Source organism: Ensifer sp. ENS08, assembly GCF_014852195.1.
GTDB lineage: Bacteria > Pseudomonadota > Alphaproteobacteria > Rhizobiales > Rhizobiaceae > Ensifer > Ensifer adhaerens.
In genome coordinates, this window is sequence record NZ_JACVBF010000010.1 from 114,990 (window position 1) to 172,660 (window position 57,671).

Below are 57,671 nucleotides of genomic sequence, written 5' to 3' on the forward strand. Positions count from 1 at the left end.
CGATCTGATCATCGCCTCCGACGGCGTCAACTCAAGGATCCGCAACAAATACGCCGACATCTTCAAGCCGGACATGGTGATCCGGCCGAACCGCTATGTCTGGCTCGGCACGGACAAGAAGTTCGACGCCTTCACCTTCGACTTCCAGCGCACCGAGCATGGCTGGTTCCAGGCGCATATCTACCGCTTCGACGAGAACACCTCGACCTTCATCGTTGAGACCACCGACGACGTCTTCCGCGCCCATGGCCTCGACCAGATGGACCAGGACCAGTCGATCGCGTTCTGCGAAAAGCTCTTTGAAGGCACGCTCGACGGCCACAAGCTGATGACCAATGCGCGGCACTTGCGCGGCTCCGCCTGGCTGAACTTCGGCCGGCTGATCTGCGAAAAGTGGAGCCATTTCAACGGCCACAGCCATGTCGTGTTGATGGGCGACAGTGCCCACACGGCCCATTTCGCCATCGGCTCGGGCACCAAGCTTGCGATCGATGACGCGATCGAACTCACCCGCCAGTTCGATATTCTGGGCCACGACAAGGCAACCATTCCCGCCGTGCTGTCGGCTTACGAAGAGGTGCGCCGCGTCGATGTCGCCCGCATCCAGAATGCGGCCCGCAATGCGATGGAATGGTTCGAAGTGGTCGGCACGCGCTATGCCGACACGCTGGAGCCCGAACAGTTCATGTATTCGATGCTGACCCGCTCGCAGCGCATCAGCCACGAGAACCTTCGCCTGCGCGACAAGGACTGGCTCGAAGGCTTCGAGCGCTGGTTTGCCGAACGCGCCGGTGTGGCGCCGGCGGCGAACGGGGCGGTTCCGCCGCCGATGTTTACGCCGTTCAAGCTCCGCGGCCTGACGCTGAAGAACCGCATCGTGGTTTCGCCGATGGCGATGTATTCGGCAGCCGACGGCGTGCCGAACGATTTTCATCTCGTTCATCTCGGCGCGCGCGCCATGGGCGGTGCGGCGCTCGTCTTCCCGGAAATGACCTGTGTGTCGGCCGATGCCCGCATCACGCCCGGATGTCTGGGGCTCTGGAGCGACGAGCAGGCCCAGGCCTTCAAGCGCATCGTCGACTTCGTACACCAGCAGACCCCCGCCAAGATCGGCATCCAGCTCGGCCATGCCGGCCGCAAGGGCGCGACAAAGGTCGCCTGGGAGGGGATCGATCAGCCCTTGGCCGAAGGCGGCTGGCCACTCATTTCCGCGTCCGCCCTGCCCTACCTCAAGCATTCGGACATGCCGCGCGAAATGACGCGGGAGGATATGGACCGGGTCGTCACCGATTTCGTGCGGGCCACCGAACGGGCCCGTGACCTCGGTTTCGATATCCTCGAACTGCACGTCGCGCACGGCTACCTGCTGTCGAGCTTCCTGTCGCCGCTTACCAATCTGCGCACCGACGACTATGGCGGCGATCACGCCGCCCGCGCCCGCTTCCCGCTCGAAGTGTTCCACGCAGTGCGTAAAGTCTGGCCCGAGGACCGGCCGATGTCGGTTCGCCTGTCAACCCATGACTGGCACGAGGGCGGCAACACGCCCGAGGACGCGGCAATTTTCGCCCGCCTGTTCAAGGAGGCGGGCGCCGACATGATCGACTGCTCGTCCGGCCAGGTGGTGAAAGAAGAAAAACCGATCTATGGCCGCCTGTTCCAGACGCCATTTTCCGATAAGATCCGCAACGAGATCCAGGTTCCGACCATTGCGGTCGGGGCGATTTCCGAGGCCGACCACGCCAATTCGATCATCGCAGCCGGTCGAGCCGATCTCTGCGCGATTGCCCGCCCGCATCTGGCCGATCCGTCCTTCGTGATGCACGAGGCGGCAAAGATTGGCTATGACGGCGAGCCCTGGCCGAAACAGTACCATTCGGCTCGGGCCCAGTACGTGAACAACCTGGCGCGCGCCGCAACGACGGCAGGCAAGCCATGACAAGGCACGCCCTCGTCACAGGCGCCGGCAGCGGTATCGGCAAGGCGATTGCCCTTAGGCTCGCCGCCGACGGCCACATCGTCAGCCTCGCCGGTCGGCGCGCAGCGCCGCTTGAAGCGGTACGGGGCGACATCCTTGCTGCCGGCGGACAGGCCTTTGTCCGTGACGGCTTCGATGTGACCAACCCGCAGGCCGTCGAGCAAGGTATCACGGCTGCGATCGCTGAAGCCGGAGAGATTGCCGTTCTCGTCAACTGCGCCGGCGAAGCGCCCTCGGCGCCGTTCGAAAAGACCGACTTCGCGCTTTGGCAGCGGGTGCTTTCCATCAACCTCACCGGCGTCTATCTGGTGACGCAGGCAGCGCTTGTCTCCGTGCGGCGGGCCGGCAACGGCCGGATCGTCAACGTTGCGAGCACCGCGGGCCTGACCGGCTATGCTTATGTTTCGGCCTATTGCGCGTCGAAGCACGGCGTCATCGGCTTGACGAGGGCACTGGCGCTTGAGCTTGCGCGCACCGACGTCACCGTCAATGTCGTCTGCCCCGGCTTCACCGACACGCCGCTGATCGACGGCGCGCTCGATACGATCAGCGAAAAGACCGGCCGTTCGCGCGAGGAAGCGCGCGCCAGCCTTGCTCGCTCCAACCCGCAGGGACGCCTGGTGACGCCGGAAGAAGTCGCCCACACGGTCTCGTGGCTCGTCTCGGAAAAGGCGACGGCAATCACTGGTCAGGCGATCGCTGTCGCCGGCGGCGAAGTTCTTGGAGGATAGAGATGACAAACCCAATGCAGGCCAAGAAGCGCGCCTTCAAAGACCACAAGGCCAAGCACTTCCTGTTCGAAACGGATGCTGACGGACGCGTCGCCACGATCACCCTCAACCGTCCGGAAAAGAAGAACCCGCTGACCTTCGAAAGCTACGAGGAACTTTGCGATCTTTTCCGCTCGCTTGCCCGCGCCAGCGACGTGCGCGCGGTCGTGCTGGCCGGCGCCGGTGACAACTTTTCATCCGGTGGCGACGTGTTCGAGATCATCGAGCCGCTGACGCGTATGGCGATGCCCGATCTGCTGGATTTTACCCGCATGACCGGCGAACTGGTCCGCCAGATCCGCGCCTGCCCGCAGCCGGTCATAGCAGCCGTCGACGGCATCTGCGCCGGCGCCGGCGCCATTCTGGCCATGGCCTCGGACTTCCGTGTGGCAACGCCCGAGGCGAAGACGGCCTTTCTCTTTACCCGCGTCGGGCTGGCCGGCGCCGACATGGGCGCCTGCGGCATTCTTCCCCGCATCATCGGCCAGGGCCGCGCCGCCGACCTGCTCTTCACCGGCCGCGTCATGACCGCGACGGAAGGCCACGCCTGGGGCTTCTACAATGCTCTGCACGAGCGTCCGTCGCTGCTTGCCGAAGCCCAGAAATTCGCACGCAGTATCGCCGACGGCCCCTGGTTTGCCCATGCGATGACCAAGAAGATGCTCGACCAGGAATGGGCGATGGGTATCGACCAACTGATCGAATCGGAAGCCCAGGCGCAAGCGATCTGCATGGCGACCGGCGACTTCCGCCGCGCCTTCGAGGCCTTTGCCGCCAAGGCGAAGCCTGAATTCAAGGGGAACTGAGCATGAGTTCCCATGGCACGACCTTGCGCCCACCTTCCCGCGATCATCTCGACTGGCCGTTCTACGATGACAGTCACCGTGCGCTCGCTGCGGAACTCGACGCCTTCGTGGCTCGTGGCGGCCTCGGCGAGATCGATCACGCTGATGTCGATGCCGCCTGCAAGCAGCTGGTCGCGGCACTCGGTACTGCAGGCGTGCTTCGCCATTGCGTGCCAAAGGCGTTCGGCGGTGCTAGCGACGAGATCGACAGCCGGTCGCTCTGCCTCATCCGCGAAACGCTCGCCTGCACAGACGGGCTTGCCGACTTTGCCTTCGCCATGCAGGGCCTCGGGACGGGTGCGATCAGCCTGTCCGGCTCCGAGGCGTTGAAACACGCCGTCCTGTCCAAGGTCGCCCGCGGCGAATGGATCTCCGCCTTTGCGCTTTCCGAACCCGAGGCCGGCTCGGATGTCGCGGCGATGGCGTGCGCTGCGCGCCGGGATGGCGATCATTTCGTACTCGACGGTGAAAAGACCTGGATCTCGAACGGCGGCATCGCCGACGTCTATACCGTCTTTGCCCGCACAGGCGAGGCGCCGGGTACGCGCGGCATTTCCGCCTTCGTGGTCTTCGCCGATACGCCGGGCTTTACCATCCCCGAGCGCATCGAGACGATTGCGCCGCATCCGCTCGCCCGCCTTCGTTTCGACAATTGCCGCATCCCGGCGTCGCAACTTCTGGGCGCGTCTGGCGAAGGCTTCAAGATCGCCATGCGCACCCTCGACATTTTCCGCCCGTCCGTGGCAGCCGCCGCGATCGGATTTGCCCGGCGCGCGCTTGACGAGGCGGTGGCCCACGCGAAGAGCCGCAGGATGTTCGGCGCGACCCTTGGCGATCTGCCGACGGCGCAAAGCACGCTTGGCGAGATGGCGACCGCTATCGACGCGGCAGCACTCCTGACCGGCCGCACGGCGTGGCAACGCGACGTGCAGAAACGACCAACGACGCGCGAAGCGGCGATGGCCAAGATGACCGCGACCGAGAACGCGCAATGGGTCATCGACCAGGCGCTGCAGCTCTTTGGCGGCCGCGGCGTGCGCGTCGGCGAGATCACCGAGCGGCTCTATCGCGAGATCCGCGCGCTCAGAATCTACGAGGGCGCGACCGAGGTTCAAAAGCTCATCATCGGCCGCGAGCTGATGAAGGGCACGGGACGATAACAAGGGGTGTCGAACATGCATGGTTCGAAGGCGTCATTCGACTGGCAGGACCCGTTCAACCTGGATCAGCAGTTGAGCGAAGAAGAACGCATGGTGCGCCAGACCGCTGCGCGCTATGCCGAAGACCGTCTGGCTCCGCGCGTCCAGGAGGCATTCCGCCACGAGAAAACCGATCCGTCGATCTTTGCCGAGATGGGCGAACTCGGCCTGCTCGGTCCGATGGTGTCGGAGGAATACGGGGGCGCCGGCCTCAACTACGTTTCCTACGGCCTGATCGCCCGTGAGGTCGAACGCATCGACAGCGGCTACCGCTCGATGATGAGCGTGCAGTCTTCGCTCGTCATCGTGCCGATCCATACCTTCGGCAGTGAAGCGCAGAAGCGCAAATACCTGCCAGGACTGATTGCCGGCACCAAGATCGGCTGCTTTGGCCTGACCGAGCCAGACCACGGTTCTGATCCCGGATCGATGATCACCAAGGCCGCCAAGGTCGATGGCGGCTATCTGCTGTCCGGTTCAAAGACATGGATCTCCAATGCGCCGATCGCCGACGTGTTCGTCGTCTGGGCAAAGACATCAGATGGCGCCATCCGCGGCTTCATCCTCGAAAAGGGGTGGAAGGGTCTCAGCGCGCCGGCGATCCACGGCAAGGTGGGCTTAAGGGCATCGATCACCGGCCAGATCGTCATGGACGGGGTCTTCGTGCCGGACGAAAACATGCTGCCCGAGGTGACAGGACTGAAGGGCCCCTTCACCTGCCTCAACTCCGCGCGCTTCGGCATCGCCTGGGGCGCCCTTGGTGCAGCCGAGTCCTGCTATGACACGGCGCGGCAATACGTGATCGACCGCAAGCAGTTCGGCCGGCCGCTTGCCGCCAACCAGCTGATCCAGAAGAAGCTTGCGGACATGGCAACCGAAATCGCCCTTGGCCTGCAGGGCTGCCTGCGCCTCGGGCGCATGAAGGATGAAGGCAATCCGCCGGTCGAACTGACCTCGATCCTCAAGCGCAACTCCTGCGGAAAAGCGTTGGAAATCGCCAGAACTGCGCGCGACATGCTCGGCGGCAACGGCATTTCGGACGAATTTCCGGTGGCCCGCCACCTCGTCAATCTGGAAGTGGTCAACACCTATGAGGGTACCCACGACATCCATGCGCTGATCCTCGGCCGTGCCATCACCGGCATTGCCGCCTTTGCGAACTGAGGTCGGCATCGATGTTCAGGACCACGAGACCACTGCGGTTCGGAGACTGCGACCCCTCGGGGATCGCCTACTTCCCGTCCTATCTCAATATTCTTGTCGGGGTGACGGAGGACTTCTTCGCCTCGCTCGGCTTTCCCTGGAACGCCATGAACGACGAGCGGCGGACGGGCGTGCCGACGGTGCGCCTCGATCTCACCTTCTCTCGACCGGGCTTCCAGGGCGACGATCTGGATTTCGCGCTGGCGGTGCGCGGCATTGGCCGCTCGTCGCTCGACATGGAGCACACGGTCTCGGCGAGAGGCACCGTGCTCTGGACAGCAAAACAGCGGGTCGTTGCCACCTCGCTCGACAATCACGCTTCTTGTGCCTGGCCGGACGATATCCGCGCCGCGCTGACACAACATCTGGAGACGACCGATGCACACCATCCTGCAACCTGAAGGCTGGGCTAAGCCCATCGGCTATGCCAACGGCGTCTCGGCCAAAGGCCGCACCGTCTTCATCGGCGGCCAAATCGGCTGGAACGCGCAGTCCGAGTTCGAGACCGACGATTTCGTCGAGCAGGTGCGCCAGACGCTGAAGAACGTGGTCGCAGTGCTTGCGGCCGGCGGCGCCGAGCCGCAGCACATCACCACCATGACCTGGTACTTCACCGACAAGCAGGAATATGTCGGCAATCTGCGCGGCATCGGTCAGGCCTATCGCGACATCATCGGCCGGCATTTCCCGGCCATGGCTGCGATGCAGGTCGTCTCGCTCGTCGAAGACCGCGCCAAGATCGAGATCCAGGCAACGGCCGTCGTCCCCGATTGAGGTTTGGCAGCATGGCCGAGATCCGATTTTCCGAAAGCGTTTCCGCCCGACTTGAAGGTGGCGTTCTCCTCGTTACCATCGACAACGCGCCCGTCAACGCGCTCTCCGCGCATGTCCGTTCCGGCCTGATGGCGTCGCTTGACCATGTTGCCGAACGGTCGACGATTGCGGGTCTCGTCATCACCGGCGCCGGCAATACCTTCATCGGCGGCGCGGATATCAGGGAGTTTGGCAAGCCGCCGGTCGACCCGCTGCTTCCCGAAGTGATCGAGCGCATCGAGACCTTCGACAAGCCGGTTGCCGCAGCCGTCAACGGCGCCGCCCTTGGCGGCGGCTGCGAGGTGGCGCTTGCCTGCCACGGCCGGATTGCCGGCGAGAAGGTGTCGTTCGGCCTGCCCGAGGTAAAGCTCGGGCTCGTCCCGGGTGCTGGCGGTACGCAGCGCTTGCCACGCCTGATCGGCACGGTCATGGCGATCGATCTCATCGGAACCGGTCGTGCCGTGAAGGCCGCCGAAGCTGTGGCGCTTGGGCTTGCCGACAGCATTGCCGCCGATCCTGTCGCTGTCGCTCTGGCTTTCGTTCAAGAGCAAGCTGGCAAGCCGCTCCGTCGGACCGGCATGATCGCCGTCCCGCCTGCGGACGCCAAAGCCGTCGGCGCGGTGGAAGCGAAGGTTCTGGCAAAGGCCCGCGGCCAGGCTGCGCCCGCCGAGGCATTCCGCCTCGTTAAGGCAGCCGGTGAACTCGACCTGAAGCAAGGACTGGCTGAGGAACGCGCGACTTTCCTGCGCCTGCGGGATTCGGTCGAGTCAGCGGCCCTCAGGCATGTGTTTTTTGCAGAGCGCGCCGCCGGCAAGGTCGAAGGGCTCGACAAGGTTTCGCCTCGGCCGATCGCGATCGTCGGTGTCGTCGGCACCGGGCTGATGGGGTCCGGCATCGCGGTCTCCGCCTTGATCTCCGGCTACCGCGTGGTCGCCTTGGAGCAGACGGAAGAAGCCGCAGCCGGCGGACGGGCACGCATTGCCGAGACGCTCGACAAGACCGTGCGGGCTGGACGATTGACTGCTGACGGACGCGACGAATCCCTCGCGCGGCTGCAGACCACCGCAGAAGCCGTTGAGCTCGCGAAAGCTGACCTCGTCATCGAAGCGGTGTTCGACGACCTCCAGGTCAAGACGGAGTTGTTTCAGAAGCTCGACGGCATCGTCGCACCGGGCGCCATCCTCGCGACCAACACCAGTTATCTCGACCCCGATGCGATCGCGGCGGCGACGGTCGATCCATCACGGGTGGTGGGCCTGCATTTCTTTTCGCCCGCCAACGTGATGCGGCTCGTCGAAGTCGTTGATTGCGCCAAGACCGCGCCGGACGTCCTGGCGACGGCGCTTGCCTTCGTCAAACGCCTCGGCAAGCTGCCGGTCGTAACCGGGGTCACCGAAGGCTTCATCGGCAACCGCATTTTCTCGGCCTATCGCCGCGAGGCGGAGTTCATGCTGGAAGATGGGGCACTGCCGCAGGAGATCGACGCCGCGCTCGAGGCCTATGGCTTTCCGATGGGCATCTTCGCCGTCAACGACATGGCCGGACTGGAGATTGCCTGGGCACGACGCAAGCGACAGGCGGCAACACGCGATCCTGCCGCACGCTATGTCGAAATCGCCGACAGGCTCTGCGAGGCCGGCCGTCTCGGCCGCAAGAGTGGCCGCGGCTGGTACGCCTATCCCGATGGTGAGCGCACCGTTGATCCCGACGTCACGGCGACGATCGAAACGGCGCGGGCAGCCAAGGGCATCACGCCGCGCGCCTTTAAATCCGATGAGATCATGAACCGGCTTCTGAACGCCATGTGCGACGAAGGCAAGGCGCTGCTCGCCGAAGGCATCGCCGCACGTCCCGGCGACATCGATCTCGTGATGATCAACGGCTACGGATTTCCCGCGCACAAGGGAGGGCCGATGTTTGCAGCCGGGCAAAGCAAAGGATAAATCTCATGGCTGAAGCCTACATCGTCGGCGGCGTGCGCACCCCCATCGGCCGCTACGGCGGGGCACTCTCGAGCGCCCGCCCGGACGATCTTGCGGCCCATGTGATCCGCGAGGCGCTGGCGCGTGTTTCGTCCATTCCGGCCGAAGCGATCGACGAGGTCGTACTTGGCTGCGCCAACCAGGCGGGTGAGGACAATCGCAACGTCGCCCGCATGGCCGCCTTGCTCGCCGGGCTACCGGAGACGGTCGCCGGAACGACGATCAACCGGCTGTGCGGTTCCGGTCTGGACGCGGTCGGTTATGCCGCTCGCGCGATCCGGCTGGGAGAGGCCGAAATCGTGGTCGCCGGCGGCGTCGAAAGCATGTCGCGTGCGCCCTTCGTCATGCCGAAGGCCGAAAGCCCGTTCCAGCGCAGCACCGAGATCCACGACACGACGATCGGCTGGCGCTTCATCAACACGGCCATGAAAGACCGATACGGCATCGACTCGATGCCGGAGACCGCCGAAAACGTCGCCGCCGAATTTTCCATCTCCCGCAAAGATCAGGACGCCTTTGCACTGCGCAGCCAGGCGCGCGCGGCAGTTGCGCAAAAGAGCGGGCGTCTCGCCCGCGAGATCGCCGCCTACGCGATCAAGGGACGCAAGGGCGAGACGACCCACGTCGAACACGACGAACATCCGCGCGAGACGACGCTCGAAAAGCTTGCGAGCCTGCCGACGCCGTTCCGCGCCAATGGCACGGTAACCGCGGGCAACGCATCGGGCGTCAACGACGGCGCGGCCGCGCTCATTCTCGCCTCAGCCGGCGCGGTCGAGCGCTACGGACTTCAGCCCTTGGCCCGCGTCGACGGCATGGCAACGGCCGGTGTTGCCCCACGCATCATGGGCATCGGACCGGTCTTTTCCACGCACAAGCTCCTGGAACGTTTTGGTCTCGGCATCGGCGACATCGATGTCGTCGAGTTGAACGAGGCCTTTGCAGCGCAGGCGCTCGCCTGCATGCGGCAACTGGGGCTTGCCGACGATGCGCCCCGTGTCAATCCGAACGGCGGCGCCATCGCGCTCGGCCATCCGCTCGGCATGTCCGGTGCACGCCTGGCGTTGACCGCCGCGTTGGAGCTCGAAGCGCAGGGTGCCAAGCGTGCGATCGCCACCATGTGCATCGGCGTCGGACAGGGCATCTCGATGCTGTTGACACGGCCGTAGCGGCTGCACGCTTCGTGCCGTCAGCCGAAGGCCGCTCAAGACGATGAGAAAGCTGGGCTTGCTACTCAGCTGATGGGACTGAGACCGAGCCGCAAGCGGCTCGGTCTTCAAGCTTATTTTCCACCCCAGGCGGCGGGATAGTCCGGCAGCTTCTCGCAGCCGCACATGGCGTGATGCAGCGGGGGCATCTTGGCGTCGACATATTGATCGAGCGTTTCTGCCGTGATCGCCGGCTGCGGCATTACCCATTCCGGACCCGGCACCGCCTCGCCCTGCAGCACCTTCACTGCCGCGATGATTGGCGTGCGCCATTGGTAGGTCGGATAGGTCGGGGCTATCGCCTTAAAGCCTTCCGACTTCCACTTGACCAGGAAGTCCTGCTGGTCCTCGCCGGTAATGATCGGGGGCGGCAGGCCCGCATCCTCGAAGGCTTCGAGGGCTGCAACTGCTGTGGCACCAGCGTCCATCCAGATCGCGTCGATTTTGCCGCGTTGCAGGTAGTCTTCGACGATCGACTTGGTCTTGGCATTGTCGCCCTCGGTGAATTCCTCGCCGATGACGTTCAGCCCTGTCTCCTTGAAAATGCGCTTGGCCGCGGACGCGCGGGTCTCGAGCACATCGACACCCGGTACGATGCGCAGCATCAGGACGTCGGCGCCCGCGGGTGCCGTCGCCGCCACGAACTCGCCTGCCTGGATACCGAAGCCGTAACCACCCACCGGATGGATGAAGGTGACCGGGCATTTGGTGTTGACGCCGCGGTCAAAGACGATCACCGGCAGCTTGGCACAAGCCTTCTCGACTGCAGGCGTCAGGGCTGCCGTCGTATTCGGCGAGACAATCAGGGCCGAACATTTGCCGCCGTTGATGAGGTCGTCGATGTCGGCGATCTGCTTGTCGTCGGACCCTTCGGCATCGACGTGAATGAGCTCCTTGATTTCCGGATGGAGCTTTACTTCGGCCTGCATGTTCGTCCAGCCGGTTACCCGCCAGGCATTGTTCACGCCGGCGTTCGAAAAGCAGATCGTGTAGGGACCTGGCTTCTTGTGCTTTGCGGTGTCGGCCATCTGGTCGCCGTAGTACTGCTCCCAAGGCTCCCCTTCCGGACCATTGGCCTTGGCCGTCAGCAGCGTCCGCTGTCTGTCGAACTCGGCAGTATCGTCGAAGTTCAGCTGTTGGCTATGCGCCGTGCCGGCGACGAGCGCAGCCGAAAGTGCGGCGGTCAGCAATTTTTTCATGTCTCACTCCCATTGATCATGATTTTTCAGTTCCTCCCGATGGCCTGGAGCGGAATGCGGAAAGCGCCCGCAACCCGCTCTGACCCTCGAAATCAGGTCCCGCCGGCGCGGTTGCGCCGGTAGGTTGCAAGCACGACTGCGGCGATCAGGATCAAGCCCTGGACGACATCGCGCGTCGGCTTCGGCAGTCCGATGAAGTTGAGCAGCGTGAAGATGGCGGTCAGCGTCAGCGCGCCTGCAATCGAGGCGGGCACGGAGCCGCGGCCGCCGAGAAGCTGCGCTCCGCCGATCACGCAGGCGGTGATCGCCTGCAGCTCGTAGCCGACGCCGACATCGGTTGATACGCCCGCAAATCCACCGAGCAGGATGCCAGCCGTCACCGCGCTCAGCGACGAGGCGACAAAGGCGATGATGCGCACCCTCTCGATCGGCACACCCGACATCTGCGCCGCGCGCGGATTGTCGCCGAGCGCATGCAGCATGCGCCCGAGATTGGTGCGATGCATGAGCCAGAACAAGATGAAGCCGACGACCAACAGCACCAGCAATGCCACCGGCAGGAACTGGATCAATGGAATGCCCTGAAGGCTGGCGCGCCCGAAGAAGCGGAACGTCTCCGGCAGGTAGCCGCGCGGTGATCCGCTCGACCACATGAAGGCAGCACCATTGAGCGTGATCATCATGCCGAGCGTGGCGATCAATGACGGCACCCGCAGATAGGAAACGACCAGGCCGTTCACCACGCCGACGGCGAACCCCACCGCATACATGACCGCAATCACCCACCAGGTCGCATCGGCACTGTTGTCGAGCAGCATCGACGAGCCGACGACCGTCAGCGTGATGAGCGAGCCAGCCGAAAGGTCAAAGCCGCCGGAGACGATGACGTAGATTTGGCCGGCCGCAAGGATTGCAAGAGGAGCGGCTCGCTTCAGGAAATTCATGTAGCCCGTGGGCTCGATGAAGTTCGGGTTCGAAAACGTGATGGCGACGAGAAGGGCTGCCAGCACGAAGAAGACGGGATTGATCTTCGGCAGCCGCCCAATGCTTGCCACGCCGCGCGTCTTTGCGGAGCCGACGGTTTCCTGGATCATGCCACTATCCTCTTTGAACGGACTGCGTAAAAGACGACGGCGGCGACGATGATGATGCCGCGCATTACCTGCTTGGCGAAGGCGTCAATGCCGGCGAGATTGAAGATGGAATCGATCAGCGAGAAAATGATCACGCCGGCAACAGTGCCCCAGATCCCACCCTTGCCGCCGGAGAGCATTGTGCCGCCGATGACGACGACGGCGATCGATTCCAGATCATAGGCGCCCTCCGTGCCGATCCAGGGCGAACCGGATTTCAGGCGGCTGGCCAAATAGAGGCCGGCGAGCGCCGCGCAAAGGCTGCAGATGATATGGCTCGCCATGACGACCCGCGTCGTGTTGATGCCGGCCGCGCGCGCCGTGTCGCGGTTGCCTCCAACCGAGTAGATGTTGGAGCCAAGCGCGTGAAGCGCAGGACGATCCATGCGCCAAGGACCAGCAGCGCCAGAACGACCAGGCTGACCGGCAGCCCGAGCACCTCGCCATAGGCGAAATACTGGAACGCATCCGGTACCGAGCCGCCGAACCGGCCATGAAAGGAGGCAAGACAGCCCTGAATGATCAGCGCCATGCCGAGCGTCGCGATAAGCGGGTTGACATCGAGGCGGGTGATCAGGAGCCCGTTGAGGGTTCCGACCACCGTCCCCATCACGAGCACCGCAGCAACGGCCGGCACCATCATCGCCGGGTCGCCGTTCATGATCGCAGAGGACACCACGGCCGAGGCCGAGATGAGATGGGCCACCGACAGGTCGATCGAGCCGACGAGGATGGTGAAGGTCTGTCCAACGGCGGTGATGCCGAGCGCGATGGACCGGTTAAGGATGGAGACGGTCGCCTCCGGTGTCAGGAAGCGTGTCAGGCCGAGGCTGAGCGCAATCGCCGCATAGATCAGGACGGCCAGACCGAGCAGAAGCGCCGGCGCGTAGTGTTCCATGCGCCAGGCCGGACGCCGGATGAGAGTTGCCTTGTTCATGCTGCCACCGCCTCCTCGCCGGTTGCCGCCAACATCACATCGGCTTCAGAGGCCCCGCGCGAAAACGCCGCGACGAGTTCGCCGTTCCGCATCACAAGGACGCGGTCGGATGCGCCGAGAACCTCCGGGAGGTCGGACGAGACCATCATGATGGCCGTGCCCTTGCGCGCGAGATCGCGCATCAGGTGGTAGATCCCGGCCTTGGCATTGACGTCGATGCCGCGTGTCGGCTCGATGAAGATCAACAGCCGAGGCGCCAGCGCCAGCCAGCGCGCAACGATGGCTTTCTGCTGGTTGCCGCCCGACAGCGCCTTGATGTCCTGGGCAAAGCTGCCGGCGCGCACGTCGAGTTCGCGCAGCAGCTTTTCCATCGCTTCCGCCGAAACAAAAGGCGTCGCATTGGCATTGCCGGAAAGGCCGGAGAGTGCGCGAGACGTAAGCATGCCGTTGTCGACGACCGATTGCATCAACACCAGCGCTTCGGCCTTGCGATCGCCCGGCAGCAACCCGACCCCAGCGCGGATCGCCTCGCGCGGACTGGTGAACCGCGCCGGCTTGCCGGAAAGGGTGATCTCACCCTTGGTGAAGGGAGAAAGGCCGAATATCGCCTGCGCGAGCGCGACGCGCCCTGCCCCTTGCAAGCCCGAAAAACCGACGATCTCGCCTGCGCGCAGTTCGAAGGACACATTTTTCAGCCGTTCGTTGCCGGCGTTGCGGACCGAGAGCACGACGTCGCCGATCTCCTGCGGTGCTGCCGGTTCCGCATAGAAATCGCCAAGGTCGCGGCCCACCATGGCTCGTACGATCGCCTCGGGCTCAGGCACATGGTCGAAGCGAACCGCCACTTCGCCATCCTTGAGCACGGTAACACGATCGGCCAGCCGCGTGATTTCGGGCATGCGGTGGGTGATGTAGACGATCGCCACACCGCTTTTCTTCAAGGTGTCGACGAGACCGTAGAGCACCTCGCATTCGGCCTCGTTCAGCGCTGCCGTCGGCTCGTCCATCACGATCACCTTTGCCTCCAGCGACACCGCCTTGGCGATCTCCACCAGTTGCTGGCTGGCGACGTCGAGGTCAGCGACAACGGTGCTCGGCTCGATCCGGTGCGCCGAGCCGAAGAGCGCAAGCACGCGCCGCGCTTCGTCGTTCATCGCCCTGTGGTCGATTAGACCGCGGCGCGTCGGCTCGCGGCCGAGGAAGATGTTCTGTGCGACGGTTCGCTCGGGCAGCAGGGAGAATTCCTGATAGATGACGGCAATGCCCGCGCGGATCGCCGCAAGCGGATGCGTGAAATGCCGTTCCTCACCGTTTACGACAACCGCACCTGCGTCCGGCCGATAGATGCCGGAGAGGATCTTCATCAGCGTCGACTTGCCGGCACCGTTTTCTCCCGCCAGCGCATGGACCTCACCGCAATGCGCGGAGAAGCTGACGTTTTTCAACGCCTTGACACCGGGGAAACTCTTGGCGATGCCGCGCATCTCGATAGCGGGGTGTTTCGTGTTCATGCAGCAGCCCATGTCTTGCGGATGAATGTCGCGCTCTCGGAAAAGAGCGTATCGAAGTCGGGAAACAGCGGCCGCCAGACGCGGGTCGCCGTCGCGATCGCCGGCAGCCCGGCGCCGAATGCCTCAAGCGTCAGCCAACCGTCATAGCCGATCTCCTTCAACACCGTGAACATCGCGCCAAATTCGATATGCCCCCGCCCGGGAATGCCACGATCGTTCTCGGAGACATGGAAGACCCCGATATCCTGGCCAATCAGGCGGATCGCCGCCTCCGGCCGACGCTCCTCCACATTGGCATGGAACGTGTCGTACATGATCTTGAAGGCAGGATGCGCGACGCGATCCACATAGGCACGCGCCTGCTCCATCGTGTTGAGAAAATAAGTCTCGAAGCGATTGAGCGGCTCGAGGCTCAAATGCATGCCGTTGGCCGCCGCCCGCTCCGCCAGCGCATGGTGCGCGTCTGCCCCATACTTCAACTCGTCTTCGCTGGCGCCCCTGCCGGTAAAGAAGCCGATCGGGGCATGAAACGGCCCGCCCATGCTTTCAGCACCAAGCGCTATTGCGCAATCCAGCGCCCAGTCGAGATGGGAAAGCCCGCGCGCCCGCACTTCGGCATCGCAACTGACGGGGTTTGCCTCAGGCGTCGGGACGATCGATGTGGTGGATCGGCCGAGGCCGAGCCCGTCCAGTTCGCGGCCCAGGCGTTCGTAGTGACTGACCTTGCCCGACAGAACCGGCACTTCGACGCCATCATAGCCGAGATCGCGCAACCGGCCGATATTGTCGAGATGCCTCTCCTCGACGAAATCGGTCAGGCAAAGGAGATTGATACCAAGCTTCATGACGCGCTCACTTCAGCGAAATGCCGAGATCGCGACACGTCGCGCGGATCCAGGCCAGTGACGTTTCGATCATCGGGCCGGCGGCGCCTTCGCATTCGAGGCTGAGTACGCCGTCGTAGCCGTGGTCGCGAAGCATGGCGAGACAGGTCTTGATATTCTCGGCATTGACGCCATCGCCGAGCGCACAATGGCTGACCGCGATCCCGGTCTGTCCGCCACGGGCAGCCGCTGCCAGCGACGGTGACACGTCCTTGAGATGGACATGAGACACCCTGTCGATGAACCGCGACAGAAACTGCGGCGGTTCCTGGCCGGCGATGAAGGTGTTGCCGGTGTCCATGTTCATGCGCAGCCACTTGCTGTCTGCGAAGGCGAGCATGCGCTCCATGAATTCCGGACGCGTCGTGAAATGACCATGAGGCTCGATGTTGACGACGATCTCGTGCGCTTCGGCGACTTCGACGATCTTTTCGTAGCTGCGCTTCATCAGCGCCATCGACTCTTCTTCGGTAAGTCCGGGTGGCATGTGGAGCCCGTCGGTCGTGTCGACGCAGGGACTGCCGGCATGCGCGGCCCAGGCAATCGACTTCAGCACATAGGGCACACCTCTGAGCGGTCCGTCCTCACCAGACAGCGGATAGGCCGCATCGACCTGGGAAAAGCGCACGCCGTAACGCTCCATCTTGCGACGCAAGAGGACCGGGTCCTCGTAGAGCGCGACATGCGGTTGATAGCCCAGTCCGTGGATCCAGCTCACGCCGTCGATCAGACCACACTCGATGAAGTGCAAATCGTTGTCGCTTGCCCATTCCAGGCATTTTTCAAACGACCAGTAGGCCGAGTTGAACGCGTCCGTGTGGAAGCCTATCCGCACCGGCAAAATCCTCCCAATTTCCCCCATGCCATTGAGTTTCAATGGCAAATCATCAGCGTCTCCAAAATGGAGCTTGATGATGTCCAAGCATTGCGCAATAAATCGCTGCCTGCGTTCGAAATAGACGACTGGTAAATTTTAAACATCAGCGGGGGAGCGGAATGACGAAGAGCAGCAACGAACGGGCCGTCAATCGGCCCGCTGTCTTCCGCGAGCCGGGCGCCCTGCTCTATGCCGGCAATTGCCAGGACCTGATGAAGGCCTCGCTTGCGGGCCAGGTGTCGCTCAACGCCTGGACGCGACGCGGCTATCCCGGCATCGACCTCGGCGCGGCGCTGCCGCAGGTCTGTTCCGTCGGCGGATGGGATGCGACGACCCCGCAGGACTGGGGCCTGCGCGAACATTGCAACGAGGGGGTCAAGATCGCCTATCTGGCGCGCGGCTCATTGACGATCACCATGGATGGCCGCAGGACGACGGTCAATGAAGGCCAGATGTTCGTCGTGCGGCCCTGGCAGTTGCACGCGCTCGGCGATCCCAATGTCGGTGCCAGCCACATAATCTGGGTGCTCATGGATATGGGCGTGCGCCGACCACACGAAACCTGGCTGTGGCCCGACTGGATCGGCTGGCCCGAGCGCGACCGAAAGCGCCTGAGCGAACTTCTGTCGAAGAACGAACAGATTTCCTACAACGCCTCCCGCGAAGTTACCCGCACCTTCCTCGACATCCACGAGGTGGTGGCAGGCGGCGATATCGACGGTGGAGAGGCGCACCTGCGCCTCTTGATTTCGATGATGCTGCTGCAATTCCGCCAGATGCTGGAAAGCCAGGCACCGGTTCTCGATCTTGCTCTTGCAAGCTCGAAGCGCACGGTCGAGATCTTCCTGAAGCGGCTGCGTCATGCGCTCGACGAGGACTGGACGCTCGAGAACATGGCGGCGGAGTGCAATCTTTCCCGCACGCAATTTTCGCAGCATTGCCAGGTGCTGACCAACATGACGCCTGTCCGCTACCTCCAGACGCTCCGACTCAACGCCGCACGGCTGCTTCTTGAAAGCGGCGCGCAATCGGTCACCAACATCGCCTTTGATTGCGGCTTCTCATCGAGCCAATACTTTGCCACCTGTTACAAGAAGCGCTTCGGGTTTTCGCCAATGGAAACGCCGCGTCAGTCGCTATCGATCGCCAACTGAAAGTGGGCCGCCGCGACCGGATCAAAGCCGAATGGACAAGAAAGCTCTCCTGACGCCACGAAAGGTCGCTTCGCAGCAACGCTCGCGAGCGATGATCGAGGCCTTGGTCGAAGCGACTGCGCGTGCATTGATCAAAGAAGGATTTGAACGCGCCAACACAAACCGGATTGCCGAAGAGGCCGGCGTCAGCATCGGCTCTCTCTATCAGTATTTTCCGGGCAAGGAAGCGCTCGTCGTTGCCGTCATCGAACGCCACAAGAGCGAGATGGTGGATGTCTTGCGGGGTACGCTGGCCAAAGTGGCGACGCAGCCGCTCGACAGTGCCGTGCGCGAACTGGTCAAGACGATGATCGATGCTCATCGTGTGAACCCGGACCTTCATCGGGTGTTGGTCGAGGAAACGCCACGTGCAGGGCGGATCGGTACGATCGACGGTTTTGACAGAGAGTTCTACGGGTTGATCAGGGCTTATCTCGAATTGCACAAGGCAGAACTGCGGCCGATGGATCTGGATCTGGCCGCTTACATTTGCGTCAGCTGCACGGAGGCGCTGACGCACGGCGCGGTGGTCGACAGTCCAGAGAAGCTAAACGATGGGAACGTCGACGCCTTCATCAACGAAGTGACGACGCTGATCACGCGCTACCTGAAGTAACGTCCTTCAGGTGGCAGACATCCAAGATGCGAGCTGGGTCTTGGCGACTTGATGTCGCTCCGTGAACGCCGGCGTCCAACTGCGCGAACTACCGGGGGAATATGAACCGGGAGCGCTCGCAGAGACAGCTTCTCGAACGCGAGTAGATTTTTGCGAGTGATCGCTCACAATTAGGGCTGCACGCGGCCAGTCCGACAGCCAACCTCGTGTCGAAATCAAATGCAGCACGAGCGGTCGAACGACCGCTTCTCGAAGCTCCATACCAAGGTAACAAGAGATGTACGCACACGTCGTGATGATTCATGCCGCGGCCATGGGCACGGCATTTCTGCTGTTTGCAGCAAGGGAGCTCCTTTTCATTTCTGCCCGGCGAGGGCAAATCGGGGCTGCAAAGTTGGCCCTGACCGCAAACAGGATTGCAGGCCTGCTCACCGGCATAGGGATTGCCGGAGGCATTGGCCTCATCGTTTTGGGTGGGTGGCCGCTATCGACACCCTGGCTACTGATGTCATTCACCCTGATCGCCGCCTTGATGATTGTCGAAAGCAGGGTCGTGCGGCCATGGGAGGCACAGGTGCATCCAGCCCTTGAAGGCACGATCGACAAATTGGAAGTCCGAACGCTTCTTAGAAACAAGCGGGCTTTGGGCGGCCGCCTGGCATCGATCTCGCTTTTTGCTCTGATAATAGCGCTGATGGTCGTCAAACCCGACCTACTCGGCGCCTAGGGCGACGCCATCGGACGCATCGATCGCTCATCAACGGAGTTGAACTCACCGCCCCTATATGCGGAGCGATGAGTTGTCTTTTCAGGGCGTCATCACGCCAGCGCGGGCAGCAGCTGGTCGATGCTCTTCTTGGCGTCGCCGTAGAACATGCGGGTGTTGTCCTTGTAGAACAGCGGGTTCTCGATGCCGGAGTAACCGGTTCCCTGGCCACGCTTGGAGACGAACACCTGTTTGGCCTTCCAGACTTCGAGCACCGGCATGCCGGCGATCGGTGAGTTCGGATCCTCCTGGGCGGCCGGATTGACGATGTCGTTCGAGCCGATGACGATGACGACATCGGTTTCGTGGAAGTCTTCGTTGATCTCGTCCATCTCGAGCACGATGTCGTAGGGAACCTTCGCTTCGGCCAAAAGCACGTTCATGTGGCCCGGCAAACGGCCGGCGACCGGATGAATGGCAAAGCGCACGTTCTTGCCGGCCGCCCGCAGCTTGCGGGTGAGCTCGGAGACCGATTGCTGCGCCTGCGCCACCGCCATGCCGTAGCCCGGCACGATGATGACGCTGTCGGCGTCGTTAAGGGCTGCGGCCACGCCATCGGCATCAATGGCGATCTGCTCTCCGGTGATTTCCATGGCCGGACCCGTGGTCGCGCCGAAGCCGCCGAGGATGACCGACAGGAACGAGCGGTTCATCGCCTTGCACATGATGTAGGAGAGGATCGCGCCCGAGGAGCCGACCAGCGCGCCGGTGACGATCAACAGGTCGTTGCCGAGCGTGAAGCCGATGGCAGCGGCCGCCCAGCCGGAATAGCTGTTCAGCATCGACACCACCACCGGCATGTCGGCGCCGCCGATGCCCATGATCAGGTGATAGCCGATGAAGAAGGCGGCGAGCGTCATGACAAGCAGCGTCCAGGTGCCGGCACCATTGACGTAGAGCACCAGCAGCACGAGCGAGAGAAGGGCAGCACCGGCATTGAGCAGGTGACCGCCCGGCAGCTTCTTGGCCTTGCCGTCGACCTTGCCGGCAAGCTTGCCGAAGGCGATGACGGAGCCGGTGAAGGTGACAGCACCGATGAAGACGCCGAGGAAGACCTCGACCTTCATGATCGACAGTTCCACCGGTTCCTTGTGGGCAAGGATCGCGGCAAAGCCGGTCAATGCAGAGCGGGCCGCCGCATCGAGGCCGGCGACATCAGCCGCTTCGATATGGGCGTTGAAGCCGATGAAGACTGCGGCAAGACCGACGAAGGAATGGAGTGCTGCAACGAGTTGCGGCATCTCGGTCATCTGGACGCGGGAGGCGACGAAGTGGCCGAGCAGGGCGCCGCCCGCGATCATCAGCGCGATGATGAACCAGTTGCCGACATCAGGTCCGAAGACCGTGGCGACAATGGCAAGCGCCATGCCCGTCATGCCGTACCAGACGGCGCGCTTGGCGCTTTCCTGGCCCGAAAGCCCGCCGAGCGAGAGGATGAAGAGGACGGCTGCCGCAATATAGGCGGCCGATACGATACCGATCATCATAATGTTTACCCCTGCCCGATCAGGATTTCTGGAACATGGCGAGCATGCGCCGCGTGACGAGGAAGCCGCCGACGATGTTGATCGTGGCGATCAGCACCGACAGCGCCGCAAGCAGCACCACCAGCCAGTTGCCAGACCCGATCTGCAGCAGCGCCCCGAGAATGACGATGCCGGAAACCGCGTTGGTGACGGCCATCAGCGGGGTGTGCAACGAATGCGAGACGTTCCAGATGACCTGGAAGCCGACGAAGCAGGCGAGCACGAAGACGACGAAGTGGCTCATGAAGGCAGGCGGAGCAAAGGCGCCGACCAAAAGCAGCAGCGCCGTGCCGACGGCGAGAAGCGTCAGCTGGCTCTTCGTCTGGGCCTTGAAGGCTGCGGTCTCGGTCGCACGCTTTTCCTCCGGCGTCGGCTCCTTCACCTTCTCCTTTGGTTTCTGCGCCGCGATCGCGGCGATCTTCGGCGGTGGCGGCGGATAGGTGATCGCACCCTGGAAGGTGACGGTCGCGCCACGGATGACGTCGTCCTCCATGTTGTGGACGAGTTTGCCATCCTTGCCCGGCGTCAGGTCGGTCAGCATATGGCGGATATTGGTGGCATAGAGCGTGGACGCCTGCGCGGCCATGCGGCTCGGGAAATCGGTATAGCCGATGATGACGACGCCGTTGTCGGAGACGATCCGCTGATCGGCAACGGTCAGGTCGCAGTTGCCGCCACGCTCGGCCGCAAGATCGACCACCACCGATCCCGGCTTCATCGCGGCGACCATGTCGGCAAGCCAGAGTTTCGGTGCATCACGGCCGGGGATCAGCGCCGTGGTGATGACGATATCGATCTGAGGTGCAAGCTCGCGGAACTTGGCAAGCTGCTTCTCGCGGAACTCCGGCGAAGAGGGAGCCGCATAACCGCCGGTGGCAGCGCCATCCTGCTGACCGCCCCCCTCACCATCGGCAAAATCGAGATAGACGAACTCGGCTCCCATGCTCTCGATCTGCTCGGCGACTTCCGGCCGCACGTCAAAGGCATAGGTCTGAGCACCAAGCGAGGTGGCGACACCGATCGCCGCAAGACCGGCGACGCCCGCACCGATCACCAGGACCTTGGCCGGCGGCACCTTGCCGGCGGCCGTCACCTGGCCGGTGAAGAAGCGACCGAAATTGTTGCCCGCCTCGATCACCGCGCGATAGCCGGCGATATTGGCCATCGACGACAGCGCATCCATCTTCTGGGCGCGCGAAATGCGCGGGACCATGTCCATGGCGATGACGTTGGCGCCCTTTTCCCTGGCGAGCTCCAGAAGTTCGGCATTCTGGCCCGGATAGAAGAACGAGATCAGCGTCTTGTCCGCAGACAGATAAGCGACCTCGCTCGGCTCGGGCGGCCGTACCTTGGCGACCACATCTGCCGAAGCCCACAGCGCCTCTGCCGACGGGGCCACCTCGACGCCCACGGCCCGATAGGCATCATCGGAGAAACCGGCCGCAACGCCCGCGCCCGTCTCAATGATGCTGCTATAGCCAAGTTTCGCAAGTTGCACCGCGCTGTCAGGTGTCAGCGCCACGCGCGCCTCGCTTGCGGTTACCTCCCGCGGCGCGCCAATATTAATCGCCATGCTTGTCTGTCCTCTCCTGCCGACTAGGCAATGCCTTGTCCCTCAACAATGCGACAGCAGAACAAGCAAACCTTGAGAGTACTGTCCAGTACGCTTTGCCGCGAATCCGTCCATTCTTGTCGCTTTTTAGTTTTCACTAATCGTTTTTATCGGCCAAGCACTCCAGCCGACGGGCCGCTCGGCCATCAATGGCCAACAAAAAGGGGACGGCGACGCCCCCATGAAGAGGGTGCTGCATCGGCTCCAGGGGGCCGCCGATTGCGTATGTGAAGCGACGTTTCACCAGAGAGGGGTCCCGAACCTGCGCGCGTTTCATGAAACGATCATGCCGAGCCGCGACTGACAATCCGGCGCCTGGCGTCGACACGCTACGGGGCCGCTGCTGCAAGCCCTCCTTCGGAAGTTTTTATTTCAATGCCCTCGGCACGGCACGGCGACGCGGTCTCGCCGCGTGCCGCGCCGTGCGGCCCCTTGGGAGGACGTTCTAGTTGCGGCTTTCGTAGCCGCTCAGATTTAAAGGGGTGACGAGCTCGAACGGGAACGACCCCCGCGTCCACGCACTCAAAGGGATTCGTCGACAATGACGACCGGTCGCCCCAGGGAGCAGGCCTCCACCCGCGCCTCGACGCGATAAACCGAGCGCAGCATATCCGCGGTGATGACGTCGTGGGTGGGGCCGCTCGCCAGCACCGACCCGCCACTGATGACGATCGTGTCGTTGCAATAGCGCAGCGCATGGTTCAGGTCGTGCAGCGCGATCAACACCGCCATACCCGACTGCGCCGACAAACGCTTCATGAAGCCAAGGACCTCGATCTGGCGAAAGAGATCGAGCGCCGAGGTCGGTTCGTCCATCAACAGCACTTCGGGCTTACGCACGAGAGCTTGCGCGATGGAGACGAGCTGGCGCTGGCCGCCTGAGAGCTCACCAAGGCCACGAAAGGCGAGATCGGCGATCCGGAGTTCGCCCAGCACTCGGTCGATCTCGGCGAGTTCGGCGTCCTTCACCTTCCACCCTGAGCCTTGCTTGGCCGACAGCAGCACCGACTCGTAGACGGTCAGCACGGCATTGGCGCCGGTATCCTGCGGCATGTAGCAGATGCCTTCGGATCCCTTGGCCGTATCGGACAGGTGGACAGTGCCGGGACCGGAGGTCAGGTTTGCTATGCGCTTGAACAGCGTCGACTTGCCGGCCGCATTAGGACCAATCACCGCCGTCAGGCCACCGCCGCGCAAGACACCGGTGTTGACATCTAAGAGCACCGTGCGCCGGCCATAATTCGCGCCGACCTTTTCCAGCGACAGGCTTACCATGCGCGCCTCCTGTTGGTGAAAATCAGCACGAAGAAGAAGGGCACGCCAACGAGCGCGGTGATGACTCCAATCGGCAGGACGGCGCCCGGAATAATCATCTTGCTGACGACCGAAGTGACCGAAAGAAGGAGCGCGCCGCACAGCACAGAAGCTGGCAGGAAGAAGCGCTGATCCTCGCCGACCAGCATGCGTGCGATGTGCGGAGCGACGAGACCAACAAAGCCGATCGTGCCAACGAAAGAAACCGGGATCGCCGCAAGCAGGCTGACCGTCATCATTGCTTCGAGCCGGAGCCTTCGAACATTGATACCGAAGCTCGCAGCCTTATCGTCACCAAGCCGAAGCGCGGTCAGCGCCCAGGCGTGGCGTGCAAACAGCGGCAAGGCGAACAGCAGCACGGCGCCGGTGATCCAGACCTTTGGCCAGGTTGCCTTGGTGAGACTGCCCATCGTCCAGAAGACGACGGCGGCCAGCGCCTGTTCGGAGGCGAGATATTCGAGCAGCGATAGCGCGGCATTGAAGGTGAAGACGAGCGCAATGCCGAGCAGAACGATTGTTTCGACCGTAACGCCGCGCATGGTGGAGGCGAAATGGATGAAGAGCGCCGCCAACATCGCCATAAGGAAGGCGTTGATTGGCACCATGTATTGGACGGCGACGGGAAAAACCGCCACGCCAGCAACGAGACCGAGGGCCGCACCGAAGCCGGCAGCGGCGGAAATGCCGAGCGTGAATGGACTTGCCAGTGGATTGGCAAGGATCGTCTGCATCTGCGCGCCTGCGACCGACAATGAGGCACCCACCGTCACGGCCATCAGGGCGATCGGCATGCGAATGTCCCAGATCACCACCCGGAGCTGGTCGCTTACAGTTTCCGGTCGAAAGAGCGCGGTCAGCACATCCGCGAGCGGATAGTTCGCAGGCCCGAGAGCCATGTCGACTGCAACCGACGCAAAGAGCGCGACGATGAGGCAGAAGATCAACACCAAGCGGCGCAAAACGAGAGAGCGGTAGCGCCCTCGCCCTTCAACGCCGGATACTTGTTCGGTCATGGCAACCATCATTCACCACTCTTTGGAAGCGAGGCGAAGTAACCCGCGCGGTAGGTCACCGGCAGAAACTTCTCATGGAACTCGCGGAAAGTCCGGTCAGGGTCTATGTCGGCAAAGAGCTCCGGATGGAACCACTTGGCAAACTGCTGGATCGGAATGAACTCGTAAGGGGCGCCGTAGAACTGATGCCAGACGGCATGCACATTGCCCTCCTTCACCGCCTTCAGGCCGGGAAAGCCCGGGCGCTGCATAAGGCCGCGCAGGCGATCTTCTGCCGCCGCCGCATCGGCGCCGCGTCCGACGCTAACGAACTGGTTGAGATCGGATTCCGCCGACCAGTTACTGCCGGTGATAATGACATGATCCGGATCGCTGACGATCAGCTGCTCAGGATTGAGGTCGCCGAAGGTCCCCTTGATGACGTCAGAACCGATATTGTGGCCGCCGGCCTCTTCCACCATTTTGCCGAAGTTGGCCGGACCGAAGGTGCGGCAGCAGACAACGTCGCCGGTGATGCCGGGAGAGCGCTCGATGAAGACTTTCGGCCGCACAATTTCCCCCGCCTTCTTGAGGCGGTCCGTCACCAGCGCGATTTGAGCATTGCGATAGTCGATGAATTCGCGGGCCTTCGCTTCGGCACCGAAGAGCTGGCCGAGGATTTCGACCGATTTTTCGCTATTGGCGGCAGGATCCACGCGGAAATCGAGATAGACGACGGCAATGCCGGCGGCAGCGGCCTTTTCGATGAAGCCCGATTCTTCGACCGCCTGCTGCGCTTCGAGATTGAGCGTCAGAACATCAGGCTTGAGCGCAATCGCTGCCTCGAGGCTGAAATCGCCTGAAGGGATATAGCCGAACCGCGGCAGTTTCTCAATTTCGGGGAAGCGCTCCACATAGGCAGCGTAGGAGTCCGGATCCTTCTTCAAAAGATCATCGCGCCAACCGACGATCGTGTCGAAGACATGCTCGCCTTTCAGCGCTGCGGCCACGTGGATCTGCCGTGCCTCGCCCAACAGGACGCGCTTGGCCGGGAGCGCAATTTCGACCCGACGGCCGGTGACGTCGACAATTTCAGCCGCACTGGCGGGCAAAGCCGCCAATACCAGGGCTGCGACCATCGCCGACGCGATTTTCCCGAAGATCGACATTCTCATTCCTTTTTAGTTGCGACACCGGAGTCCTCCCCTCCTCCAGCTGTCGAACCGCTTACTTGGCTGACGTCAGCGAGACGAAGTAGCCGCTCTTGTAGGGAAGCGGCAGGAAGCGCTCATGCAACTCCTTGAACGTCGCCTCCGGGTCGAGGTCCGCGAAGAGATCCGGGTGCAGCCACTTGGCGATCTGCTGGATGGCCACGAACTGGTAGGGATTGTTGTAGAACTGGTGCCAGATGGCGTGAACCTGGCCGTCTTTCACGGCTTCAACGCCGGTGAAAGCCGGGCGCTTGGTCAGGTTTTCGAGCTTGCGGGCCGCTTCCTTCTCATCGGCGCCATAGCCGACGCCAACCCAGGCACCACCCGGCACATAACCCTGCCAGTTGCCGCCGGTGATGATGATCTGATCGGGATTGGCAGCGATGATCTGCTCCGGATTGACCACGCCGAAGGTGCCGGGAATGATGTCCTTTGCCATGTTTACGCCGCCGGCGAACTCGACCATCTTGCCGAAGTTCTCGTTACCGAAAGACATGCAGCAATCGTCGGAGTAACCACCGGCGCGTTCGACAAAAACGAGCGGCTTCTTCGGATTGGCCTTCGCCAAAACGTTTGTCACCTTGGCGATGCTCTCGGCGCGAAACTTGATGAACTCCTCGGCCTTCTCTTCCTTTCCCAAAAGCTTGCCCATCACGCGCATGCTCGGCTCGGTGTTTTCCATCGGCTTCTCGCGGAAATCGACGTAGACGAGCGGGATACCGACCTTGGCAAGCTTCTCGATGTAGCCAGCCTCCTCCGTCGCCGTCTTGGCGTCGACGTTCATCAGAACGACATCGGGTTTCAAGGCAACCGCCTGCTCGATGTCGAAGGTGCCATCCTTCATGCCGCCGAAGGTCGGCAGCTTGGCAATGCCAGGGTACTTTGCGAGATAGGCGGCATAGCTTTCAGGGTCTGCCTTTGCCAGATCATCGCGCCAGCCGACGACGCGCTTGAACGGCTCGTCGCGGTCGAGCGCGCCGAGGAAATAGATCTGCCGCCCTTCGCCGAGAATCACGTGCTCGACGGGTACGTTGACCTCGACATCGCGGCCCGTGACATCCTTCAACGTCACGACATCAGCGAAGGCTGCCGTAGAAAAAAGCACGCAAAGGCTTGCGGCGGCCGCAGCCACCCTGTTGAAAAACCGCATTGTTTTAGCTCCGCTGGAAAATTCAGGCGATCTAATGTTTCATGACTTTATTAGTCAACATTTATCTTTTAGAACGCCTCCAAACAGGAACGAGCGGTATCGACATGAGCGATGTGACGGAGCGGCAGAACTACAACCTGCGCGATGAAATCAAGGCCTACTGGTCGGACCGCGCGGCAACCTTCGATCTGTCCCCGGGCCACGAGATCTTCTCGGAGGAAGAACGCGCGGCCTGGCATCAACTGTTTCTCCGTCACCTTGGGCCGGGCGCAGGGCGTGCTGCGCTCGATCTTGCGAGCGGCACCGGCGTCATCTCGCATCTTCTCGATGAACTCGACTTCAAGGTGCAGGGCCTCGACTGGGCCGAGCCGATGCTCGAACGCGCCAGGGATAAGGCGCGCAAGCGCGGGCGAGCGATCCGCTTCGCCCTCGGCGACGCCGAAAATACCATGGAGCCCAACAACCATTACGATGTAATCGTCAACCGGCATCTGGTCTGGACGCTCGTGGACCCGGCCGCAGCCTTTGCCGAATGGCTACGGGTCCTGAAGCCCGGCGGGATGTTGCTGATCGTCGATGGCGACTTCGTCAATACAACCGCGCTCGAGCGGCTGTTCTCCAAGCTCAGCACATGGGGGCAGCGCCTCGGCCTGTTCAAGGCTGAGACGCCAACCGGTTCGCCGCAGATGATGGCGACGCACCGCAGTATCCTCTCCCGCGTGCATTTTGCAGAAGGCGCCCGCGCCGAGGCCGTCGTCGCGCTGTTGTGCGAAGCCGGCTTTACCGAGATTACGATCGACAGGGACCTTCGCGAAATCCATCGCACCCAGGCCGCGAATTGGAACCTTTTCAAGGGCTTGGCGCGACAGTCGCAGCATCGCTACGCCATTCGCGCGACGAAACCTTAGGGTCGAGGCAAACCCTACGCAGTCAGTGACTGTGTTCATGCGCAAAAACGACCAGGCTCACGACTGCGCAATCTCCCTGCCAATCCGCAGGACCTCCGAGATTAAAAGGTTCAGGTCGTCCGGGCGGGTGCGATGATTGCAGATCGCCGCGCGCAGGCAATGCTTGCCCCGGATCGTCGTGTCGGAAAGCGCCGCCACGCCGGTTTCCTGCAGGCGCAGCATGATCTCGAGGTTGGTCTCCTTCAGTCGCTCCTCATTTAGACCTTCGGGCGCATAGCGGAAGCAGACGATGTTGATCTCCGGTTCAACGATGAGTTCCAGAGGCGGATTCGAACGGACGAGATCGGCGAGGAAGGCGGCCTGCGCGACGTTCTGGTCGATCAGCCGGCCGAACTTGGCGATGCCGTGCTCCATCAGCGCCATCCAGACCTTCAGCGCCGCAAAGCCGCGGCTGGTCTGAAAGCCGAATTCGTGAAGCCACTGACCGGAGGCGATGCCACGCGGCATGCCCTGCAGAAACTCCGGCGACACCGCAAAGGTTTCCCGGTGCTTTGCCCGGTCCCGGACAAGCGCGCAACCGACCTCAAAGGGGGCATGCAGCCATTTGTGCGGGTCGAGCGCGACGGAATCCGCCCGCTCGATGCCCTTGACGCGCCAGGCGTTCTCGGGCGCGATCGAAAGCAGCGCTCCGATACACCCGTCTACGTGGAACCACAGGTTCTCCTCCGCGGCGATCCCGGCCAAGGCGGTGAGATCGTCTACTGCACCGGAATTGACCGTACCGGCAGTACCAATGACGCAGGCAGGCCTGAAGCCCCGCGCGCGATCCTCGGCGATCGCCGCGCGAAGCGCCTCAAGGTCAATGCGGTAACGGGAATCGGTCGGGATCCGTCTAAGTGCCTTGTTGCCGAGGCCGAGCGTCTCGACCGCCTTGCGATGGCAGGAATGAACCTGATCCGAGGCGTAGAAGCGCATGGGTTCCGTGAGGGCCGCAACGCCCTCTTCGCGCAGATCGATGCCCGCCGTGGCGTTGCGGGCAACAGTCAGCCCGACGAGGTTGGCCACCGAACCGCCGCTGACCAGCGTGCCGCTCGCTGCCTCGGGAAAGCCGATCATGTCGCGCAGCCATCCGACGACCTGCTGGTCGACGAGGGCAGCGGCATGGCGTCCGCCCCCGAGATTGGAACCCTGGATCGCTGCGAGAAAATCGCCGAGCGCCCCGGTGAAGTTGCCGGAGCCCATGTACCAGGACCAGAACCGTGGATGGATGTTGCCCATTGGATAGGCGAGCACCGTGTCCTTCACCTGTCGGTACACGTCCTCGAGGGGCGTCGGCCGATCCGGGACCGGCGCCTGGTACAGCGCTTCGATCTCCTCCGGCAGCGGTTGCCAGACCGGACGCTCGCGCACGCGGCCGAGATGGCCGACGGCATCGTCGATGATCCGGTGGGCGAGCGCCGAGACGGACGACCAATCGGGTGGGTCGAGGGTCTCGAGCGTAGCCAGGAGTTCCGGTTGCGTGAAGGCTCCCACGCTTTGCCTCGGTGATCGCGCTCCCATCGTTCCTCTCCCTATTCGGCGGCGAGCTGGAAGCCGGGCGTGGATCGCGACAGCTCCATCTCCTCGTCATCCATGTCCGCCGGGATCGTTTCGAACAGCGGCGTCGACAGATAGCGCTCCCCTGTGTCAGGCAGCATGCACAGGATCACCGAGCCGGCCGGCGCGTGCTCCGCGATCTGGCGCGCAACGCCGAAGGTCGCGCCGCCCGAAACGCCAGTGAAGATGCCCTCTTTCTGTGCGAGCGCCTTGGCCCATTCCATCGCCTTCGGACCGGCAATGGGGACGAGTTCGTCATAGTAGCGGTTGTCAATCGCCTCCTGCAGGACGTCGGGTATGAAGTCCGGTGTCCAGCCCTGGATCGGATGCGGCTCGAAGGCGGGATGGCTGGCGGCCGGCGCACCGCCCGTTCCGCGCTGTTGCGCATGACCGCTGCCGAGCAACTGCGCGTTGGCGGGCTCGGCAAGCACGATCTTCGTCTCCGGACGCTCACGCCGCAAAACCCGGGAGACGCCAACCACCGTGCCGCCGGTGCCGTAGCCTGTGACGAAGTAATCAAGACGGGAGCCGGCAAAGTCGTTGACGATTTCCCGGCCGGTCGTCGCCTCGTGGATCGCGGCGTTGGCTGTGGTCTCGAACTGCCGGGCGAGGAACCATCCGTTCTTCTCTGCGAGTTCGATCGCCTTGCGATACATGCCCAGGCCCTTCTCGGCGCGCGGCGTCAGCACGACCTTGGCGCCCAGCATGCGCATCAGCCGGCGGCGCTCGACGGAGAAGCTATCGGCCATGGTGACAACCAGCGGATAGCCTTTTTGCGCACAGACCATCGCCAGTCCGATGCCGGTGTTACCGCTGGTGGCCTCGACCACGGTCTGTCCGGGCTTCAGCTTGCCTGTGCGCTCGGCCTCCTCGATGATCGCAATCGCCAGCCTGTCCTTCACCGACGAAGCCGGATTGAAGAACTCCGCCTTGACATAGATGGTCGCGTTGCCGACGCCGAGATTGTTGACGCGGATCGCCGGCGTGTCGCCGATCGTCTCCAGCACGCTGTCGAAAAGCCGCCCGCGGCCGCTCGTGGTTCTCAGTCCAGAATTGTTTGGCATGGGTCCTCTCACTCTTCCGGATGCTAGGTTCGGCGAGGGATGCTAAAGTGCTTGCGTGGGAGCCGGCGTGGGAGTGCGCATGGAAACGGATGGCCCGGACGTGGTTTTTTCGGCAAAGGAGCTGGAACTGCGGCTGCTCGGGCCGATGAAACTCATGCGCCGCGGGGTGGCCGTGCCGTTACCGCCGTCGCGCAAGGTGCGCGCGCTGCTCGCTTATCTGGCCCTGACGCCAGGTTCGGTTCCTCGGGAACGGCTCTGCCATCTGCTCTGGCAAGTGCCGAGCGATCCGCGCGGTGAATTGCGCTGGAGCCTGAGCAAAATCCGCTTGCTCATGGACACGGATGGCCGCAAGCGCGTGATCACGGCTAACGACCGGATTTCACTCGATCTCGCAGACTGTGACATCGACGCACGCCACATCCAGGAAGCAAGGCGGCACGGTATCGGAAACCTCGATCTGGAGGCGTTGCGGCCGATTGCTGGACGATGCGGAGGCGATCTGCTCGAAGGGGTCGAGATCGACAACAGCCCTGCCTTCGAGCACTGGCTGACATCGGTGAGGAGCGAGTTTCGCCTATACGCGCTGGAGATCGCGGCAGAAATCGGCAAGAAAACACCCGTCGGCGGTGAGGACGGCTTGCCGGCAGCCCGGCAATGGCTCGACCTCGCGCCGCTCGACGCAGACGCAAATCTCCGCTTCCTGGCGGAACTGTCCCGCAGGCGGATGGGCGACGCCTGCAACCGGCATCTCGATGCGGCAGCGCGCCTCTTTGCCGATGAGGGCGAGGACTTCGCGCCGATCCGAGAGGCATGGGAACGCCTCAGGCCCCTGCCCCGACAACCGGCGGTCGTCGTCGTTTCTGACGGTGTTGGCAGACCTTCCGAGCCCATCCACGTGACGGTCGCGCGCCGCGCCTCGATTGCCGTCATGCCGTTCCGCGAACTTGTCGCGGGCGGGGCGGGCCGGAACGATCTCGGCAGCGCGGTCGCGCATGACGTCATCAGCAAGCTGGCGCGCCTGCGCAGTCTCTTCGTTATTGCCCGAGGCTCTGTTTTTGCCATCGCTGGCGAAGGGCTCGAACTGCCGGAAATCGGCCGCCGGCTCGGCGTCGACTATGTCGCCACCGGCTTCCTGGAACAGCACGAACTCGGGATCGCCGTGAACGTGGAGGTCGCAGAGGCGGCCACCGCCCATATCGTCTGGACTGAGAGGTTCGAGGCGCGCGCGGCCGAGCACTTTGCCGTCGTCGACGAGATCAGCAACAGCATCGTGTCGTCGATCGCCGCTGAAATCGAGAACGAAGAGCGCAACCGCGCGATCCTGAAGCCTCCGGATTCGCTCGACGCCTGGGAGGCCTATCATCGCGGCCTCTGGCACATGTTTCGCTTCACCGCCGAGGAAAACGAGCGCGCCGCCGAGTTCTTCCGCCTTTCGACACGCCTCGATCCAACCTTCTCACGCGCCCATGCAGGGCTGTCCTTCACCCACTGGCAAAGGGCATTCCAGCGCTGGGGCGACCGCGACGGCGAGACCCGGGACGCGCTCAAGGCCGCCGGGCAGAGCCTCTTGGTTGACGATCAGAACCCCGCCGCGCACTGGTCGATGGGGCGTGCCCTCTGGCTGACCGGAGACCACGACCAGGCGGTGCGCGCACTGGAGCACTCGGTCCTTCTCAGCCCCAATTTCGCCCTCGGGCACTATGCGCTCTCCTTCGTGCACGCGCAGTCCGGCGACCCCGCAGCGGCGATCACCGCATCCGATTACTCGCGGCTTTTGAGCCCCTACGACCCGCTGCTGTTCGGCATGCTCGGCACCCGCGCGATTGCCCTCATCCGGCTCGGCGCCTTCGAGGAGGCTGCAGACTGGGCGATCAAGGCGGCAGCCCGTCCGAACGCGCATGTGCACATCCTCGCGATCGCAGCCCATTGTCTTGCGCTCGCCGGACGCCTCAGCGAGGCTCGCAGCTACGCGGCCCGCATCCGCCTGCAGAAGCCGGATTACCGGACGGACAATTTCCTCGACGCCTTCCACTTCACACCCGACGTCATCGCCCGATATCGCCAAGTGGCGGCCTTGATCGGGCTGGCGACCTGAGTGATCGGTGCCGGCCAAATTCGCCTGCGTGTCTTAGAGCCGCTGGAGAAGGCGGTAGCGTTCAAGGATTTCAGCGATCTGTTCGTCCTGTGCCTTGTTTGGCAGAAGTGCTGGCTGTCGGCTTGCGCCGACAGATGCATCCTGCAGGTAGAGGGCGCGCTTGACCATCGCCGGAGCAAAGCCGAGTGCATAGAGGTCGGTCCGAAAGGCAGCAAAGGTTGCCTGCTGCTTCTGCGCTTCGACAATGTCGCCGGCATTGAAGGCCTTCAAGATACCTGCAAGCACATCCGGCATGGCGTTGCCGAGGCCCGAGATGCAGCCAGCCGCACCATTCTGCAGTGCCCAGAGCACGAGATGATCGGGGCCGGAGTAGACTTCGAAACCATCGACCTCGTTGGCAATCTGCAGATAGGCTTCCAAAGTTTCTTTCGCGCCGCCGGAATCCTTGATGCCGGCAATGTTGCCGTGGCCGGCAAGGGCGCGCGCCGTGTCGGGCTCGATATGGTTCTGCGTACGGGCGGGTATGTCATAGAGGTAGACTGGCGTCTTCACGGCATCGGCGACGGTCGAGAAATGACGGACAAGGCCATCCTGGGTGCAGGCAATGAAGAACGGCGTGATCACTGCGATCCCGTCGACGCCGATCCGGTCGAATTCTCGGGCGAGCTTTACCGTCTCGAAGGTGGCCGGCATGCCGGCATTGACGATCACCTTGACGCGGCCGCCGACCTCGTCGACCACCTCCTCCGTCAGGCGCACCTTTTCCTCGTATGTCAGCGCGGTGAAGTCACCGTTGGTTCCGGCGCACATGACGTTGTTGCCGGCTGCGACCTGTCGGCGGACCTGGGCGCGCGTCGCCTGGTAGTTAATGGTCTCGTCGTCGTTGAAGCAGGTCACGAGGGCGACGAAGGCTTGCTTGGTCATGCGGATTTTCCTCTCAATGGACGGCGCCTCAGGACGCGCGCTGAAGACGGGCGGCGCGATGAGCGGCCTGGACGTCGGGATCGGGGTCGAGGCCGGCTGCAAGCAGCGCACGCGTATAGTCTTGCTGCGGCGCGTCGAACACCTCGCGCACCGTGCCAAGCTCGACGATGTTGCCCTTCTGCATGACCATGACGTGGTCGGCAAAGTCGCGCACCACCGGCAGATCGTGGGCGATGAAGATAAAGGCGATACCCATTTCCTTGCGCAGCCGGTCGAGCAGCGCGATCACCTGCGCCTGCACCGAAACGTCAAGCGCCGAGACCGCCTCGTCGCAGATGATCAGCTGCGGCTCGAGTGCGAGTGCGCGGGCAATTGCGATGCGTTGGCGCTGGCCGCCGGAAAACTGATGTGGGTAGCGGCCCATGTGCTCCGGGCCGAGACCGACCTGCACAAGAAGATCAGCCACCCGCTCGCGCCATTTCGCCTTGGGCAAGATATCCGAATGAATGACCCAGGCCTCGGAAATGAGCTGGTAAACGGTCATACGCGGATTGAGCGACTGCGTCGGGTCCTGGAAGACCATCTGCAGGTCGCGGCGCAGCTTGTAGAGTTCCGTGGGCGACATCGTGAAGAGGTCGCGGCCCTTCCACAAGGCGCTGCCACTATCCGGTTCGTCGAGGCGAAGCAGGATGCGCGCCAGCGTCGACTTGCCTGACCCGCTCTCGCCGACGACGGCCATGGTCTCGCCGGGCATGAGGTCGAAGGACAGGCCCTTAAGCGCCTCGAAGGAGCCATAGCGTTTGCGCACGTCGCGAACTGAAAGAACGGGTTCGGCGCGAGCGGCTGGCACATGCATCTCGCCCTTGCCTGGAGCGGCGGCAATCAGCTTCTTGGTATAGGGATGCTGCGGGTTCTTGTAGACCTCGCGCACCGTGCCGGCTTCGACCAGGACGCCTTTTTCCATCACCACCACGCGATCGGCGATCTCCGCGACCACGCCGAGGTCGTGGGTGATGATGAGGACCGCCATGCCGGTCTCTCGCTGCAATTCCTCAAGCAGCGCGAGCACTTCGGCCTGCACGGTGACGTCGAGCGCCGTCGTCGGCTCATCGGCGATCAGGAGATCTGGCCTGAGTGCCAATGCCATCGCAATCATGACGCGCTGGCGCTGGCCGCCGGAGAATTCGTGCGGATATTTGTCGAGCGAGCGCTCCGGGTCGGGGATGCCGACCCGGGTCAACAGCCGCAACGCCTCGGAAGCGGCTTTCGCGGCGTCGGTCCCGTGGGTGGTGAGCGCCTCGCGGATCTGCCAGCCCACGGTATAGACCGGGTTGAGATGGCTCAGCGGGTCCTGGAAGATCATGGCGATACGGCGCCCGTTGACCTTTCGCCTTTCCTGCGCCGGCATTGTCAGCAGGTCGACGCCGTCGAGCAGGATCTCGCCCGAGCTGATGCGTCCCGGCGGCATGTCGATCAGGTTCATGATCGCCGAGGAGGAGACCGACTTGCCGGATCCGCTCTCGCCAAGGATTGCGAGCGTCTCGCCACGGTCGAGATGGTAGGAGATATTGCGGACCGCTTTCACGACGCCGACTGCGGTGTGGAATTCGACCGACAGGTCGCGAACTTCCAGGAGATGGTCAGCCATTCTTGCGACCTTTCATTTCAAGACGCCAGCGCTGCACTGGGTCGAGCGCGATGCGCAGCCAGTTCGATAAGAGGTTTAGCGACAGTGTGGTAAGGATGATCGCAAGGCCGGGCCAGAACGAAAGCCACCATGCGTTGGTGAGGTACTGACGTCCCTGCGAGATCATCAGGCCCCAGGTGATTTCCGGCGGCTGGATGCCGATACCGAGGAACGAAAGCGCGCTTTCGGCCAGCATCACATAGGCGAAGTCGAGCGTCGCAAGCGTCGTCAGCGTCGGCAGCACGACAGGCAGAATGTGGCGGAACAGGATGCGCTTGCTTGATGCGCCCATCACGCGCGCGGCCTGCACGAACATGCGTTCACGGATTTCCAGCACTTCGGCGCGTGTGGTTCGCAGGTAAACCGGGATGCGTGTGATCGCCAGCACCAGCATGAGGTTCAGGATCGACGAGCCGAGAATATAGAGAACGATGACTGCGATCAGCAGCGACGGAAAGGACATGATCACGTCCGCGAGCCGCATGATGATCTGATTGACGCGCGGCGAGGAAAAGCCGGCGACAAGGCCGAGGAAGGTGCCGACGGTTGCTGAAAGCGCGACGGCACCGGCGGCCACCATCAGCGTGTTCTGGGTGGCAACGATGATGCGGGCAAGCAGCGGCCGCCCGAGGGCATCGGCCCCCATCCACCAGACCCAGCCGCGCTCCCAGTCGAAAGGCACGGCGTTGCGGCCTCTAAGGTTCTGTTTGGTCGCGAGATCGCCGAGCCAGGTCGGCCCGATGATTGCGATGATGAGAACGAAAAGCAGGAAGATCGCGGCGCAAAGCGCGAATTTGTCGGCAAGCAGCATGCGAAACATGCGGGTGGCAAAGCGCGGTTCTTCGGTAACAACGGTATCGGCGGTCTGCAGGGTCATGGTCCCCTCCTCAGTGCCGGATGCGCGGATCGAGCAGCGCGTAGGCCAGATCGATCAGCAGGTTCATGAGGAAGATCGCCAGCGCCGTGACGAGGATGGCGGCGAGCACGACGTTGAAATCGCGCTGCAAGATGGAATCGATCATCAGCTTGCCGACGCCCGGAAACCCGAAGATCGTCTCGACGATTACCGCGCCGTTCAAAAGGCTCGCGGCCTGGTCGCCAATGACGGTGATGACCGGCAGCATGGCGTTGCGCAGCGCATGCACGAAGATGATCGGCCCGGATTTGACGCCCTTGGCGCGCGCCGTCTTCACATAGGCCGAAGAAAGCGCCCCGATCATCGAGCCGCGCACCACCTGGACGATGATGCCGAAAGGCCGGATGAACAGAACCGAGATCGGCAGGATCCAATGAAGCAGCGACCCCGTGCCCGAAGTCGGTAGCCAGGCGAGGTTTACCGAAAAGACGACGATCGCGACGATGGCGATCCAGAAATCGGGAACGGAAGCGCCGACCAGCGAGATCAGCGAGGAGAGCCGATCGAAGAAGCCTCCAGCGCGGAAGGCGGCAAGCGAACCGACGACGATCGCAGCACCAGCGACCAGCGTCATGGTGATGACTGCGAGCCAGAGCGTCCAGGTGAAGGCCTCAAGCACCACGTCCAGAGCAGGACGCGCCTTGCGCAGGGATTCGCCAAAATCGCCGGTGACGACGTCGCTGACATAGCGTCCGAACTGCACCAGCATTGGATCGTTCAAGCCATGCAGCTCGCGGAATTGCGCCTTCATCTCTGCGGAGGCTTCGACCGGCAGGAACAAGGCGGCCGGATCACCTGTCAACCGCGACAGGAAGAAGACCATGACGAGCAGCCCGACGAGCGAGATCAGACTGGCCACGGCGCGTTTTCGAACGAATTTCAGCATGGCGCCCTCGAAGAAATCCGGCGGCGGGATCAGCCCACCGCCTTGATTGCTGTTGTGACTGGCGAACCTGTCGTTCGCCAGGGCAGATTACTTGATCTTGATCTCCGAGAGCTGCAGCGTCCCGTTGGTCGCCATCGTCGGCTTGAATTCGAGCCGCTCGGAAACGCGGGAGAAGCCTACCATGTGGAAGAGCAGGACGTCGGCAACGACATCGTCATGCACATAGGCGATCAGTTCCGACCAGAGCTTGGCACGCTCGTCGCCGACGGCAGCCGACGCGCGCTTGATCAGGTCATCGACCTTCGGATCGGAGAAGCCGGACTGGGTGCCTTCGGTTGCGTATTTGAAGAACATCGAGAACGACGGATCGCCCTTGGAATTGTCGTGCATGGCGGCAACGATCTGCGGGCCGCGACCTTCCTTGAAGGGCTTGGAATAGTACTGCTCGTGCTCGGCGACCTCGACGAATTTCAGCTCGACCTTGAAGCCGACTTCCTCAAGCTGCGCCTGAATGGCCTCCATGATCTCGGTCACGTTCGGAAAGTTTGCAGAACGGGCGATGATGGTGATGGGCGTGTCGACTTTGACGCCATCGGCCTTGGCTTCCTCAAGCAGCTTCTTTGCCCCTTCCGGATCGTAGGGGAAGACCTTTACGTCGGGGTTCCAGCCAAGCGTCGGTGGCGGCACGATCGCGGTGGCGAGCAATGCACTTTCGGGAACCAGGGTACCGAGGAAGGCCTGGCGGTCGATGGCGACGTTGAGCGCGCGGCGGACACGAACGTCGTTCAGCGGTTCGATGTTGTGATCGATGCGCAGGTAGACGGTTTCGCTGTCGAGGTAGGAAAAGTCCGTTGCCGGGTTCGTGGCATCGAGCTGCGAGATCGACGGCGAAAGGTCGGCTTCGCCGGTCTGCACCATGGCTGCGCGCACCGACGGGTCGGCGCGGAACAGATAGGTGGCTTCCGTCACTTCGGGCTTTGCGCCCCAATAGTCGTCACGGCTGGTCAGCACGATCTGCTGGCCCGGCGTCCAGTTGGTCAGCTTGTACGGACCGGTGCCGACCGGTTCGCGCACGAACTCAAGCGGCGTTTCCTCCGGTACGATCGTGACGAGAGACATCAGCAGCGGCAGGATCGGCTGAACCGGATCGGCCTTGAAATCGATGGTGTAGTCGTCGACGACCGTCGGGGTCACGGTGATGCCGCCGAAGTAGCGGCGCGATTCACAGGTGTTCTTGTCGCTCATGATGCGATCGAAGCTGTGCTTGACGTCCTTGGCGTCAAAGGTCGTGCCGTCGGAGAACTTGACGCCCTTGCGCAGGTGGAAGCGCCAGCTGCTGTCTTCGTTCTGCTCCCATTTTTCGGCCAGGCGCGGCATGACGCCCTTGTCACTGCGAACGTCGAGTTCGGTCAGCGTTTCGCTGACGTTCTGCATGATGACGCGGCCGATGTTCGAGCGCGTGGCCATGCAGGGCTCCAGCAGGTCGGCCTCCTCGGCCAGCACGATCTTAATGGGGCCGGACCCGGCGAATGCGGGCGACAGGGCCGAACTCAACATGAGTGCACTCAAGACAAATAATTTCTTCACGGCATTTCCTCCCTAGTGAAATTCGTTCAGCTGGATGTTGCTTTTCCGGATCGCGCGGCAATTAGCGCCGCGCAACCGATGAGCCCGCCGCCGCAAAGGGTGGTGAGGGCGATCTGTTCGCCAAAAAGCGCGAAGCCGCCGAGCGCCACGAGCGGCAAGCGCAAAAAATCGACCGGCGCGACGATCGTGGCGGGCGCGAGTGAAAAAGCATGGGTCATCATACCCATGCAGGCAGTTCCCACGACACCCTGCAGCGCCAGAAGCGTCATCTCCCTCGCCCCAGGCATGGTCCAGAACGGCAAGGCGAAAAGAAGCGCGATCGGAACGGTCAAAAGGAGATTCCAGACGACCAGCGTTGAGGTCTTATCGCCCTTCGACATGGACTTCAGGATCAACTGAATGGTCGACTGGAGCATCGCGCCAGTGAGGGCGAGAAGGATGGCGAGACTGAAGCCGGTTCCCGAGGGGCCGATGATCAGCATCGCGCCGCCAAAACCGAGCACCACCGCACCGATCATAGCCGGGCCAGGCCTTTCGCCCAGCGCCAGTGCGGCACCGAGCAAAAGGAAGATCGGCGACATGAAAGCGATGGCCGTCACGTCAGCAAGCGGCCCCCAGCTGAAGGCAGCGAAGAAGGCGACCATGGCGAGCAGCTTGAAGCCGGCACGGACCGCATGCTGACGCAAGGGGTGGCTCGACTTGAGCACCGATGGGCGCAGGGCAACAAAAGGCAGAAGGATGAGCGCGCCGAAGAAAGCGCGGAAGAAGCCGATGACGAAAGGATGCACGGCGCCGTTCAGCGCCCGCACGATCACCGCGTCGGCGGCAGCAAGGATCGCTGCACCAACCGCGAACATGACCGCCATCTTAGCCCCCTTCGGGCTAGCTTCCAGCATCAGACCTCCTCCCGGCATCCTCTTGCCGGCTTGTTCAGACCATCCACCTTTCACCAAAGTTTGTCAAATTAATTCGCGATGTAAGTTTTGTATGGAAATAATCACAATGAATATTTCAGTAAAATCAGTGCGTTATGCGTCCAAATAAACGGGCACATGTCTATTTGTAACTTTATCAAACTTGACAACTTTGAAAATTGGGTGATTTTCGAAGCACACAGGAGGAACTCATGGACCCTGAAGAAATCGCCCGCAGCATGAATGGCCTGCTTCAAACCGTGTCGCCCGAGCGTATGGAAGCGCTGTTGCCGTCGCCGATGATCCAGAACCATGCAGCCTTCCTGCATCTGCTTTCAGACGGCGCGCTCGCCTGTGCCTGGTTCGGCGGCACGCTCGAGGGCAAATCGGACATTTCCATCTTTGCTTCGGTGCTGCCCAAGGGGGCGACGCAATGGGGACCGCCGCAGCGCCTGAGCTTCGATGCCGCGCATTCGGAGCAAAACCCGGTGCTCTTCACTGCGCCCGATGGCAGGTTGTGGCTCTTTCACACCTCCCAACCCTCAGGCAATCAGGACGAGTGCCGGATCCGGATGGCTGAGGTCCGCCGCGATGCTTCCGATCCGCTGGTACTAGCGACCGGCGAAGGCCGTTACCTGGACCTTCCCCGTGGCTGCTTCATCCGCGCGCCGCTCGTGGTGCGCGGTGACGGCGCGTGGCTGCTGCCGATCTTTCGCTGCGTTCAGCGCCCCGGGCAGAAGTGGAACGGCAGCCATGATACGGCAGCCGTCGGCATTTCGCTTAATCAGGGCGAGACCTGGCAACTGGAAGAACTGGATCAGTCCATTGGCTGCGTGCACATGTCGCCGGTGTCGCTTGGCGAAGGCCGTCTTGCTGCCTTTTTCCGCCGGCGGCAGGCCGACTGGGTCTACAGGACCGAGAGCCTCGATGATGGCCGCTCCTGGTCCAGGCCCGAGGCCAGTGACATCCCGAACAACAATTCCTCGATCGCCGCTCTCAGTCTGAAAGACGGCCGGATCGCGATGATCTGCAACCCCGTAAGCGCGGCCGACACCGCCGAACGACGCACGTCGCTTTATGACGAGCTCGGCGAGGACGACAACCGCCCGGACGCCGACCCCACGGGCGGTTGCGTTCCGATCTGGGGTGTCCGGCGCGCGCCAGTCTCTCTTTGCCTCTCTCAAGATGGCGGCAAGACATTTCCCGTGCGCCTGCTGATCGAGGACGGCCCCGGGACATGCCTTTCCAATGACTCGACCGACGGCCGCAACAAGGAGATGTCCTATCCCTGGCTGCTGGAGGGGCCGGACGGCGCCATGCACCTTGCCTACACCTACCACCGGCGCACCATCAAATATGTCCGCCTGGCCCCTGGCTGGGACCACGCTGACCAACGGAGACCTTCATGAGCAATATCATCGGCATAACCATGGGCGACCCGTGCGGCGTCGGCCCCGAGATTTCGGTGCGCGCGCTGGCCGACATGTCGCCGCAAGAACGCGATACGGTCCGGATCTACGGCAATCTCGCGACGCTCGAAGCGGCCCGCGCCGCTCTCGGCCTTGAGGTTGATCTCACCGGACATGTCGTCGATCTGCCGATTGAAGGTGCGCCGCTTGCCTGGGGACAGCTGAGCCCTGTCGCCGGCGACGCGGCCTTTCGCTTCATCGAAAAGGCAGTGCGCGACGCAGAAGCCGGTGTGATCGGTTGCATCGTCACGGCGCCCATCAACAAGGAAGCGCTGAACCTTGCTGGTCACCACTATGACGGCCACACCGGAATGCTGCGCAGCCTCACGGGCTCCAAGGCCGCCTACATGCTGCTTGCCTCCGAGCGCCTCAAGGTCATCCACGTTTCCACCCACGTGGCGCTGCAGGAGGCGATCCGACGCTCGACGACCGAACGGGTGCTCGCCACGATCCGCGCCGGCGACGCTCACTTGAAGCGTATCGGCTACGTAGCGCCCAAAATCGCGGTCGCCGGCATCAATCCCCACTGTGGCGAAAATGGCCTGTTCGGCACCGAGGATGACGACCAGATCGTGCCGGCCGTTGCGCAAGCACGCGCGGAAGGCATCGATGCCTACGGGCCGATTTCAGCAGATACGGTGTTCCATCGCGCCTATTCGGGCGCCTTCGACCTCGTGGTCGCGCAGTATCACGACCAAGGGCACATCCCCGTGAAGCTCGTCGCCTTCGACACCGCCGTAAACGTCTCGGTGGACCTGCCGATCGACCGAACCTCGGTCGATCACGGCACGGCCTTCGACATCGCCGGCAAGGGGATCGCCAACCACGGCAACATGAACTCCGCCATCGCCTATGCCCGCAAGTTGGTGGCAGGCGACGCCAAGCGAGGATGACACCATGACCATCGCTCCCATCACCCTTTATCAGCCGCGCCGCCTCGCCGTCGGCGCCGGCACAATCGCAGAGGTCGGCGCCTGGGCGGCCGATGCCCGTTCAGTGCTCGTCATCGCCACGCCGATCACCGCAGGCTTCGTCGACCGCCTGAAGCTTTCCGGCCGCGTTGCGGTGTTCGACGCCATCCCGGGCGAACCCGATGTCGACACGCTCGATGCCGCACTCGACTTCGCGCGCCAAAACAGCCCGGACCTCATCGTCGGCCTTGGGGGCGGATCGGTGCTCGACGTCGCCAAGCTTGTCGCCGTGCTTTGGAACTCCGAGCAGACGCTTGCCGATGTCGCCGGGCCAAACCGCGTACTCGGCCGCAACACGCGCCTGGCTCAGGTCGCAACGACCGCCGGCACCGGCTCGGAAGCCGGGATCCGCTCGCTCATCACCGACCCGGTCAAGGGAAACAAGATCGCGGTCGAAAGCCCGCACATGATTGCCGACCTGGCTGTTCTCGATCCGGAACTCACCTATTCCGTGCCGCCGGCGGTAACCGCCGCCACCGGCGTCGACGCCATGGCCCATTGCGTGGAAGCCTTCACCAATCGCCGCGCCCATCCGATGATCGACGGCTTTGCCCGAATGGGCTTCAAGCTCGTGGGCAAACATCTCGCCCGCGCAGTCAGGGATGGAGCCGATACCGAGGCGCGAGAAGGGATGATGCTTGCTTCCTACTACGGCGGCATCTGCCTTGGGCCGGTCAATACCGCGGCTGGCCATGCCATCGCCTATCCGCTCGGAACGCGGCTTCGCCTGCCCCACGGATTGGCAAACGCCATCATCTTTCCGCATGTGCTCGCCTTCAACCAACCGGTTGCCGCGGCCAAGACGGCAGAAGTCGCAAAGGCGCTTGGTCTCGGCGAAAATCTCTCCTCCCAGGAACTCCTGGGCGCTGCCCGTGGCTTCTGCCGTGATCTCGGCATCGAGATGTCGCTTGCCGCTCACGGCGCAAGTGCCGACGACTTGCCGCTTTATGCAAGCGAGGCCCATGCCAACCGAAGGCTCATGGACAACAACCCGAGCGATATGAGTGTGGAGGACGTGCTTGCCGTCTACAAGGCAGCCTTTTGATCCATAGACCATGCAAAAAACAAAACCCCGGCGTCTGCCGGGGTTTTTGCTTTGTCGATTACTTGGTCGCTTGGAACAGACGTTCGCGGGATCCGGAAAGGTGGTCATGCATGAGTTGTCTCGCCTTTACGCCTTCACGCGCGGCAATCGCTTCCGCGATCGCTTCGTGCTCCCCGAAAACGCGCGTCAGCCCGGTCGTCTCCCGTTTGACCGAGGCGCCATGAAACCGCATCCCGACCGCGATGTGATCCTTGAGCGCTTCCATTGCCGTGAAAAAATAGCTGTTCTGGGCCGCACGTGCGATCGCAAGATGAAACTGGAAGTCCGCATCCTCCCGGTGCGATTGCCGGTTGGTGGCGTCCCGCATCAGTTCCAACGCCTGGCGGATGGCGGACAAGCTGGCCGCGTCATGCCGCTCGGCAGCAGCCTGCGCGGCAGCCGGCTCGACCGTCAATCGGAACTCGTAGCAGTTCAGAAGATCGGCGACGTTTTCCAGTTGTCCGAAGCCCAGCGGCTCACGCATGCCGACAGCACGAACGAAACTGCCGGCGCCGCGGCGTGAATAGATGAAACCCTGCTCGCGCAGCCGGCGCAACGCCTCTCGAATGATCGGACGGGAAACCTCGAATTCACTTGCCAGTTCGTGCTCGGTCGGCAAGCGCTCGTCCGGCTTGTAGGCGCCGGACTTGATCGCACGGTGCATGCGCTCAAAGACGAGATCGCCGAGGCTCTTGCGTGCTGTTCCGTTCTCCAGTCCCATCCGTCATCCCATCTTGCGAAGGACAGCCTCCGCGATTTCCTTAAGCGTATCCGGCGCGCCGAATCCGCCGGACTTGGCAATGATGCAACGTCCATCGACCTCAGCCAAGCCCAGGCCGGGCAGGCACTCGCCCAGCAGGCGAAAACGCTGGATGCCCATTTTCCTCAAAACTGCCTCTGCAGTTGCACCGCCAGACAGAAGCAGTGTCCCTGCCCGTTCGACAAGGCCCGGACAGACGCTCTCGGCAAGCGCCTCGGAAACGGCCTCCGGCGTCACCTCCCCTTCACCCGGCACCGCCTGAACGAGCGTGATTGCGCCGCCGGTGTCGTCTGCGGCCGAAAGCCGCCCGTTGGGCGCGGGCAAATAGGATAAGGCAAGGTCGTTGCGAAGCGTGTCGATCTGGGCAAGGGTAATCGGGTCTCGGGACCCAATGACGAACAAAGCCCTACCGGCAATCACCTGGGCAGCCCGCGGTTGTTGACCGCCACTCATCCGTTCGGCAAGCGCCTCGGCCAGACCGCGCGCTCCAATCAGCAGATCCGTACCACTTCTTTCCGCATTCTCAAGCAAGGCGCGCATCTCGGCTTCAGTGGATACGTCCGGGATGATGGCCTTGGCCGCATGCCGGCCGAGCTTCTCGGCAACGGAGATGGGCACATCTACTCCGAAGCCTTGCACGCTGCCGGACATGACAACCCGACCGAAGGCCGGGATGGCGGGCGCCACGAGCGCCGATCCGAAAGACATTGCGTCGAGTTCGGCGACGATGTTGCCCTTAAGACGGGAGTCGACCTTCTTGAAGATGCGCGAACCCGAAGGCAGCGCAGCGAGCGTGGCAACTGTTCGTTGCCGGGCGGATGCGGGGCTGTGTTCTCGCGATCCGAGATTGACCGAAACCACGTCCGGCCCCGTTTTCAGGACATCATCGATCGCTTCGGGCGCCAAAGCGACTTCGACATAAAAGCCCCTCGCGGCAAAGGGCGCCGCGGCATCCAGAGCGCCGGTCAGATCATCAGCGACAATGACGAGCATCTCAAAATCCAGACGATTTGTTGTTATCTTCAATTGTCCATTTTATATTGAAATGTCAACATTTTTTGGAAGGAAATTACAAATTAGGCGCACTCTGCCGCGGCCGATGTTAGGCATCGGTTCTCGTCCTTGAGCTTCCGTGTGCCTATTTTCAGGAAGCGCTCGCCATAGCCTGGCAACGGCAGGTTTCCCGGCGTGATGCCATAAGCCTCGATCACGAGGACTGCGACGGTTTTCGCCGCTCTCGTCTAAGGGCGCCACGTCATAGGACCGAACAACGCTGAGCTTCCCGGGCGCCGTCGCGAACGCATGGTGGCTGGACGCCGCGAGCGTTATCGCTGTGCGACTGGGCGTACCAGTGGCGTCACGCGTCGGATGGTCACGCGGCGGTTCTCTTCCTCCGGCTCGGGCGTACTGATCTTGAGGAAACGCTCGCCGTAGCCTTGCGTCACCAGGTTCTCCGCCGGGATGCCGTAGACTTCCGTCAGGAGGACCGCGACGGACTCGGCACGCTCGTCGGAGAGGACGAGGTTCGACCGGTCGGAACCGACAGCGTCCGTGTGCCCCTCGATGAAAAAGGTTTCACCGGGATCCTTGCCGAGCACCTTCTGCATGGCGTCGGCGACCGTTCGCAGCGTCTTTGCCTGTGACATCGACACTTCGGCGCTGCCGGTTTCGAAATGGATCGTGTCGAGATCGATGCGCCGGACCTTGTCACGGAGACGGGCCGAATTGCGGACTTCATCGATGGAATAGACACGCTCCACGCGCTCGACCGGCGGTTCGGACAGAAACGCGTAGTAATCTCGATCCGGCTCCTGCGAATAGTCGACGATGTAGTCATCGACCGGGATCGTCAGGCGCATCGGCGGCAGGTCATAGCCGACGTCGACGATCGCCGGGCGCCTTTCGTCCTGATAGTCCGGCGCGTACATCAACACATATTCGTTGCCGTCGCTGTCGACGCGCGAGCGCTGCAAGACGTCACCGTAACGGTTATAGACGGTGACGATCCGGTAGCCGCCCGGGCGCACGATCGTTTCACGCACGCGGCCGCGCGGAAGCTCGTCGTAGTACGCCTCCCGCGCGCCGTGGCGCAGGCGCGGACGATCATCACCACGCACGAAGATCTGGTCGCCGACGCCAAGGACGACGCGATCGTCGAGCCTCTCGACCACGTGCACCTCAGTCACCTCATTGTTCGTGGTGTTGTTGACAGTCCTGTTGTTGATCACCGTATTGTTGATGACGGTCTTGTTGACGATGTTCGTCGTGTCCGGAACCGCGAAGGCTGGCGCCGCGTCAACGCGTCGACCTTCCTCCTTGATCCCGGCCTCGATCCTCTGCGGGGCCGCCTGCCGCACGTCGGCCGGGATTTCAGCCTGGGCCGCGGCGTCATCTGTCGGCGGCGCTATGTTCTTCCCCTGGACGCGCAATTCTTCGCGCTGCTTGCGCCGAGCCTCGCGCCCCTGGTTGCCGCCGGACTTGTCGGCGTCCTTGTCACTATCGAGCACGGCCGCGCCGTTATCGACCGGAAGCACAACGGTTTCGTCGGTCGCCGCCGGATCCTGGGCGATCTTTCGCTTGTCTGCCTTCGTGCGCTTGTCGACGACAACAGGTGCAGGCTTGGCCAGAGGCTCCTCACTCTGGCGCTGCTCGGCCGTCGCGGGCTGTTCAGACCCTGGAACGGGCTGCGGCTCACTCTCACCGGTCTGTGGCGCCGGCTTTTGCTCTTCCGGCTGCTGGCGTTCAGCTTGCTGCTTGCGCTTCTTGGGCACCGGTACCTGCGCTTCCCCAGCGTTCTGCGGAGTGCTCTCATCTATAGCGGGTTGCTGTCCTTCTGCCTGCTCTTTGCGCTTCTTGCGTTCAGGTGCTTGTTGTTCCTCAGCCTGCCGCGGAGCGCCTTCCTCTATGGCGGGTTGCTGTTCTTCTGCCTGCTGCTTGCGCTTCTTGCGCTCGGGCGCCTGTTGCTCTTCAGCCTGTCGCGGCGCGCCTTCTTCTATGGCGGGTTGCTGTTCTTCCGCCTGCTGCTTGCGCTTCTTGCGCTGAGGCGCCTGTTGCTCTTCAGCCTGCCGCGGAGCGCCTTCCTCGATGGCGGGTTGCTGTTCTTCTGCCTGCTGCTTGCGCTTCTTGCGTTCGGGCGCCTGTTGTTCTTCTGCCTTCCGTGGCGCGCTTTCCTCGGTACCGGGCTGCTGTTCTTCAGCCTGTTGCTTGCGCTTCTTGCGAGACGGCTCTTCTGCCTGGCGCTGCGGCTCCTCGGCCTGCGGTTGCTGCTGTTCTACCTGCCCTTCCCCCGCGTCCTGCTGCTTCTTGCGCTTCCTGAGCAGCAGCAAATCCTCGGGTGACTGCTGGTCGACGCCTTCCTGAGCGACCTGGAACGGCGTCCTCAGGCTCTCGGCCAGCGCCGGCTGTATCACGAATGATGCGGCGAAGACTGGAAGGGCCACCGTTGCGAAAAGTTTGGAAGGCATCGACATGATTTTCACTCCTGTTACTGGGAGACCCGAGCGCCCGTTGGCGCTGTACGAACGGCGCGCCTTACGACGCGGCACAAGCGGGGCCATCACCCGAGCCTCCGACTTTTGTGGCCGTCAAAGGCTAGTCCCAACGCAGCAGCGAGCGAACGGTTCCGCCCAGCAGACCCTATTGCGAAACTGCCAACTGCAGGGTCGGGCGGCCGGTCCCGGGAAACGGAAAGGCAAAAATGAGGAGTATCGGCCAGGTGTACGAGCAGCCGTGATCACAAAGATGGCTGTCGGTCGTGGCGATCCACTTGAGCGGCCGCCAGCCGCGACGCAAGCCGATCCGGATTGCCGTTCAGTAGAGGCGCGAGGCGGCATTGGGCATGCTGGGGTTCGATAGCCCCATCGGCGGAGCAGACGTCCGTCCTGTTGATCCTGGATGAAGTGGTGTCGGCAAAAAACTCTCTCCGCCGCCACCATTGCTCGCGGAGCTCTCCGGCACGCCGGAAGGCCGCCAGGTGCTGGAAGAGGCCAAGGCCCTGGCCCGCGCTCTTGAGCGACGTCTTGGCAGTTCGGATCCGCGAAGTTTCAAGAAGGAGCTCGATCGTCTGGGGTTGAAAGATCCGGCCGTAGTCGACCGCATCAAGGACGTCGCCAGCCTTGTCAATAGGACACACTGGGCGGAGTTGAGCCGGGCCTATGAACTCACGTGCGGGCTGAAGAAGGGACTGGGCTTGGGCATGTGAGGCATGTCGGCGATGTGAGATACCCAGAACCGCTGAGCCAGATTTAAGAAAGAATGCCCTGTATTTCACGGCGCTGTTCGAGGTGTTTCGCGGGGTTCTGTTCCTTCAGCTTTACGAGGTTGAGGACCTTCCAGCGGACAGCCGGAAGCTCCGCTGCCTGTGGAAGGCCGATCGCGTCGAAATCGGGCTCGCCGTCATGGAGCGTTAGAAGGAACCGCATGGCCTTTTCATCCAGCCTTGCGAGAATATCGCCGGCCAATCGGTTCCTCACCCCTTCCAACTCGTTAAGGCTGACTGCTTCCGATGTCATGCCCTCGAACTCTTTTACGAAAGCCTCGTCGAGCTTCACGAGCGAGGGACGCACCAATTCGTGCGGCGGTCGGCCGGAGCTTGCGACATAAACGAGGAACGTGTGAAACAACGCATCTGTCAGACCTTCATTCTCGTACAGCAGCTTCACGTCGAACAAGTCACGTGGATGCTGGCGGTCGACAGCTGCATGCAGCTTGCCGCCGAAAAGGTCCTCGAACGAAACGACCTGCATTTCCGCAAAGCCGAATTCGTCTTCGACCGCTTCGCTCACGCGTCGTAGTTCAGGCGGGTGGACCGTCCCTCTGGCGACCGGCGAGGTCTCGATCTTGATTTCGGCGCCTCCTTGCCGGACGAGGACGCGCGTGTCGTTGTTGCCTCCGCCGGCTATCCTCTGCACCGTGACACCCCGGAGGTTTCGCAGTAGGTCGTCGCGGATTTGCTCGAGTGTGGTGTCGATACCTTTCAGCGTCGTCTCGCGATCCTCGATCGGGAGATAGGTCAGATCAATATCGACTGATAGTCGCGGCATGTCGCGGTAGAAGAGGTTGATCGCCGTGCCACCTTTAAGGGCAAAGGTTTCCTGACGTGCAATGAAAGGAAGGGTCTTCACCAGGAGTTCCACTTGCCGCATATATTGCTCACGCGCCACGGGGCGTCTCCTTTGGCATCAGCTCGTCTGGAATGGTGATTCGGTAAGCCGGGTGAAGCCGACCACCTGGGGTGAGTGCTCGGTCGCCCGTGCCGAGATCGATCGCCGACATGTCGATGTGCCTGCGCCAGGCGTGCCCGTGCTTGTCTGCATAAACGAAGAAGAGGCGCTTGGTCTTTACACTTCGGCACTCCGCCAGAAGTCTTGTCAGCAGCTTCGGGCGCAGATTGGCCAGGCTCTCGAACGCCATGTCGACGGTGTGGAAGCTTTCGCTCTTTGGCAGCTCATCGAGCATTTCGATGATCGCGCGTTCAGGAGACGACATCGGGATCGGCCAGCGCCACGGGCTCAGGGCGAGCTCGCCGTCGGCATCGTCCGATAGATTGAAATCAGAATGTTCAACGCCGAGGGCCGCGTCTCCAAACAAATTGGCGCTTCTGGTCAGGATCCGCGCATCGGTATGCAGTTTCGACAGCCACAACGGAATGTCGGAGCCGTAGAGGCAAAGAACGAACTCGCCGCTGAGCGAGAGATAGTGACTGTGGCCCCGCAGGGAGAGAGCACTTGCCCCGCCAACGTGGAATTTGTGCCGCATCAGCCATACGGCCGAAAGCAAAGGGATCTTCCATCCCGTAACGGCATCCGGGTTCGTGTCTGGCGAAAATGGACGTCGATAGAGGCCCGTCAATGCTGGTTCCAACCAACCGCGTTTGACGTAGCCCGAAACCGATTGTCGCGAGATGGCGTGACGAGCCATCCACGCAGTGTCCACCAGGAATCCAGGTGGCACGGCTTGGAGAAGCTGCTTTAGCTTTGTCTCGCTTTGTCCACTCATGTTTGACATTGTAGCGCGTCTGTAAAGTTATCGCCACTGATACTTTAATGAAAGCTGCAAATGTCAATTGAAAATTGACAAAAATCGGCAAATCCAAAGTAGGTCGTCCGTTTTTTCTCTCGGTTTTGATAGCCGCAATCAACGCGCCCGGGAATCGTTGGCCTGTTGTCTTCTCGTCCCGTTGCCACCACGAGATCGGATCGCGACAACTGCCGCAGCGATCACCGACGCCTCTCAACCGAGCTCGCATTCGGGATTGCCGGCTCTCTCTACGTTCGGGCGATCACGCGCGTTCCACGGCTCGCGCTTGTGCAGCACTTCGCCATGGCGACAGGCCCAAGCACGAAAGAACGGGCCCCGGACGTTGCCTTTTTGGCAATCGACCTTGCGAATATCTGTGCTTCTTCGGCAAGGGAAACTCTGAATAATTGGCCGTGCAAACAACTCTTCAGAGATCCGCAAGATGGCCTATGTCATTACCGAACCCTGCATCGACGTGAAGGATGGCGACTGCACCGCCGCCTGCCCTGTGGACTGCATTTACGAGGGTGGCCGCACCTTCTACATCCACCCCGACGAATGCATAAATTGCGGGCTCTGTCTTTCGATCTGTCCCGTCGATGCCATTGCCTGGGATCAGGAGATACCAAACAACCAGCGCCACTTCATCGCTGTGAACAAGGAGTTCTTCGGGTCCGATGTCACGGGGATGGGGTCGCCCGGCGGCTGGAGCAAGGAGTGCTCCACGACGCAGGACCATCCTTTCGTTGCCGCATTCGAGAAGGCAGCCGCGATCGCTTAGCAAGTCCGCCCCCTATAGGAGACCAGAGGGTGACGCCTACCGCCTTGTCGCCGCGCTCACCAGCTGGCGTAATAGGCCCTTGTTGCCGCGGCCAGTTTGGTCACGCGTCCGCGCTCGGCGGTCAGCCGCGGAAGGTCAGCGCGCGCCTGCTGCAGGAGTTCGGCCCGGGCAGCCTCGAAATCGACCCGGGTCAACCGTCCATCGCACAGGATCTCCTGTCCGCCGACATAGAGCGCCTTTGCATGCGCGGCGGTCATCCGGGTAAGCAGCACCTCCGCTTCATCCAGGTCGTCCATCAGGCTGTCGGCAATCAGCGCAGCATAGTCCACGAGCACCAGGTCTTCGTTCGCCGGGGCGTTCACCACCTTGGCGCCGACATGGATCGCGGCATCGAAGACACGTCCCGCCGTAAGGGTTCGCGTCAGGTCGCGGCCGCCATGCAGCAGATGGGCAAGGCGCAATTCGCGCCAGAGATCCTGGTCATCGTCAAAGCCCGTTCCGTCGAGGCCGAACGCGAAAGCGGGGCCGCTTGGCGGAATGGTGGCGACCGGCGCCACGCCTGAACGCAGGCGCAAATTCGCCGACGGGTTCGAAACGAGCTGCACGCCACGCGCAGCCAGCAGCTCCAACTCGTCCGGTCGCAGCTGGACGCCGTGGGCGACGGCGAGGCGGGGCGACAGGAAGCCGATCTCGTCGAGGTATCGGACAACCCCTTGCGGAAAGCGCCGATCCAGCCATTGCCTCTGCTTCGGGCTTTCAAGGAGATGCATGTGAATGCGCCGGCCGGTTGCGTGAGAGGCCTCGGCGATCGCTTCGAGCAGTGTATTGGAACACCATTGCGGCCCGATCGGACCATACTGCACATCGATCAACGGACTTGTGTTGGCCGCAGCGACCGCGTCGGCTGCCGAGATCTGCACCGATGGCGACGCATAGCTCGGGATCGAGCCGCTGAGATCGTCCCAGTCTGCCGGATCAAGATATGGCCGCAATCGCTGAGGCCCGCCGTCATAGGCCCACGGATCGTTGTCGAGAAGCGGGCAGGAAAGCGCAAGCCTAATGCCTGCGTCGCACGCCGCGCGCATGACCGCGCCTGCCTCGTCGACGAGACGGTCGATGTTCAAAGAATTATGGCAATGCATGGTCGCGCCGACGCCCGTTTGCGCCAACCTTGAGAAGGCCACCAGCGCTTCCAGATAGGGCTCGGTTCGCGGTCGAAGCCGAAGTCCCGGGATCCACACTTCCAGGGCATCGTCCGCGTTGCCAAAATCGAGCGTGCGGATGCCATAACCATGGTCATGGGCGTTGACGGGCGGCGGCATAAGCAAAGCACCGGCCGGGATCGTCGTCCATGAGGCGCCCTCAGGCAAATGATCCAACAGATTTTGCGTGCGCCCTGCGGCCTCGTGGCCCGGTCGCAAGAGAAGTCGCCCGGGAACGGATGCTGTATTCACGGATGGATCGCCTCCATGATCTGGTCGCTGAACCTCTGCAGTTCCGCGCCGACAAATTCGATGACGGCTTCCGCCGCATGCGTGCGCTGCCGGCGTCGCTGCACCAGAATCCCGACATGCAGGTTCTGAAGGCGCGAGCCGGAAAGCGGTATGGCGACGAGATCGCCCGATCTGATCTCGGCGAGGAAACCGATCGGCGTGAAGAAAGCCACGCCCTGACCGGACAGGATGAAAGGTTTGAGCATCATCTGGCTGTTCGAGAGAACAAAAGGCCGCCCGGTCCGCTCGAAGACCGAGAGTTCGATTTCGATGAGCGAGCGGATCGGTTGCGTGTCGAGTTGCAGGAGAAGGTCGTACTGGGCGCATTCGGCAAGCGAAACCTGCCGCTGTTTGGCCAGCGGATGTTCCCGTCCGACGAAGGCCATCAGCGGCATCGGCACGCGAAAGAGCATCTCGGTATCGTCAGGCCGGGCCAGATCGAAGGTCAGGCCCATATCGACATCGCCCTCGGCGACCAGGCTGCTGATATTGCCGTGGCCGGCGGTGTGGATGTGAAAGCTCACGCCGGGATGGATACTGTGGAACGCGTTGACCATGTCCGGCAGGAATTGGATCGCCAGGCTATCGAGGCAGGACATCTGCACCCGACCGGTCTTTTTCCCCTGCAGGGCGCCGAGGTCGCTGCGCAGCAGTTCGAAATTTTCCAGCGTCACCCGGGCGTGGCGCAGCACGTTTTCCCCGGCAACTGTCAGCCTCAAGCCATTCGAAAGCCGCTCGAAGAGCGCGATCCCGAGTTCGTCCTCCAGTTTCTTGATCTGCCGGCTGACCGCCGAGGATGCGACATGAAGCTCCTCGGAGGCCTTGCGAATGGACCCGGACCGCGCGACCGAGACGAAGTATTTCAGGATGCTGGCGTGCATTCGATTGGACCCCTCCTCCCCTGGGCCCCGACCTATAACACGCTCACCGTCCCCTCCAAACGGGCGCGCGCTTCTCCTGAAAAGCGCGCACACCTTCCAGCGCATCCTCGCTGTTCAGCGCCTTCACAAGCGCGGGCGTGCGTAATCCCTGGGCTTCCGCCGGAGACAGGTGTCCGGTGCGATTGACCGTCTGCTTGATGGCGCGCAGCGAGAGCGGCGCACAGGCGACGATTTCCTTCACCCAGCGGGAGACGGCCGCGTCGAGCTCGCCCGGTTCGGCAAGTTCGTTGACGATACCAAAGGCGCGCATCTCGGCGGCCGAGAACCGCCGACCGGTCAACAGCACACCCATGGCAAGGTTGTGCGGGATCCTGCGCTGAAGAAGCACCATGCCGCCATCGAGCGGCAGGCGCCCGACGCGAGCCTCGGGCAGGCCGAAGGCCGCCTCCGTCGAAGCTATGACGATATCGCAGCCGAGAACCATCTCGAATCCACCACCGAGCGCATAGCCATTGACCCTCGCGATGACGGGAACATCCAGAGAGCGGCGAAAGGCCAGTCCTCCAAAGCCGTTCGGCCGGTTTTCGGTCCAGTAATCAAGGCCGGTCTTTTCAGCCCCCTTCAGATCCGCCCCGGCGCAGAACGCCCGTTCGCCGGCGCCCGTCAAGACGACGCAGCTGATGTCGTCGCGTGCTTCGATCTCCTCCCAGATCGCATCCAGTTCGCGCTCGGTTGCGGCATCCACCGCGTTCATCCGCTCGGGACGGTTGAGAGTGACGCTTGCGACGCGATCCTCTACCACGAAAGTGACGCTCATGCCGCATCTCCCTGACGAACCGAAAGTCCCGAAAGGATCTCGTCATTGTGCTCGCCGAGCGTCGGCGGCGCGATGCGAACCGTCACGGTCGCCGCCGACATGTCGATCGGCGAACCAACCAGCCGGATCGGACCGGCCTTCGTCTCTCCCGCGTCCAGGATCATGCCGTTGATCGTCGTCTGTTCGTCGTTAAGGGCTTCGGGAAGCGAGCGTACCGGTGCGCAGAGAATGTCCACCTGTTCCAAGCGGCCGAGCCAATGGGCGCTGCTGTTTTTTGCGAACGCCTCGCGGAAGATTTGCTGCAAATCCGGACGGCGCTGCATCTGCGCGTCGAAATCGACAAATTGCGGCTGGAGGGACAGGTCCTCGATCTCAAGGGCATTGCAGATGTCGCGCAGCGGATTCTGCTTGAAGGCACCGACCATGACGATGGCGCCGTCGGTCGTCTCGAACACGCCCGTCAGCGGGAAGGCGCCCCAGTTCAGGTCCTTTTCCCGCATCATGTGCGTGGTGCCTTCCTGCATCTGCATGGCGAGCATCGAACTGTAGAGGCTGACCGCCACTTGCTGGCCGTGCCCGGTCTTTTCGCGATGCAGCAAGGCAAGCAGAATGCCCTGCACGAGGTGCATGCCGGCCGAGTAGTCTGCAAGCGGCGTCGCGTAGATCGACAGCGGATGGCTCGCGTCGGACTTGCGCCGCATGACGCCCGAAAGCGCCTGCGCCAGGATGTCCTGCCCGCCCTTGTGCCGGTAGGGGCCTTCAAGGCCGAAGCCCGTGCCGACGGCGTAGATCAGCCGTGGGTTTGTCCGCTTCAGCTCTTCATAGCCGAAACCCATGCGCTCCATGACGTCAGGACGGAAATTGTTGACGACCACGTCGGCAGTGTCGATCAGCGCGCGGACGGCTGCCCGCGCCTCGTCCTGCTTGAGGTCGAGTGCAAGGCTCTTCTTGTTGCGGTTGAGCGAGGAGAAAACCGGATTGTTGAGGCCATCCGGGTCGGAGCCCAGCGACCAGCGCGAGAGGTCGCCGATCTTGGCCTTTTCGACCTTGATGACCTCGGCGCCGTAGTCGGCCAGCATCTGCGTGCAGCACGGGCCAAGCATGACCTGGGTAAAGTCGACGACGCGGATACCGTCGAGGGGAAGAGACGTCATTCTGCGGCCTCCAGATAGGTTGCATTTTCGGATGGTACGTCGCCGGGATCGGCACCCTGCGCCCGCAGCTGCTTCTGGATCGCCTTGACGTCGGCGTCTCGCACCTTGACGCCGGCATTGAGCGCGACGGTGGCGGCAACACCGGCCGCCTCGCCCATCGCCATGCAGGGCGGGATCTCGCGGCTCGATTTTTGCGCCTGAATGGTCGCGGAATAATGCCGGCCTGCGACGATCAACTGATCGACCTCTTTGGGCAGCATGGCCCTATAGGGCGTGTAGTAGTCGCGGCCACGGCACACTGTGTCGGTGAAGTGCTGGCGGTTCATCACGTCGCCCTTGGTGACGACATATTCGCCCTGGAGCAGTCGCGACTGGCGCACGCCCGTCTGCGGCGCAAAGTCGATCACATGGGCATTTTCGAAGCCCGGCAGGTTGGCGCGGGCGAAGTCGAGCAGGCGGGCAATGCGGCCACGGCCCTCGAGTTCCGCATAGGTTAAGTCTTCGACACGGAGGCCAGAGAGCTTCGGCATGTGCGGGCAGTTGAGCCAGATGACGCCCGGCAGCGGGGTCTTCAGCCACCAGTACGACCAGCAACCGCCAATCAGACGCTTGGCCTCGTGGTCGATTGCCTTAAACTTTTCGGGTTCCTCAAATTCGAAGCGCTCGGCGGCTTCAGTGTCGATGCCCCCCCAGCGGGAAACCGTCGTCAGGATGAAATTGCCGTCCGTATGCTGGGCGCCGGCATCGGCCGCAACGTCGAGGTCGCCCGAGGCGTCGATGACGACGTCGCCCATGATGGCCTCGCGGCCGGATTTCGTCTGGCAAACCACACCCTTGATCGTGCCGTTCTCGACGATCGCCGAGGAGAACCAGCTATGGGTCCTGAGCTTCACGCCGGATTCGCGCAGGATGTCATAGGAGACGCGCTTGAAGGCGTCCGGATCGAAGGCGGCCGCATAGCAGATCGGGTGCGGCGCAGACGGCGTGTGGAAGTCGAACAGGCCCCAGCGCGCCCATCTTTGCCAGGCCTCCGGCGTATCGCGAATATCGAGCTGGCGGTCGCCATCCGTCGGCGTGACGCAAAGGCCGAGCGTCTTCATCCGTTCGATCATTTCCATGCAGATGCCACGCACGGTGATTTCGACGCCGTTGACCATGTCGTCGAGCACCAGAACCATACCGCCTGCGGCAAGGCCACCGACATAGGGATAGCGTTCGATAAGCGTGACGCTGGCTCCGGTGCGTGCCGCCGAAACCGCGGCGGAGATCCCAGCCGGTCCACCGCCGACGACGACGACGTCCGAGCGGTCGACGATCCGGGCATTGCGCAGGGGTTCTCTGATTGTTTCCATGGTCGTTTCCTCCATAGGGGACGTGTCCGGCGAAATGTGAGGAGCTCACAGCCAGTGACTTCGTCGGTGGACCGGACCCGGTTATCCAGGTCCGGCAGCAAAGGGTTTGGGGGTCAGTGGTCCGTCGTCGGTTTCCAGCGGACGATCTTCGATTCCGCGTAGGAGACGGCAAAGAAGAGAACCACGGCAAGCGAGGCCGCAATCACCACCGTCGCGTAAAGCAGCGGCGAGCGGAAATTGTAGGTCGCCTCGATGATCAGCGCACCGAGACCGTAGCTGGAGCCGATCCATTCGGCGACGATCGCGCCCATCACGCTGCTGGTTGCCGCAATCTTCAGCGCGGCGAAGAGAAAGGGCAGCGAGCCCGGCAGGCGAACCTTCCAGAAGATTTCGGAATTGCTGGCAGACAGGATGCGCATCAGGTCTAGCATTGCGGGGCTCGCCGACTTCAGTCCCTGCACCATGTTGACCAGCGTCGGGAAGAAGCAGATCAGGCCGGCGATGATGATCTTCGGCGCGATGCCGTTGCCGACAAGCAGCACCAGGATCGGGGCAAGCGCGATGATCGGGATCGACTTGATGATGACGGCGATCGGATAGAAGGCGCGTTCCGCGAGCGGGCTATAGACGAACCAGACCGCCAGAAGGACGGCGATGACATTGCCGAAGATAAAACCGAGAACGGCCTCCATGAGCGTCGGCCAGAAGTTCGTCCAGAGCACGCCGGCGTTTTCGCCGAAGGCCTTGATGACGTCGACCGGTCCGGGCGCCATGAAGGTCGGCACCGAAAAACCCCAGACGACGAGTTGCCACAAAAGGATGCAGCCAAGGATCGCGAGTGTCGCCGGAAGATGTCGCAGGATCGCAGCGGCAAGACCATCGAGTATCCGGAACCGGTTGCCGTCGGTCAAAGCGCGGCCTTCCGCCTGTGAAGGAAGGGCATTCGCCATCAGCATTCTCCCAAAAGTTTGCGCAGGTGGGCGGTCACCTGGATGAACTCGACCGTGTCGCGCATCGCGAGAGTTCGCGGGTAGGGCAAGTCGACTTTCATGAACTCTTTGACGCGGCCGGGATGGGCGGCGAGCATCAGCACATGTTGACCGAGGAAGACGGCCTCGGGGATCGAATGGGTGACGAAGAGGATCGTCGTGCCGGTTTCCTGCCAGAGGCGCAGCAGTTCTTCGTTCAGCTTGTCGCGCGTGATCTCGTCGAGCGCGCCGAAAGGCTCGTCCATCAAGAGAATACGCGGGCGGGTCACCAGTGCCCGGGCGATCGCCACGCGCTGGCGCTGGCCGCCCGACAATTCGTGCGGCATCGCCTTCTCGCGCCCCTTCAAGCCCACGAGGGCGAGAAGCTCTTCCGGATCGGCATAGGTCGCGCCCGGTTCGCGTTTTCCCA

At 62.6% G+C, this 57,671-nt stretch carries 52 protein-coding genes (2 of these 52 cut by a window edge); 19 read left to right on the top strand and 33 right to left on the bottom strand.

Features of this window, described 5'->3' with window-relative positions:
* The 9 genes in view from IB272_RS21160 to pcaF are tightly spaced (at most 15 nt apart) and all read left to right on the top strand, a layout consistent with a single transcriptional unit that may run on beyond the window.
* Positions 1–1,936, top strand: partial view of a bifunctional salicylyl-CoA 5-hydroxylase/oxidoreductase gene (locus IB272_RS21160; protein WP_192444943.1) — the 3' portion only. The gene continues 386 nt to the left of window position 1, outside the view; 1,936 of the gene's 2,322 nt are visible here — the last part of the coding sequence; its start codon lies beyond the left edge, outside the window; its stop codon occupies positions 1,934–1,936.
* Entirely contained in the window at positions 1,933–2,706 is a 774-nt protein-coding gene (locus IB272_RS21165) for an SDR family NAD(P)-dependent oxidoreductase (protein ID WP_192444945.1), read from the top strand. Before IB272_RS21160 ends, IB272_RS21165 begins: the two co-directional genes overlap by 4 nt.
* A 2-nt stretch (positions 2,707–2,708) precedes the next feature.
* The gene (locus tag IB272_RS21170) at positions 2,709–3,551 is read left to right on the top strand and encodes an enoyl-CoA hydratase family protein (protein ID WP_192444947.1); all 843 of its coding nucleotides are present in this window, start codon (positions 2,709–2,711) and stop codon (positions 3,549–3,551) included.
* A 2-nt stretch (positions 3,552–3,553) separates the two neighbouring features.
* On the top strand, positions 3,554–4,750 hold the full coding sequence (locus IB272_RS21175) for an acyl-CoA dehydrogenase family protein (RefSeq protein ID WP_192444949.1): 1,197 nt from the start codon (positions 3,554–3,556) through the stop codon (positions 4,748–4,750).
* 15 nt (positions 4,751–4,765) lie between these two features.
* Positions 4,766–5,953, top strand: a complete 1,188-nt coding sequence (locus IB272_RS21180; RefSeq protein ID WP_192444951.1) for an acyl-CoA dehydrogenase — start codon at positions 4,766–4,768, stop codon at positions 5,951–5,953.
* A gap of 11 nt (positions 5,954–5,964) precedes the next feature.
* On the top strand, positions 5,965–6,393 hold the full coding sequence (locus IB272_RS21185; RefSeq protein ID WP_192444953.1) for a thioesterase family protein: 429 nt from the start codon (positions 5,965–5,967) through the stop codon (positions 6,391–6,393).
* Positions 6,371–6,766, top strand: a complete 396-nt coding sequence (locus IB272_RS21190) for a RidA family protein (RefSeq protein WP_034796252.1) — start codon at positions 6,371–6,373, stop codon at positions 6,764–6,766. The genes IB272_RS21185 and IB272_RS21190 overlap by 23 nt, the downstream gene beginning before the upstream one ends.
* Before the next feature lie 11 nt (positions 6,767–6,777).
* Positions 6,778–8,748, top strand: a complete 1,971-nt coding sequence (locus IB272_RS21195) for a 3-hydroxyacyl-CoA dehydrogenase NAD-binding domain-containing protein (protein WP_192444955.1) — start codon at positions 6,778–6,780, stop codon at positions 8,746–8,748.
* A 5-nt stretch (positions 8,749–8,753) separates the two neighbouring features.
* A complete protein-coding gene (gene pcaF, locus IB272_RS21200) occupies positions 8,754–9,956 on the top strand; it encodes a 3-oxoadipyl-CoA thiolase (RefSeq protein ID WP_089045138.1) in 1,203 nt (400 codons plus the stop codon).
* A 113-nt stretch (positions 9,957–10,069) separates the two neighbouring features.
* Here pcaF and IB272_RS21205 read toward each other — a convergent pair whose 3' ends face one another.
* The 7 genes from IB272_RS21205 to IB272_RS21230 form a co-directional block, all read right to left on the bottom strand.
* Positions 10,070–11,194, bottom strand: a complete 1,125-nt coding sequence (locus IB272_RS21205; protein ID WP_090298713.1) for a substrate-binding domain-containing protein — start codon at positions 11,192–11,194, stop codon at positions 10,070–10,072.
* Between the two features lie 92 nt (positions 11,195–11,286).
* Complete coding sequence (locus IB272_RS21210; protein ID WP_060603467.1) at positions 11,287–12,288, bottom strand: ABC transporter permease; 1,002 nt, start codon at positions 12,286–12,288, stop codon at positions 11,287–11,289.
* Entirely contained in the window at positions 12,285–12,632 is a 348-nt protein-coding gene (locus IB272_RS35615) for a hypothetical protein (protein WP_348646801.1), read from the bottom strand. The genes IB272_RS21210 and IB272_RS35615 overlap by 4 nt, the downstream gene beginning before the upstream one ends.
* A complete protein-coding gene (locus tag IB272_RS21215; protein WP_210339488.1) occupies positions 12,545–13,264 on the bottom strand; it encodes an ABC transporter permease in 720 nt (239 codons plus the stop codon). The genes IB272_RS35615 and IB272_RS21215 overlap by 88 nt, the downstream gene beginning before the upstream one ends.
* A complete protein-coding gene (locus tag IB272_RS21220) occupies positions 13,261–14,775 on the bottom strand; it encodes a sugar ABC transporter ATP-binding protein (RefSeq protein ID WP_192444957.1) in 1,515 nt (504 codons plus the stop codon). The genes IB272_RS21215 and IB272_RS21220 overlap by 4 nt, the downstream gene beginning before the upstream one ends.
* Entirely contained in the window at positions 14,772–15,620 is an 849-nt protein-coding gene (locus IB272_RS21225; RefSeq protein ID WP_060518036.1) for a sugar phosphate isomerase/epimerase family protein, read from the bottom strand. The genes IB272_RS21220 and IB272_RS21225 overlap by 4 nt, the downstream gene beginning before the upstream one ends.
* Before the next feature lie 7 nt (positions 15,621–15,627).
* Positions 15,628–16,494, bottom strand: coding sequence for a sugar phosphate isomerase/epimerase (locus IB272_RS21230; protein ID WP_192444959.1), 867 nt, complete (start codon positions 16,492–16,494; stop codon positions 15,628–15,630).
* A gap of 161 nt (positions 16,495–16,655) precedes the next feature.
* Here IB272_RS21230 and IB272_RS21235 point away from each other — a divergent pair, with 161 nt between their 5' ends.
* From IB272_RS21235 to IB272_RS21245, 3 genes are all read left to right on the top strand, one after another.
* On the top strand, positions 16,656–17,690 hold the full coding sequence (locus IB272_RS21235; protein WP_192444961.1) for an AraC family transcriptional regulator: 1,035 nt from the start codon (positions 16,656–16,658) through the stop codon (positions 17,688–17,690).
* 31 nt (positions 17,691–17,721) lie between these two features.
* The gene (locus tag IB272_RS21240) at positions 17,722–18,345 is read left to right on the top strand and encodes a TetR/AcrR family transcriptional regulator (RefSeq protein ID WP_192444963.1); all 624 of its coding nucleotides are present in this window, start codon (positions 17,722–17,724) and stop codon (positions 18,343–18,345) included.
* A gap of 277 nt (positions 18,346–18,622) precedes the next feature.
* Positions 18,623–19,072: a DUF2269 family protein gene (locus tag IB272_RS21245; protein ID WP_192444965.1), complete on the top strand. Its 450-nt coding sequence runs from the start codon at positions 18,623–18,625 to the stop codon at positions 19,070–19,072.
* A 92-nt stretch (positions 19,073–19,164) separates the two neighbouring features.
* Here the strand turns inward: IB272_RS21245 and IB272_RS21250 are convergent, their stop codons facing one another.
* The 6 genes from IB272_RS21250 to IB272_RS21275 form a co-directional block, all read right to left on the bottom strand.
* Complete coding sequence (locus tag IB272_RS21250) at positions 19,165–20,598, bottom strand: NAD(P)(+) transhydrogenase (Re/Si-specific) subunit beta (protein WP_034796222.1); 1,434 nt, start codon at positions 20,596–20,598, stop codon at positions 19,165–19,167.
* Between the two features lie 19 nt (positions 20,599–20,617).
* Positions 20,618–22,204: a Re/Si-specific NAD(P)(+) transhydrogenase subunit alpha gene (locus IB272_RS21255; protein WP_192445027.1), complete on the bottom strand. Its 1,587-nt coding sequence runs from the start codon at positions 22,202–22,204 to the stop codon at positions 20,618–20,620.
* A 567-nt stretch (positions 22,205–22,771) separates the two neighbouring features.
* Positions 22,772–23,524, bottom strand: coding sequence for an ABC transporter ATP-binding protein (locus IB272_RS21260; protein WP_060518046.1), 753 nt, complete (start codon positions 23,522–23,524; stop codon positions 22,772–22,774).
* Complete coding sequence (locus IB272_RS21265) at positions 23,518–24,585, bottom strand: iron ABC transporter permease (protein WP_226020927.1); 1,068 nt, start codon at positions 24,583–24,585, stop codon at positions 23,518–23,520. Before IB272_RS21265 ends, IB272_RS21260 begins: the two co-directional genes overlap by 7 nt.
* The gene (locus IB272_RS21270; RefSeq protein ID WP_060580787.1) at positions 24,585–25,730 is read right to left on the bottom strand and encodes an ABC transporter substrate-binding protein; all 1,146 of its coding nucleotides are present in this window, start codon (positions 25,728–25,730) and stop codon (positions 24,585–24,587) included. The genes IB272_RS21265 and IB272_RS21270 overlap by 1 nt, the downstream gene beginning before the upstream one ends.
* A gap of 52 nt (positions 25,731–25,782) precedes the next feature.
* Entirely contained in the window at positions 25,783–26,916 is a 1,134-nt protein-coding gene (locus tag IB272_RS21275) for an ABC transporter substrate-binding protein (protein WP_090426889.1), read from the bottom strand.
* Between the two features lie 104 nt (positions 26,917–27,020).
* Between IB272_RS21275 and IB272_RS21280 the strand changes: the two genes are divergently transcribed.
* Entirely contained in the window at positions 27,021–27,824 is an 804-nt protein-coding gene (locus tag IB272_RS21280; protein WP_192444967.1) for a class I SAM-dependent methyltransferase, read from the top strand.
* Positions 27,825–27,881: 57 nt separating this feature from the next.
* On the opposite strand, the gene IB272_RS21285 is transcribed toward IB272_RS21280, so the two are convergent.
* Positions 27,882–29,384, bottom strand: a complete 1,503-nt coding sequence (locus tag IB272_RS21285; protein ID WP_113080506.1) for an aspartate aminotransferase family protein — start codon at positions 29,382–29,384, stop codon at positions 27,882–27,884.
* An 11-nt stretch (positions 29,385–29,395) separates the two neighbouring features.
* Complete coding sequence (locus tag IB272_RS21290) at positions 29,396–30,484, bottom strand: pyridoxal-phosphate dependent enzyme (protein ID WP_060518054.1); 1,089 nt, start codon at positions 30,482–30,484, stop codon at positions 29,396–29,398.
* Positions 30,485–30,563: 79 nt separating this feature from the next.
* On the opposite strand from IB272_RS21290, the gene IB272_RS21295 reads away from it, so the two are divergent.
* Positions 30,564–32,579, top strand: a complete 2,016-nt coding sequence (locus IB272_RS21295) for a transcriptional regulator (protein ID WP_192444968.1) — start codon at positions 30,564–30,566, stop codon at positions 32,577–32,579.
* A gap of 33 nt (positions 32,580–32,612) precedes the next feature.
* Here the strand turns inward: IB272_RS21295 and IB272_RS21300 are convergent, their stop codons facing one another.
* The 6 genes from IB272_RS21300 to IB272_RS21325 all read right to left on the bottom strand — a co-directional run bounded on the left by IB272_RS21300 (position 32,613) and on the right by IB272_RS21325 (position 39,475).
* Positions 32,613–33,503: a dihydrodipicolinate synthase family protein gene (locus tag IB272_RS21300; protein WP_192444969.1), complete on the bottom strand. Its 891-nt coding sequence runs from the start codon at positions 33,501–33,503 to the stop codon at positions 32,613–32,615.
* 28 nt (positions 33,504–33,531) lie between these two features.
* Positions 33,532–35,151 (bottom strand): ABC transporter ATP-binding protein, encoded by a 1,620-nt coding sequence (locus tag IB272_RS21305; protein ID WP_060518061.1) that lies wholly within the window; start codon positions 35,149–35,151, stop codon positions 33,532–33,534.
* Positions 35,144–36,067 carry an ABC transporter permease gene (locus tag IB272_RS21310; RefSeq protein WP_192444970.1) on the bottom strand — a complete coding sequence of 308 codons (924 nt, stop codon included), beginning with the start codon at positions 36,065–36,067 and terminating at the stop codon, positions 35,144–35,146. Before IB272_RS21310 ends, IB272_RS21305 begins: the two co-directional genes overlap by 8 nt.
* Positions 36,068–36,077: 10 nt before the next feature.
* Positions 36,078–36,992 carry an ABC transporter permease gene (locus tag IB272_RS21315; RefSeq protein WP_060603520.1) on the bottom strand — a complete coding sequence of 305 codons (915 nt, stop codon included), beginning with the start codon at positions 36,990–36,992 and terminating at the stop codon, positions 36,078–36,080.
* Between the two features lie 87 nt (positions 36,993–37,079).
* The gene (locus IB272_RS21320) at positions 37,080–38,579 is read right to left on the bottom strand and encodes an ABC transporter substrate-binding protein (RefSeq protein ID WP_060518063.1); all 1,500 of its coding nucleotides are present in this window, start codon (positions 38,577–38,579) and stop codon (positions 37,080–37,082) included.
* Between the two features lie 26 nt (positions 38,580–38,605).
* On the bottom strand, positions 38,606–39,475 hold the full coding sequence (locus tag IB272_RS21325; RefSeq protein ID WP_063979509.1) for a DMT family transporter: 870 nt from the start codon (positions 39,473–39,475) through the stop codon (positions 38,606–38,608).
* Positions 39,476–39,705: 230 nt separating this feature from the next.
* Between IB272_RS21325 and IB272_RS21330 the strand changes: the two genes are divergently transcribed.
* Genes IB272_RS21330 through IB272_RS21340 form a run of 3 tightly spaced genes read left to right on the top strand, consistent with a single transcriptional unit; the run spans position 39,706 to position 42,978 of the window.
* Positions 39,706–40,902, top strand: a complete 1,197-nt coding sequence (locus IB272_RS21330) for an exo-alpha-sialidase (protein WP_192444972.1) — start codon at positions 39,706–39,708, stop codon at positions 40,900–40,902.
* Positions 40,899–41,855 (top strand): 4-hydroxythreonine-4-phosphate dehydrogenase PdxA, encoded by a 957-nt coding sequence (gene pdxA, locus IB272_RS21335; RefSeq protein WP_060580796.1) that lies wholly within the window; start codon positions 40,899–40,901, stop codon positions 41,853–41,855. Before IB272_RS21330 ends, pdxA begins: the two co-directional genes overlap by 4 nt.
* 4 nt (positions 41,856–41,859) lie before the next feature.
* On the top strand, positions 41,860–42,978 hold the full coding sequence (locus IB272_RS21340) for an iron-containing alcohol dehydrogenase (protein ID WP_192444974.1): 1,119 nt from the start codon (positions 41,860–41,862) through the stop codon (positions 42,976–42,978).
* Between the two features lie 58 nt (positions 42,979–43,036).
* Here IB272_RS21340 and IB272_RS21345 read toward each other — a convergent pair whose 3' ends face one another.
* The 3 genes from IB272_RS21345 to IB272_RS21355 all read right to left on the bottom strand — a co-directional run bounded on the left by IB272_RS21345 (position 43,037) and on the right by IB272_RS21355 (position 47,247).
* Entirely contained in the window at positions 43,037–43,738 is a 702-nt protein-coding gene (locus tag IB272_RS21345; protein WP_034796126.1) for a FadR/GntR family transcriptional regulator, read from the bottom strand.
* Positions 43,739–43,741: 3 nt separating this feature from the next.
* On the bottom strand, positions 43,742–44,770 hold the full coding sequence (locus tag IB272_RS21350; protein WP_090426900.1) for a four-carbon acid sugar kinase family protein: 1,029 nt from the start codon (positions 44,768–44,770) through the stop codon (positions 43,742–43,744).
* A gap of 332 nt (positions 44,771–45,102) precedes the next feature.
* A complete protein-coding gene (locus tag IB272_RS21355) occupies positions 45,103–47,247 on the bottom strand; it encodes an OmpA family protein (protein ID WP_192444976.1) in 2,145 nt (714 codons plus the stop codon).
* A 464-nt stretch (positions 47,248–47,711) separates the two neighbouring features.
* Here IB272_RS21355 and IB272_RS21360 point away from each other — a divergent pair, with 464 nt between their 5' ends.
* Complete coding sequence (locus IB272_RS21360; protein WP_246802698.1) at positions 47,712–47,978, top strand: hypothetical protein; 267 nt, start codon at positions 47,712–47,714, stop codon at positions 47,976–47,978.
* Between the two features lie 43 nt (positions 47,979–48,021).
* Here IB272_RS21360 and IB272_RS21365 read toward each other — a convergent pair whose 3' ends face one another.
* Both IB272_RS21365 and IB272_RS21370 read right to left on the bottom strand, forming a co-directional pair.
* Complete coding sequence (locus IB272_RS21365) at positions 48,022–48,939, bottom strand: nucleotidyl transferase AbiEii/AbiGii toxin family protein (protein ID WP_090426905.1); 918 nt, start codon at positions 48,937–48,939, stop codon at positions 48,022–48,024.
* Complete coding sequence (locus IB272_RS21370) at positions 48,929–49,774, bottom strand: type IV toxin-antitoxin system AbiEi family antitoxin domain-containing protein (RefSeq protein ID WP_090426908.1); 846 nt, start codon at positions 49,772–49,774, stop codon at positions 48,929–48,931. Before IB272_RS21370 ends, IB272_RS21365 begins: the two co-directional genes overlap by 11 nt.
* A 463-nt stretch (positions 49,775–50,237) precedes the next feature.
* Here IB272_RS21370 and fdxA point away from each other — a divergent pair, with 463 nt between their 5' ends.
* Positions 50,238–50,576 (top strand): ferredoxin, encoded by a 339-nt coding sequence (fdxA, locus tag IB272_RS21375; protein ID WP_034796100.1) that lies wholly within the window; start codon positions 50,238–50,240, stop codon positions 50,574–50,576.
* Positions 50,577–50,632: 56 nt separating this feature from the next.
* Here fdxA and IB272_RS21380 read toward each other — a convergent pair whose 3' ends face one another.
* The 7 genes from IB272_RS21380 to IB272_RS21410 form a co-directional block, all read right to left on the bottom strand.
* Entirely contained in the window at positions 50,633–51,898 is a 1,266-nt protein-coding gene (locus tag IB272_RS21380; protein WP_192439354.1) for an amidohydrolase family protein, read from the bottom strand.
* Between the two features lie 128 nt (positions 51,899–52,026).
* Positions 52,027–52,950 carry a LysR family transcriptional regulator gene (locus IB272_RS21385; protein ID WP_034796085.1) on the bottom strand — a complete coding sequence of 308 codons (924 nt, stop codon included), beginning with the start codon at positions 52,948–52,950 and terminating at the stop codon, positions 52,027–52,029.
* A gap of 43 nt (positions 52,951–52,993) precedes the next feature.
* On the bottom strand, positions 52,994–53,767 hold the full coding sequence (locus tag IB272_RS21390; protein WP_192444978.1) for an enoyl-CoA hydratase-related protein: 774 nt from the start codon (positions 53,765–53,767) through the stop codon (positions 52,994–52,996).
* Complete coding sequence (locus tag IB272_RS21395; protein WP_060518083.1) at positions 53,764–54,921, bottom strand: CoA transferase; 1,158 nt, start codon at positions 54,919–54,921, stop codon at positions 53,764–53,766. Before IB272_RS21395 ends, IB272_RS21390 begins: the two co-directional genes overlap by 4 nt.
* A complete protein-coding gene (locus tag IB272_RS21400) occupies positions 54,918–56,273 on the bottom strand; it encodes an FAD-dependent oxidoreductase (protein ID WP_246810397.1) in 1,356 nt (451 codons plus the stop codon). Before IB272_RS21400 ends, IB272_RS21395 begins: the two co-directional genes overlap by 4 nt.
* Positions 56,274–56,386: 113 nt before the next feature.
* On the bottom strand, positions 56,387–57,223 hold the full coding sequence (locus IB272_RS21405; RefSeq protein WP_034796058.1) for an ABC transporter permease: 837 nt from the start codon (positions 57,221–57,223) through the stop codon (positions 56,387–56,389).
* Positions 57,223–57,671, bottom strand: the 3' portion of a protein-coding gene (locus IB272_RS21410; RefSeq protein ID WP_034796056.1) for an ABC transporter ATP-binding protein. It continues 355 nt past the right edge of the window; 449 of the gene's 804 nt are visible here — the last part of the coding sequence; the start codon falls outside the window, past its right edge — the gene reads right to left on this strand; its stop codon occupies positions 57,223–57,225. The genes IB272_RS21405 and IB272_RS21410 overlap by 1 nt, the downstream gene beginning before the upstream one ends.

Coding starts and splice junctions, on each gene's coding strand:
- IB272_RS21165 (WP_192444945.1), top strand. CDS start 1,933: ATGACAAGGCACGCCCTCGTCACAGGCGCCGGCAGCGGTATCGGCAAG.
- IB272_RS21170 (WP_192444947.1), top strand. CDS start 2,709: ATGACAAACCCAATGCAGGCCAAGAAGCGCGCCTTCAAAGACCACAAG.
- IB272_RS21175 (WP_192444949.1), top strand. CDS start 3,554: ATGAGTTCCCATGGCACGACCTTGCGCCCACCTTCCCGCGATCATCTC.
- IB272_RS21180 (WP_192444951.1), top strand. CDS start 4,766: ATGCATGGTTCGAAGGCGTCATTCGACTGGCAGGACCCGTTCAACCTG.
- IB272_RS21185 (WP_192444953.1), top strand. CDS start 5,965: ATGTTCAGGACCACGAGACCACTGCGGTTCGGAGACTGCGACCCCTCG.
- IB272_RS21190 (WP_034796252.1), top strand. CDS start 6,371: ATGCACACCATCCTGCAACCTGAAGGCTGGGCTAAGCCCATCGGCTAT.
- IB272_RS21195 (WP_192444955.1), top strand. CDS start 6,778: ATGGCCGAGATCCGATTTTCCGAAAGCGTTTCCGCCCGACTTGAAGGT.
- pcaF (WP_089045138.1), top strand. CDS start 8,754: ATGGCTGAAGCCTACATCGTCGGCGGCGTGCGCACCCCCATCGGCCGC.
- IB272_RS21205 (WP_090298713.1), bottom strand. CDS start 11,194: ATGAAAAAATTGCTGACCGCCGCACTTTCGGCTGCGCTCGTCGCCGGC.
- IB272_RS21210 (WP_060603467.1), bottom strand. CDS start 12,288: ATGATCCAGGAAACCGTCGGCTCCGCAAAGACGCGCGGCGTGGCAAGC.
- IB272_RS21215 (WP_210339488.1), bottom strand. CDS start 13,264: ATGAACAAGGCAACTCTCATCCGGCGTCCGGCCTGGCGCATGGAACAC.
- IB272_RS21220 (WP_192444957.1), bottom strand. CDS start 14,775: ATGAACACGAAACACCCCGCTATCGAGATGCGCGGCATCGCCAAGAGT.
- IB272_RS21225 (WP_060518036.1), bottom strand. CDS start 15,620: ATGAAGCTTGGTATCAATCTCCTTTGCCTGACCGATTTCGTCGAGGAG.
- IB272_RS21235 (WP_192444961.1), top strand. CDS start 16,656: ATGACGAAGAGCAGCAACGAACGGGCCGTCAATCGGCCCGCTGTCTTC.
- IB272_RS21240 (WP_192444963.1), top strand. CDS start 17,722: ATGGACAAGAAAGCTCTCCTGACGCCACGAAAGGTCGCTTCGCAGCAA.
- IB272_RS21245 (WP_192444965.1), top strand. CDS start 18,623: ATGTACGCACACGTCGTGATGATTCATGCCGCGGCCATGGGCACGGCA.
- IB272_RS21250 (WP_034796222.1), bottom strand. CDS start 20,598: ATGATGATCGGTATCGTATCGGCCGCCTATATTGCGGCAGCCGTCCTC.
- IB272_RS21260 (WP_060518046.1), bottom strand. CDS start 23,524: ATGGTAAGCCTGTCGCTGGAAAAGGTCGGCGCGAATTATGGCCGGCGC.
- IB272_RS21265 (WP_226020927.1), bottom strand. CDS start 24,585: ATGGTTGCCATGACCGAACAAGTATCCGGCGTTGAAGGGCGAGGGCGC.
- IB272_RS21270 (WP_060580787.1), bottom strand. CDS start 25,730: ATGAGAATGTCGATCTTCGGGAAAATCGCGTCGGCGATGGTCGCAGCC.
- IB272_RS21275 (WP_090426889.1), bottom strand. CDS start 26,916: ATGCGGTTTTTCAACAGGGTGGCTGCGGCCGCCGCAAGCCTTTGCGTG.
- IB272_RS21280 (WP_192444967.1), top strand. CDS start 27,021: ATGAGCGATGTGACGGAGCGGCAGAACTACAACCTGCGCGATGAAATC.
- IB272_RS21285 (WP_113080506.1), bottom strand. CDS start 29,384: ATGGGAGCGCGATCACCGAGGCAAAGCGTGGGAGCCTTCACGCAACCG.
- IB272_RS21290 (WP_060518054.1), bottom strand. CDS start 30,484: ATGCCAAACAATTCTGGACTGAGAACCACGAGCGGCCGCGGGCGGCTT.
- IB272_RS21295 (WP_192444968.1), top strand. CDS start 30,564: ATGGAAACGGATGGCCCGGACGTGGTTTTTTCGGCAAAGGAGCTGGAA.
- IB272_RS21300 (WP_192444969.1), bottom strand. CDS start 33,503: ATGACCAAGCAAGCCTTCGTCGCCCTCGTGACCTGCTTCAACGACGAC.
- IB272_RS21305 (WP_060518061.1), bottom strand. CDS start 35,151: ATGGCTGACCATCTCCTGGAAGTTCGCGACCTGTCGGTCGAATTCCAC.
- IB272_RS21310 (WP_192444970.1), bottom strand. CDS start 36,067: ATGACCCTGCAGACCGCCGATACCGTTGTTACCGAAGAACCGCGCTTT.
- IB272_RS21315 (WP_060603520.1), bottom strand. CDS start 36,992: ATGCTGAAATTCGTTCGAAAACGCGCCGTGGCCAGTCTGATCTCGCTC.
- IB272_RS21325 (WP_063979509.1), bottom strand. CDS start 39,475: ATGCTGGAAGCTAGCCCGAAGGGGGCTAAGATGGCGGTCATGTTCGCG.
- IB272_RS21330 (WP_192444972.1), top strand. CDS start 39,706: ATGGACCCTGAAGAAATCGCCCGCAGCATGAATGGCCTGCTTCAAACC.
- pdxA (WP_060580796.1), top strand. CDS start 40,899: ATGAGCAATATCATCGGCATAACCATGGGCGACCCGTGCGGCGTCGGC.
- IB272_RS21340 (WP_192444974.1), top strand. CDS start 41,860: ATGACCATCGCTCCCATCACCCTTTATCAGCCGCGCCGCCTCGCCGTC.
- IB272_RS21345 (WP_034796126.1), bottom strand. CDS start 43,738: ATGGGACTGGAGAACGGAACAGCACGCAAGAGCCTCGGCGATCTCGTC.
- IB272_RS21350 (WP_090426900.1), bottom strand. CDS start 44,770: ATGCTCGTCATTGTCGCTGATGATCTGACCGGCGCTCTGGATGCCGCG.
- IB272_RS21355 (WP_192444976.1), bottom strand. CDS start 47,247: ATGTCGATGCCTTCCAAACTTTTCGCAACGGTGGCCCTTCCAGTCTTC.
- IB272_RS21370 (WP_090426908.1), bottom strand. CDS start 49,774: ATGAGTGGACAAAGCGAGACAAAGCTAAAGCAGCTTCTCCAAGCCGTG.
- fdxA (WP_034796100.1), top strand. CDS start 50,238: ATGGCCTATGTCATTACCGAACCCTGCATCGACGTGAAGGATGGCGAC.
- IB272_RS21380 (WP_192439354.1), bottom strand. CDS start 51,898: ATGCCGCCGCCCGTCAACGCCCATGACCATGGTTATGGCATCCGCACG.
- IB272_RS21385 (WP_034796085.1), bottom strand. CDS start 52,950: ATGCACGCCAGCATCCTGAAATACTTCGTCTCGGTCGCGCGGTCCGGG.
- IB272_RS21390 (WP_192444978.1), bottom strand. CDS start 53,767: ATGAGCGTCACTTTCGTGGTAGAGGATCGCGTCGCAAGCGTCACTCTC.
- IB272_RS21395 (WP_060518083.1), bottom strand. CDS start 54,921: ATGACGTCTCTTCCCCTCGACGGTATCCGCGTCGTCGACTTTACCCAG.
- IB272_RS21400 (WP_246810397.1), bottom strand. CDS start 56,273: ATGGAAACAATCAGAGAACCCCTGCGCAATGCCCGGATCGTCGACCGC.
- IB272_RS21405 (WP_034796058.1), bottom strand. CDS start 57,223: ATGGCGAATGCCCTTCCTTCACAGGCGGAAGGCCGCGCTTTGACCGAC.